This window comes from Streptomyces sp. NPDC088197 (genome assembly GCF_044741185.1).
GTDB lineage: Bacteria > Actinomycetota > Actinomycetes > Streptomycetales > Streptomycetaceae > Actinacidiphila.
On sequence record NZ_JBIUSD010000007.1, the window covers coordinates 56,055 to 112,788 of the forward strand.

Sequence of the window (56,734 nt, forward strand, 5' to 3'; positions counted from 1 at the left end):
TGCGCGCGCGGGCGCAGCACCAGGAGGTCGACGTTCACGTGCGCGGGCCGGGTCACCGCCCAGGAGACGGTGTCGGCCACGTCGTCGGCGGTCAGCGGCTCGGCGACGCCCGCGTAGACGGCGGCGGCGCGGTCGGCGTCACCGCGGAAGCGGGTCAGGGCGAACTCGTCGGTACGCACCATGCCGGGCGCGATCTCGATGACGCGCACCGGCTTGCCGTTCAGTTCCAGGCGCAGCGTCTCGGCGATCACGTGCGCGCCGTGCTTGGCGGCCACGTAACCGCCGCCGCCCTCGTACGTGGCCAGGCCCGCGGTCGAGGACAGCACGACGACGGTGCCGTCGCCGGAGGCGGTCAGCGCGGGCAGCAGCGCCTGCGTCACGTTGAGCACGCCCAGCACGTTGACCTCGAACATCGCCCGCCAGTCGGCCGGGTCCGCGGTGGCCACCGGCTCGGTGCCGACGGCGCCGCCCGCGTTGTTCACCAGGACGTGCACCGGCGGGTACTGGTCCAGACCCGCCGCGAACGCGTCCACGGCCGCCCGGTCGGTGACGTCCAGCCCGTACACGGACGCCGAACTCCCCTGCTCCGTCAGCTCCTTGGCCAGCGCTTCCAGCCGGTCCGCGCGGCGCGCGGTGAGCACGACATGGAAGCCCGCCTCGGCGAGCTTGCGCGCGGTGGCGGCTCCGATGCCGCTGCTCGCGCCGGTGACCACTGCGGTACGGGGGCTCATGTGGTGCTGCCTTCCACGGACGGTGCCTGCTCGGTTCTGCTCCGGGGCCCCGGGCTCTGCTGTGGCCAGAGCCCTGCTGGGTGTTTTCCCTGGGCAGCAGCAGCATAAGCGGCCGGTTGTCCGGTACCGGGCGGCGCGGGTCGGCGGCGGTACGCGCCGGGCAGAGTCGGATCGCGGCGGGTCGGATCGGATCGGGTCGGGTCGGATCGCGGCGGGTCGGATCGGGGTGGGGCGGGGCCGCCGGGGGGTGCGGGGCCCGGCGGGTGGCGCTGTGCGGTCGGGCGGGTACGTCACGTGTTTTCGGCCAGCGCCGCCGCGCTGTGGCTCATCTCACGTGGAGCGCCGCCAACTGCGGAATTCATGCTTCGCGGCAGTCGCGTCAGGCTGCTTTGAGCCATGTCGTCCTGGCCGCCTTGAATGCGCGGTGAGCGACCTCCTAAAGTTCAACCATCGACCTCACCCAGCGTTTCCGGAAATAATCCGCGCTGGCCGGTTCTCTCAATGTCGAGTGTTTCCGGCAGTTTGCCTGAGGTACCTCCTTCGTTACCCCTGTGCTACATCGGTACGGTGTCGGCGTCATGCCTTCGCCGGTCAACTGTGCTGCTCAGAGGCTTGCTTGCTGACACGGATTCCCTTGGTGAACCGGACAGTGCGACGAAAGGACCCGGCACAGTCATGTCCAATGCGCCGCGATTACGCGAGGCTTCGGAAAATCCCGCCGCCGACGAGAACGTCCGCAATATCGCGCACCTGCTGCTGCGCGCCGCGGAAAAGCACCAGGACTCGGGCATCCGCTACTGTCACGGAATGGCCGGTGAATCCACCCGGCTCCAGACCTACCCGCAATTAGTGGACGACGCGCGCCGGTCGCTCACCGGACTGCGCGCACACGGACTGCGCGCGGGCGACAAGGTCGCGCTGCTGGTGGAGCGCCCGCACGAATTCCTCACCGTCTTCTGGGCCTGCCTGCTGGGCGGCCTCGTGCCCTGCCCGCTGGTGCCGCTGCGCGGCGACCCGGAGCGCTGGGCGGCCCAACTGGCGCACGTCGACCAGTTGCTCGACAAGCCGCTGCTGATCGCCGACGAGGCGCTGGCCGCCGAACTCCCGCGCGTGCCGGGCCTGTCGGCCGTACCGCTGGAAGGGCTGCGCGGGCACGAGCCCGCCGCGGAGCTGTACGACGCGGAGCCCGGTGAGCTGGCGCTGCTGGTGCTGACCTCGGGCTCGACCGGCAACTCCAAGGCCGTGATGCTCACCCACGCCAATCTGCTGGCGTCGATGGCGGGCAAGAACGGCTTCCACCGCCTCACCCCCGCCGACACCTCGCTGAACTGGGTGTCCTTCGACCATGTCGCGGCGCTGCTGGAGTGCCACCTGCTGCCGCTGTACGCGGGGGCGCTCCAACTCCACGTCGAGCCGCAGGTGGTGCTCAAGGAGCCGCTGGACTTCCTGCGGCTGCTCTCCCGCCACCGGGTCACCATGACCTTCACGCCCAACTTCCTGCTGGGCCTGGTCAACGCGGCCGTGAGCGGGGCGTCCTCGGTCACCGAGGGCGCGAGCGGCGGCGAACCGCTCGACCTGTCCCGCCTGCGCCACATCATCAGCGGCGGCGAGGCCATCGTGTGCGCCACCGGCCGTACCTTCCTCGACGAACTGGCCCCGTACGGCCTGTCGTCCTTCGCGCTGTGGCCCGCCTTCGGGATGACCGAGACGTGCGCGGGCAGCGTCTACTCCACCGGCTTCCCCGAGCTGGACGCCGGGCAGGAGTTCGCCAACCTCGGGCTGCCCGTGGAGGGCCTGGCCATCCGGGTGGCGGACGAGGAGACCCACCGGCCGCTGGCGGAGGGGCAGGTCGGTGAACTCCAGCTCCGCGGGCCGATGATCACCGGCGGCTACTACAACAACGGCCAGGCCACCGCCGACGCGTTCACCGCCGACGGCTGGTTCCGCAGCGGCGACCTCGGCCGGATCGACGGCGGACGGCTCACGCTGGTGGGCCGCAGCAAGGACAGCGTCATCGTCAACGGCGTCAACTACTACAGCCACGACATCGAGACCGCCCTGGAGCAACTGGACGGCGTCGCCCGCTCGTTCGTCGCCGCCTTCCCCACCCGCGTGCCCGGCGCCGACACCGAACAGCTCGTCGTCGCCTTCCACCCCGAGATCCCCGCGGCCGACGAAGCCGGACTCTTCCGGCTGCTCACCGCCGTCCGCTCCACCGTCGTCATGCACTGGGGCTTCCGCCCCGCGCTGCTGCTGCCGCTGCCCGAGAGCGCCTTCCCCAAGACCAGCCTCGGCAAGATCCAGCGCTCCCTGCTGCGCAAGCGCCTGGAGAACGGCGACTTCGCCGCCGCCACCGCGGCCGTACAGGAACTGACCTCCCGTCAACTCGGCGGCTACACCGCACCCGAGGGCGAGACCGAGTGGCAACTGGCCGCGATCTACGCCGAGATGTTCGACACCACCGCCGACCGGATCAGCGCCACCGCCAGCTTCTTCGACCTCGGCGGCACCTCGCTCGACATCCTGCGGCTGCGGCTCAGTGTCGCCCGGCGCCTCGGCGTCGCCGACCTCCAGATCATCACCGTGCTGACCGCCCCCACCGTCCGCGACCTGGCCGCCAGGATCACCGCCGACCTCGCCGCCGGGGACACCACGACCGGCGAGCGGCCGTACGACCCGATCGTCCCCATGCAGCTCAGCGGCGGCAAGACCCCGCTGTTCTGCGTGCACCCCGGCGTCGGCGAAGTCCTCGTCTTCGTCAACCTCGCCAAGTACTTCGTGGCCGACCGGCCCTTCTACGCGCTGCGCGCCCGCGGCTTCAACCGCGGCGAGAAGCCCTTCGCCACCTTCGCGGAGATGGTCGCCGCCTACGTGGACGCGATCCGCGCCAAGCAGCCGCACGGGCCGTACGCGGTCGCGGGCTACTCCTACGGCGGCGCGGTCGCCTTCGAGATCGCCAAGGTCCTTGAGGCGCAGGGCGAACGCGTCGACTTCGTCGGCAGCTTCAACCTCCCGCCGCACATCAAGTACCGCATGGAGGAACTGGACTTCGTCGAGACCGCCGCCAACCTCGCCTTCTTCCTGGCCCTGATCAACAAGAAGCAGTCGCTGGAGATCCCCGGCACCCTGCGCGGGCTGCCCCGCGAACGGCAGCTCCAGCACTTCATCGACATCGCCCCCGCCGACCGGCTCGCCGAACTCGACCTGACGGCCGAGAAGTTCGCCGCCTGGGCCGAACTCGCCGACGGCCTCACGGACCTGGGCCGCGGTTACCAGCCGAGCGGCACCGTCCGCTCGATGAAGGTCTTCTACGCCGTCCCGCTGCGCGGCACCAAGCAGGACTGGCTGGAGAACGAACTGCGCCGCTGGGACGACTACACCACCGGGCCCAACGACTACATCGACGTACCGGGCGAGCACTACACGCTGATGGGCCCGCAGCACGTCGCCGCCTTCCAGGCCATCCTGCGCAGGGAGTTGGACCGCGCCATGGGTGACGCAGACGCGTACGCGGACGCGGAAACCGACACCGACACCGACACCGACACCGGGGACGTGACAGCGTGAAGGGCAAGAAGATCCTGGTCACCGGCGGCACGGGGCAGGTCGCCAGGCCCGTCGCCGAAGCGCTCGCCGCCGACAACGACGTCTGGTGTCTCGGCCGCTTCGGGACCCCCGGCGTCGCCGCCGAACTCACCGCGAGCGGCATCACCACCTTCCGCTGGGACATGGACGACCTCGGCCCCGACACCCTCAAGGGCCTCCCCGACGACTTCACCCACGTCGTCCACTCGGCCGTCCGGCGCGGCGAGGACGGCGACTTCAACGCGGCCGTCGCCGTCAACTCCATCGCCGCCGGGCGGCTGATGACCCACTGCCGCAGCGCCGACGCCTTCCTGTACGTGTCCACCGGCGCGCTCTACGCCCGCCAGACCCTCGACCACCGCTACACCGAGACCGACCCCGTGGACGGCAAGGCCGACTGGCTGCCCGCGTACCCGGTGGGGAAGATCGCCGCCGAGGGCACCGTCCGCGCCTTCGGCCAGGTGCTCGGCCTGCCGACCACCATCGCGCGGCTCAACATCGCCTACGGGCCCGGCGGTTACGGCGGCGTCCCGATGCTCTACTTCAAGCGGATGCTGGCGGGCGAGCCGATCCCCGTCCCCGTCGAGGGCCAGAACTGGTGCTCGCTCCTCTACACCGACGACCTCGTACGCCAGGTCCCGCGCCTGTGGGAGGCCGCCGCCGTCCCCACCACGCTCGTCAACTGGGGCGGCGACGAAGCGGTCGGCATCACCGACTGCGTGCGGTACCTGGAGGAGCTGACCGGGGTCACCGCCACGCTCGTACCGTCCGAAGTCACCCGCGAGACCTACCAGTTCGACCCGGCGCTGCGCCGCGAGCTGACCGGCCCCTGCGAGGTCGGCTGGCGCGACGGCATCCGCCGCACCCTGGCCGCGATGTACCCCGGGCACCTGCGCGAGCACAGCGCCGGGGAGGTGGGCGCCGGTGTCCGGGCGTAGCAACTCCGAGGCGGTCCGGGCCGCTTACCGCGCCTTCGCGGAGCGCGACGTCGAAGGGCTGCTCGCGATCCTGCACCCGGACGTCGACTGGGTGCACCCGGACGGGATGGACACCTACGGGCTCGGCGGTACGAAGAAGGGGCACGCGGGCGTGAAGGAGTTCCTCGCCCACGTCCCCACCGTGCTGGGCGGAATGCGCCTGGAGCCGCTGGAGTTCATCGAGTCCGGCGACCGGATCGTGGTCTTCGGCATCCGGCAGGTCACCTCGCTGACCGGGCACACCGAGACCCTTCAGTTCGTCCACTCCTGGACGATGCGCGACGGCCGGGCCACCGCCATGGAGGACATCTTCGACACCGTCCTCTTCCACCGCCTCATCGAGAGCTGAGGGAGCGGCCCTCATGAGGTACGCCTATCTGGGGCCCGAGGGCACCTTCACGGAGGCGGCGCTGCGCTCCGCGCTCGGCACGCGGGTGCCGGGACCGGTGCCGGTGCCGGTGCCGGTGTGCGAGCCGTATCCGACCGTCGCCGACGCCCTGGAGGCCGTACGGCGCGGCCACTGCGCCGCCGCGATGGTGCCGGTGGAGAACTCCCTGAAGGGCGTGGTGCCCGCCACCCTCGACGGCTTCGCCGCCACCGACGACCTGCACATCGTCGGCGAGACCGAACTGCGCGTCAGCTTCGCGCTGTTGGGCCTGCCCGGCGCCACTCTCGACGGCGTCGAGCGGGTCCGCAGCCACCCGCACGCGCTCGCCCAGTGCGGGCGCTGGCTCGGCCTGAGGCTCCCGAACGCCGTGACGGAGGCGGCCGGTTCGACGGCGGGCGCCGCCCGCGACCTGGCCGGGTCCGGCGACCCGCGCGACGCGGCCGTCGCGGCGCCCGCCGTCGCCGAGCGGTACGGGCTGCGCGTGCTCGCCACCGACATCGGCGAGCGCGAGAACGCCGTGACCCGCTTCGTCATGGTCCGCCGCGCCGGGGTGCCGCCCGCCCGCACCGGCCGGGACCGTACGTCCCTGCTGGTGTCGGCAGGCGACGGCACACCGGCCGCGCTGCCCGGAATCCTGTCCGTCTTCACGGCGGGACGCGTCAGCCTCGCGTGGGTCCAGGCGTGGCCGACCGGGCTGCGCCTGGGTGACTACCGCTTCTTCGTGGACGTCGAGGGCCACATCGACGACCAGCGGGTCCGCCACGCCGTCGCCTCGCTCTCCGACGTCGGGGCGCGGGCCAGCTTCCTCGGGAGCTATCCGCGCGCGGGGGCTCGCGCCACCGCCGTTACGGCTGCCACGGCCTTCAGGCGCCGGGTGCCGCTGCCGTCACCGCCCTTCCCCGCCGTCGTGCTGTGACCCCTGTGACCCACCCGCCTGCGCCCGTACCCCACCCCAGGAAGGACACGCCGTGAGCACTGCGTCCCGCCCGCCCGTCGGCAACCCCCAGGACCGGCTGGTCCAACTCGGCCTCGGATTCTGGCAGTCCAAGGTGCTGCTGACCGCCGTGGAGCTGGGGGTGTACTCGGACCTCGCCGCCCACGGCCCGGCCGACGCGTCCGCGCTCGCCGCCCGCCTCGGTCTGCACCCGCGCGGCGCCCGCGACTTCTTCGACAGCCAGGTCGCGCTCGGCCTGCTGGAGCGGACGGACGGGGTGTACGCGAACACGCCCGACACGGCGGCCTTCCTCGACCGCGCCCAGGACACGTACATCGGGGGCCTGTTGGAGATGGCGCAGGAGCAGTGGTACCAGTCCTGGGGGCACTTGACCGAGGCGCTGCGGACCGGTGAGCCGCAGAACAACGTCGGGGGAGCGGACGGCAATCCCTTCGATGTCCTGTACGCCGACCCGGAGTTGACCAGCCGCTTCCAGAAGGCGATGACCGGCGGTTCGCTCGCCGCCTCGCAGGCGCTGGCCGCCGCCTTCGCCTGGGCGGACGTCACGAGCGTCGTCGACATCGGCTGCTCCGAGGGCATCCTGCTCAACACCGTACTGACCGCGCACCCGCACCTGCGCGGCACCGGTTTCGACCTCCCGGCCGTCGCGCCCACCTTCCACGAGACGGTACGGCGCGCCGGGCTCGGCGACCGGCTCCGGTTCGAGCCCGGCAGCTTCCTCACCGACGCCCTGCCCACCGCCGACGTCGTCGTCTTCGGCCGCGTCCTGCACGACTGGGACCTCGACACCAAGCGGATGCTCCTGAAGAAGGCGTACGAGGCCCTGCCGGACGGCGGCTCCGTCGTCGTCTACGAGTCGATGATCGACGACGACCGCCGCGTCAACGCCTTCGGCCTCCTCACCAGCCTCCACATGCTCCTCGAAAGCCCCGGCGGCTTCGACTACACCGGCGCCGACTGCGTCCGCTGGCTGGAGGAAACCGGCTTCACCTCCTGCTCCGCCCAACCCCTCGACGGCCCGGTCGCCCTGGTGACCGGCCGCAAATAGCCCTCCGGGCGGTCGTGCGCCGTCCGACCCGCAGCCCAATCGGCCCCCGCGCCGCGCGCGCCCCGCGACCGGCCTCAGCGGGCCCCTGCGGGCCGCGCCGCCCGCGCGGGTGCGCTGAGGCGCCGGCCTCGATGCCTGCCCTGGCCTGTCCGGACTCGGGGCGGACGGCTGACCGGGCCGGGCACGTGCGGCCTGCGGGGGGCGTCGAGGTGCCGGGCTCGGTCTCGCAGGGCGGGGCGGCGGTCAGTGGGGGGTGGGGGCTGCGGGGGTCGGGGGGCGGGTGTTGACCAGGGACCTCACGGCAGTGAGCACGGCGGAGATCGAGGGACAGGCGATCGTGCCGGTGCGGGCCACGAGGGTGACGTGGCGGGTGAGGGTGAGGGCGGCGGGGGTGACGCGGACGACGGGGAAGCCGGGGCGGTCGGGGACCAGGTCGGGGACGAGGGCGACGCCCCAGCCGTGGGAGACCAGGCCGAGGACGGCCTGCATGTCGTCGGTCTCGGCCACGGCGTCCGGGGCGAACCCGGCGCCGTGGCAGGCGTGCAGGGTCAGCCGGCCGAGCGCCGAGCCCTCGTCGTAGATCCAGGGGTCACGGGCGAAGTCGGCCAGCGGCAGAGCCTTCCCGGCCCCGCCCTGTTCCGCGAGCGGGTGGCCCGGCGGCACCGCGAGCCGGATGCGGTCGCCCGCGACCGGCTCCTCGGTCAGCCCCGGCACATCCGGCTCGGGGATCTGGTCGTAGCGGGAGGCGACGACCAGGTCGAGCTGATTGAGCCGCACGGCCTGCCGGGCCTCGCTCCTGCGGACGTCGTGCAGGGTGATCCGGAGGTTGGGATGGTCGCGCCGCAGCCCGGCCAGCACCGGCACGAGCAGCGCCGGGCCCTCGTGGAAGGGCATCCCGACCCGCAGGTCGCCGTAGACCTGTCCGCTGAATTCCAGCAACTCCGATTCAGCGGTCTCCAGTTGGGACAGGATGTCCTCGCCGTGCCTGACCAGCAACCGGCCGACGGCGGTCAGCGTCGCCTTGCCGTTCGTCCGGTCGAGCAGCGGCACCCCGGTCTCCGCTTCGAGCGCCGACAGGTGCTGGGAGACCGCCGACCGCGTGTAGTTGAGCGCCTGCGCGGCCCCGGCGATCGAGCCCCGGGCCTCCACCTCGCGCAGCAGCAGCAGTTTCCGTACGTCCAGCACGCCGCAGTCCCCCCGCCCCGTGGCACCGTCAGTTTTCCTGACGCCCAGCGTCAATTACCGTCACGCCAACGGTACAGCGGGGGGCTACGGCCGACGGCTTTAATGACAACGACTTCACGCCGAACCCCCGGAGAGACCACTCATGTCCGAGCCCGTGACCGCACCCGCCCCGACGACCGCCGAGCGCGTCCACCCGCTGGAATTCGGCATCGCGCTGAACCCGGAGGCCGCCCGGATCGATGAGCTGATCCGGCTCGCCGAACTCGCCGACCGCCGCGGCTTCGAATTACTCGGCCTCATGGACCACCCCTACATGGGCGCCGCCCTGGAGGCGTGGACGCTGCTGTCCGTGCTCGCCGCCCGCACCGAGCGCATCCGGCTCTTCCCCGACGTGGCGAATCTCCCGCTGCGCCCGCCGGCCATGCTCGCCAAGGCCGCCGCCTCGCTCGACCTGATCAGCGGCGGCCGGGTGGAACTCGGCCTCGGCGCCGGAGCCGCGGCCGACCACGGCGGAGGCGGCATGGGCGGCCCGCGCCGCTCGCCCAAGGTCGCCATCGACGCCCTGGAGGAGGCCGTCGCGGTCATCCGCCGGGTGTGGGCGGCCGGGGACGCCCCCGCCGCGTACGAGGGCGAGCACTACCGGCTGGAGGGCGTCGTCCCCGGACCCGCGCCCGCGCACCCGATCGGCATCTGGCTCGGCGCGTACCGGCCCCGCATGCTGGAGGTCACCGCGCGCCTCGGCGACGGCTGGCTGCCGAGCTTCCCCTACCTCGACCCGGCCGCGGTCATCGCGCTCAACCACCGCATGGACGAGGCCGCTTCGGCCGCGGGCCGCGCCCCGTCCGACGTCCGGCGGCTCTACAACATCATCGGCCGGATCGACGGAAACGGCGGCGCGCCCTTCAACGAGGGCAGCGCCGCGTGGACGGAACGGCTCACCGAACTGGTCCTCGACGGCGGCGTCAGCGCCTTCGTCCTGACCCCGATGGCCGACCACGCCCGGCAGATCGAGACCTTCCACGCCGAGGTCGTCCCGGCGGTCCGCGAAGCGGTGAGCAAGGAAGGCGCGAACCGATGAGCACGCCCCAGACCCCGGGTTCGGGCGGCGGCGGTACGGCCACCACGCCCGCGGGCCGCGCCATGGTCAGTACGCTCCTCGGCGCGCACGCCGCCCTGCGCCGCGACCTGGACTCGCTCGGCCAGGCCCTGCGGCTGCTCGCCGCGAAGGACCCGGCCGCGCTCGGCGAAGTCCACGCCCGCATGGACGACTTGACGCTGCGTCAGGCCGCCTGGCAGCTCAAGTCGTTCTGCGACATGTACTGCCAGACGGTGCACGCGCACCACTCCATCGAGGACTTCCGGATCTTCCCCGCCGTGCTGCGCATCGCCCCCGAGCTGCGTCCGGTGGTCGACAGGCTCACCGCGGACCACCTGGCGCTCGGCTCGCTGCTCGACGCGATGATCACGTCGGTCGGCGCGCTGCCCGACGCCGACTGGGCCACGGCGCAGGACGCCGTGCAGGCGCTCGCCGACCACCTCGCGGCCCACCTGGACCTCGAGGAAGCGCACATCATCCCCCAGCTCGGCCGGCTGTCGAGCTGGATCTGACGGCCGTACGCGTCCCCGTAAGCCTTCCCCTCACCCCGGAGCCCCGATGTTCGCCGTCACCGTCGTGCTGTCCCTCGTCCTGGCGCTGGTCTTCGCCGCGCTCGGCACCTTCAAGGTGATCAACCACCCGAAGGCCGCCGAGACCGCGGAGCACCTGGGCCTGTCCCTGTCCCTCTCCCGCGCCATCGGCCTGCTCGAAATCGCCGCCTGCGGTGGCCTGTTGATCGGTCTGGCCTGGGCCCCCCTCGGCGTCGCCGCCGCGGCCGGCGCCGTCCTGCTGCTGATCGGCGCCACCGGCACCCACCTCAAGGTCCACGACCCGGCACAGGTCGCCGCCTTCCCCGCCTTCCTCGCGGTGCTGTCGGTGATCACCCTGATCCTCCGCCTCAAGACGGCGTGACCGAACACGGCGTGACCCGAGACAGCGTGACCGAACACGGCGTGATCAAGACGCTGAAGACGGCCTGATTACGGTGCCGCCGCCCCCGCGGGGTACGGTCGCCGCGACGGTACGGCGTCCGCCTCCGCGGGCGCAGCCGTAGTGGCGCAGGAGGTGTCATATGGGTCTACGTCCGCGTACCGCGCATGAACTGAGCCTTGAGCCCCATCCCGGAGGCGGCTGGTACGGCCGGGTCTACACCTCACCGGTCGAGGTGCCCGTGCCGGGTCTCGACGGTGTCCGGCCGACCGCCGTACTGATCCACTACCTGCTCAGCCCGGGGGAGCGGTCGTCCTGGCACCGGGTGAGCTCGGACGAGCTGTGGCTGTGGCGGCGCGGCGGCCAGCTCCGGCTGCGCCAGGGCGGCACCGGCGGGGCCCCGGTGGAGAACGGCTCGGCGGAGGCTTCAACGACCCTGCTGGGACCGGGACATGACTATCCCGTCACCCATCTCCAGATGCTCGTCCCCGCGGGCACCTGGCAGTGCGCCGAGCCCGCGCAGAAGCACGAGGTTCTCGTGAGCTGTCTGGTGACGCCCGGCTCGGGCCTGGCCGACATCGAGCTGTACGAGGAGTCGGCGGCGCGCGCGGGAAATTGAGCGCTTGAGGGTGCGATATCCCGTATTGCGGGGGGTATTTGGCGCATGCAAGCCGTTGCGGTGATCCGCCAGTCACCAGTTGGCCGGAAACGCGCAATCCGGGCGGCCCGGAGAAGGCGCGCGGTGGCGCGGAGTCGGGCGCGAGTGTGCGGCGTAGGTCCGCGAAGGCGGGGAAGAACGAGGAAGACGCGAGAGGAAGGGGCGGCCGGTCAGGGCCAGACGAGACAGTAGAGCTGGTGACCGGACTCCTCGCAGCGGCGGGCGAAATCCTGCCATTCATGGAGCATCTGGTAGATCACGAACGCGTCTCTCGGACCGCGTCGGTCCGGCACGGTGGACCATATGAAGGCGGCGGCGCCCAGCGATTCCTCGTTGGCGGTGCGCAGCGGCTCGACGACCGAGTGCGGCAGCCGTACCACCGCGTAGTCCGGGTGCAGCACCACCAGTTCGAGCGGCGGGACCTTGGCGGGGGGTATGCCCTCGATGCCGGTGAGGACCATCGCGGCCATCGTCTCCGGCTTGACCTTGGTGTACATGCCGTGGCCGAGTTCGTCGCCGCCGAGTTCCTCGGGGCGCATGGAGATCGGGACGCGTGCGGCGGTGGCGCCGTCGGGCGCACCGAAATACTTGTAGGTCACCCCCACTCGGCCACCCCTGCTCCTGCCCTCGCTCGCGGTTGAACGGTTTTCCGGTACACGGTCGGCGGGGTTCGCGGGACGGCGTCGCCTGCCGGTGGGACGGGCGCGTTCGGGCTCGTGCTCGCCCGGTCCTTCACCCGGTCCGCCACCGCGCTGCTGCATTCCACTACCCGACCATCCGCAGACCCAACCACGCAACCCGATCATCGTCTCAGATGCAGGGTTGAGACGTTGCCGCGCAACGCCAGGCATTTGAGAGCATGTGCGTGTGAGCTATCCGTACGAAGCACCAGTGTCCCAGGAACTCTTCGACCGCGCGGCGGCCGTGACACCAGGCGGTGTGAACTCCCCGGTGCGGGCCTTCCGCGCCGTGGGCGGCACGCCCCGGTTCATGGTGTCCGGCACGGGCCCCTATCTCACCGACGCCGACGGCCGCGAGTACGTCGACCTCGTCTGCTCGTGGGGACCGATGATTCTCGGCCACGCGCACCCCGAGGTGATCGCCGCCGTCCAGGCAGCGGTCACGCGCGGTACGTCCTTCGGCACACCCGGTGAGGGCGAGGTCGCGCTCGGCGAGGAGATGGTCGCGCGGGTCGAACCGCTGGAGCAGGTACGGCTGGTGTCGTCCGGCACCGAGGCCACGATGTCGGCGATCCGGCTCGCGCGCGGCTTCACCGGCCGGGCGAAGATCGTCAAATTCGCGGGCTGCTACCACGGCCATGTGGACGCGCTGCTGGCCGCCGCGGGATCGGGCGTGGCCACCTTCGGCCTGCCCGACACCCCCGGCGTGACCGGCGCGCAGGCCGGGGACACCATCGTGCTGCCGTACAACGACCTGGACGCCGTACGCGCCGCCTTCGCCGCGCACCCCGGCGAGATCGCCTGCGTGATCACCGAGGCGTCGCCCGGCAACATGGGCGTCGTCCCGCCGCTGCCCGGCTTCAACGCCGGACTCAAGCAGCTCTGCGCCGACGACGGCGCGCTCTACATCTCCGACGAGGTGATGACCGGCTTCCGCGTCAGCCGCTCCGGCTGGTACGGGCTCGACGGGGTGCGCCCCGACCTGATGACCTTCGGCAAGGTCATGGGCGGCGGTTTCCCCGCCGCGGCCTTCGGCGGCCGGGCCGACGTGATGAGCCGCCTCGCGCCCGCGGGCCCCGTCTACCAGGCGGGCACGCTCTCCGGGAACCCGGTCGCGACCGCCGCGGGCCTCGCGCAGCTCAGGCTGCTCGACGAGGCCGCGTACGCGCGCGTCGACGCGGTGTCGGTCGAGATCCGGGAGCTGGTCAGTGCCGCGCTGAGCAAGGAGGGGGTCGCGCACCGCGTGCAGACCGCGGGCAGCATGTTCTCCGTCTTCTTCACGGACGACGAGGTCCGTGACTTCGAGGACGCGAAGAAGCAGGAGGCATTCCGCTTCACCGGCTTCTTCCACTCGATGCTGGCGCAGGGCGTCTATCTGCCGCCCTCCGCCTTCGAGTCCTGGTTCGTGTCGACCACCCACGACGAGCGGGCCGTGGAGCGGATCGCCGCCGCGCTGCCCGCCGCCGCACGCGCCGCCGCGGAGGCCCACGCATGAGCGAGATGACCGTTGTCCACGTGATGCGGCACGGCGAGGTGCACAACCCCGACGGCATCCTGTACGGGCGCGCCCCCGGCTTCCACCTGTCCGAGCTGGGCCGCAAGATGGCCGACCGGGTCGCCGAGCACCTGGCCTCGCGCGACATCACCTACGTCGTGGCCTCCCCGCTGGAGCGCGCCCAGGAGACCGCCGCGCCCATCGCCGCCGCCCACGAGCTGGAGGTCGGCACCGACGAGCGGCTGATCGAGGCGGCGAACGTCTTCGCGGGGAAGACCTTCGGCGTCGGCGACGGGGCGCTGCGCAAGCCCGCGAACTGGAAGTACCTCACCAATCCCTTCCGGCCGAGCTGGGGCGAGCCGTACGTCGACCAGGTCGTCCGGATGACGGCCGCGCTGGCCGCCGCCCGCGACGCCGCCCGTGGGCACGAGGCCGTCTGCGTCTCCCACCAGCTCCCCATCTGGATCGCCCGCAGCTACGCTGAGCGCCGCCGCCTGTGGCACGACCCGCGCCGCCGTCAGTGCACGCTGGCGTCCCTGACCTCCTTCACCTACGACGGCGACCGCATCGTCTCCGTCGGCTACAGCGAGCCCGCGCGGGACCTGGTCCCCGCCCGGCTCCTCTAGTGCGTGTCCGCCCCGCGCCCCGGCCGGGGCGTACCCGTCCACTGGGCGAGTGAAGAACCGGAGCCACCCGAGGGAACCTCGGCAAGTTTTGCCGCATGCCGCGTAACCGCGAGGAACTTGTGAACGTCATGGTGGGTGACCACTTTTCTGCCCACTCGGCCGTCAGGCCGGAGAAGCCGAGAGACGGGACCGTTCCACGATGTGCGCCATGAGCCGCAGGACCCTGTTGACCACTAGCGCTGGGGCGGCGGCGGCCGGGCTCGGCGTCGCCGGCTGCGGCACGGGGAAGGGGGTGAGCGGCGGCGGAGCGACGCCGGTGGCGAGCAAGACCGGCGAGAAGTCGGGGGCGAGCGGCCGCCAGGCCCCGAAGAAGACCGTGACCCTCATCGGCGACGGATCGACGGCGTACACCGGGACGCAGCCCAACCAGCCCAGGCCCGAGCGGCTGGAGCCCGGCCAGGCGCCGCCGCAGTTCGTGATCTTCTCCTGGGACGGCGCGGGCGAGGTCGGCAACGGCCTCTTCCCCCGCTTCCGCAAGCTCGCCGAGAACCACGGCGCGTCCATGACCTTCTTCCTGTCCGGGCTCTACCTGCTGCCGGAGGGCAAGAAGCTCCAGTACGCGCCGCCGAACAACCGGCAGGGCGCCTCGGACATCGGCTACCTCACCGACCAGCACGTCCGGATGACGCTGGACAACATCCGGCAGGCGTGGCTGGACGGCCACGAGATCGGCACGCACTTCAACGGTCACTTCTGCGGCGGCAGCGGCACCGTCGGCCGCTGGACGTCGACCGACTGGAAGAGCGAGATCGACCAGGCCAAGTCGTTCGTGAAGAGCTGGAAGACCAGCACGGGCTGGCACGACCAGGACCCGCTGCCCTTCGACTACGAGAAGGAGCTGGTCGGCGGCCGGACCCCGTGCCTGCTCGGCCAGGACAATCTGCTGCCGACCGCGAAGGCGCTCGGCTGGCGGTACGACGCCAGCTCGCCGGGCGGCAACCAGGTGTGGCCCTCCAAGCGCGGCGGCCTGTGGGACCTGCCGCTCCAGCTCATCCCCTTCCCCGGACACTCCTTCGAGGTGCTGTCCATGGACTACAACATGCTCGCCAACCAGTCGCACGCGGCCACCAAGTCCGACCCGGCCAACTACCCGGGCTGGCGCCGGCAGGCCACCGCCTCGTACATCGCGGGCTTCGAGCGGGCGTACTCGACCAACCGCGCGCCGTTCTACATCGGCAACCACTTCGAGCAGTGGAACGGCGGGATCTACATGGACGCCGTTGAAGAAGCGTTCAAGCACGTCGCCGCGGCCCGCGACAAGGCGAACAACGGCGACATCCGCATGGTGTCCTTCCGGCAGTACGTGGACTGGCTGGACGCGCAGGACCCGGCCGTCCTGGACAAGCTCAGGACGCTGGAGGTCGGGCAGTCGCCCGCCGGCGGCTGGCGGGAATTCCTCGCCGCCCCCGCCGTGAGCAGCGGCGGGACCAGCAGCTCGGGCAAGGCGCCGGTCGGCGCCGGAACCGCGACTACCTGATCCTTACTTGGGGCAATTGCCGTTTTTGGGGTTGGCGTCGGGGGCGTGGAAGATCGCGCGAAGGCCCATGCGAAACTTTTCACATGAGTCCTACGCGCGCCCTCCGACGCCGCTTTCCCCGCAGTGCCGCGGCACTCGTCGGGGCCGCCGCGCTCGCGATGACGACGGCCGCCTGCTCGTCGACCTCGACCTCGGGGACCGACAACACCAACTTCATGGGCGGCACCGGCGAGATCAACGTCCTCAAGGCCGCCGACCGCAAACCCGCCCCCGACATCTCGGGCAAGACGGTCACCGGCGGCACGGACAGCCTGGCCGCGTACAAGGGCAAGGTCGTCGTCGTCAACATCTGGGGCTCGTGGTGCGCGCCCTGCCGCGCGGAGGCGCCGAACCTCGCCGAGGTCGCCAACGCCGACAAGGACAAGGGCGTGCAGTTCCTCGGCATCAACACCCGGGACCTGGACGTCTCCAACGCCGAACGCTTCGACAAGCGCTTCGAGATCCCGTACCCCAGCCTGTACGACCCCTACGGCTCGCTGATCCTGCGCTTCCCCAAGGGCAGCCTCAACCCGCAGAGCCTGCCCGCCACCCTCGTCATCGACCGGCAGGGCAAGCTCGCCGTCCGCGCGCTGAAGCCGCTCAGCGTCGAGGACCTGCACCAGATCATCGACCCGCTCATCGCGGAGAAGTGACGTGCAGGCAAGCGCCGCCGCCGCGGTCGTCACCCTGAGCGCCGCGACCGACCCCAACCAGACGGTGCTCACCGGGGCGCTGCTGGCCGCCATCCCGATCGCCATGTTCGCCGGGCTGATCTCCTTCTTCTCGCCCTGCGTCCTGCCGCTGGTCCCCGGCTATCTGTCGTACGTGACCGGCGTCACCGGCACCGACCTCGCCGAGGCCAAGCGGGGCCGGATGCTGCTGGGCTCGTCGCTGTTCGTGCTCGGCTTCAGCGCCCTGTTCGTCTCCGGCGGCGCCCTGTTCGGCAACTTCGGCGCGCAACTGCTCGTGCACCGGCAGATCCTCTCCAAGATCTTCGGCGGCCTCACCATCGTCCTCGGCCTGGCCTTCATGGGCATCGTCGGCGGCCTGACCCAGCGCGAATTCCGCTTCCACTACCGGCCCGCGCTGGGCCTGGCCGGGGCGCCGGTGCTCGGTCTGCTCTTCGGCCTCGGCTGGGCGCCCTGCGTCGGCCCCACTCTCGGCGCCGTCAACGCGCTGGCCTTCAACGACGCCAGCGCGGGCCGCGGGGCGCTGCTGATGGCGTTCTACTGCGCGGGCCTCGGTGTGCCGTTCATCGTGGCCGCCATAGCTTTCCGTCGTACGCTCGGCGCGTTCGCGTGGGTCAAACGCCACTACGTGTGGGTGATGCGCGCCGGCGGCGCGATGCTCGTCGCGGTCGGCGTCCTCCTCGTCACCGGCGTCTGGGACCACATCACCTACCAGATGCAGATCTGGTCGAGCAGCTTCACCCCAGGGGTCTGACCCATGAGCGTCACGGAGAAAACCGAGCGCGAGCCGCGCGAGGGCAACGACAAGGGCACGGGCGGCGAAGCGCCTCAGGAGCGCGACGGGCTGGGCGCCGCGGGCGCGCAGCTCAGCACCCAGCCCGTCGACACCCTGCGCAGCGCGCCCGCGATCGGCACCCTCGCCCTGCTGCGCTGGATGTGGCGGCAGCTCACCTCGATGCGGATCGCCCTGGTCCTGCTCTTCCTGCTGTCGCTGGCCGCCATCCCCGGCTCGCTGATCCCGCAGCACTCCGACGCGCTCAAGGTCGAGGCGTTCAAGAAGACCCACCCCGGCATCAGCCCGCTGTACGACCGGCTCGGGATGTTCCACGTCTACAGCTCGCCGTGGTTCGCGGCGATCTACATCCTGCTGTTCGTCTCCCTCGCGGGCTGCATCGTCCCGCGCACCTGGCAGTTCGTCGGCCAGCTCCGGGCCAGGCCGCCGGCCGCGCCGCGCCACCTCACGCGGCTGCCCGCGTACTCGACCTGGCGCACCGACGCCGAGCCCGAGCAGGTGCTGCACGCCGCGCACAAGGCGCTGCGCGGACGCCGGTTCCGTACCGCGCTGAGCGACGGCAGCGGCAAGGACGGCAAGGGCGGCGGCGGTTCGGTCGCCGCGGAGAAGGGCTACCTGCGCGAGACCGGCAATCTGCTCTTCCACATCGCGCTCTTCGGCCTGCTGATCTCCTTCGCCGTCACCTCGCTGAACAAGGCCGAGGGCGGCAAGCTGATCGTCGAGGGCGACGGCTTCACCAACAACCTCACGCAGTACGACGACTTCTCGCCGTCCACCCTCTACACCGCGGACGACCTCAAGCCGTTCGGCTTCAAGCTCGACAGCTTCGACTCCGCGTACGAGACCAGCGGGCCCGACATCGGCAGCCCGCGGGTGTTCAAGGCCAACATCCACTACTGGGACGGCGCCGACGGCAAGCCCGTCAAGGGCACGATCGACACCAACCACCCGCTGAGCATCGGCGGCGAGAAGGTCTATCTGATCGGCCACGGCTACGCGCCGATCGTCACCGTCAAGGACGCCAAGGGCAATGTGGCCTTCCGGGGCCCGGTGCCGTTCCTGCCGCAGGACAGCAACATCACGTCCACCGGCACGATCAAGGTGCCCGACGCGGTCGGCAAGGACGGCAAGCCGCAGCAGCTCGCCTTCACCGGCTACTTCACGCCGACCGGTGACGCGGGCCAGGGCCCGCGCTCGTTCTTCCCCGGCCTGGAGAGCCCGCTGCTGTTCCTCAACGCCTACCACGGCGACCTCGGCATCGACGGGGGCGTCTCCAAGAACGTCTACCAGCTCGACACGACGAAGATGAAGCAGTTCAAGCTGGAGACCTCGACGCCCGGCATCAACGCCGTCGCGCTCAAGCCCGGCGAGGCCATCACCCTGCCGGACGGCGCGGGCAGCCTCACCTTCACCGGGGTCAAGACCTGGGCCAGTTTCCAGGTCTCCCACCAGTCGGGCAACGAGACCGCGCTGATCAGCGGTGTCGCCGCGATCCTCGGCCTGATGGGCTCGCTCTTCATCCAGCGCCGCAGGATCTGGGTGCGCGCCGTGCCCGGCCCCGACGGCACCACCGTGGTCGAGATGGGCGGCCTCGGCCGCAGCGAGTCGGTGCGGATCGCCGAGGAGATCGGCGACATCGCGCTCCAGCTCCAGCCGGAGGCCCCGGCCCTCCCGGACGAGGACGAGGACCCGGTCGGGAGTTCCGCCGGGAACGCCGAGACGGCCAGGAAGGCCGATAACGCCGATAACGCAGCGAACGCTGAGAACACGGTCGAGAGCCCCGGCGAGGGCACCGGCCAACCGGACAATCCGGTCCCCGTAGAGTCAACCCCCCGGACAGACGACGAAGGAGCCCGCGCGTGAATATCGCGTCCGCGGTCAACGAGAACTTCGCGAACTACAGCAACTACCTGATCCGCTCGGCGATGTTCGTGTACGCGCTGGCCTTCCTCGCGCACCTCGCGGAGTGGGTCTTCGGCAGCCGCAGCAAGGTCGCCGTGCAGTCCGCGGCCCTCGCCGCGGAGACGCGCGAGGCCGAGGCGGCCAAGGCGGCGGCCCCCGCGGTCACCGTCAAGGTCGCCCAGCGCGGCGGCGCCACCACCACCCTGGAGCGCCCGCGCCCGAGCATCGTCCCCAAGGTCATCACCCGCGCCTCCGCCAGCGACCGCGGCATCGCCGACGGCCCCGGCGCCGCGGGCGAGGACGAGAAGGGCGACCTCTACGGGCGGATCGCGGTGGCCTTCACCGCCCTCGCCTGGCTGCTGCACTTCGGCGGCGTCCTCTTCCGCGCCATCTCCGTACAGCGCCCCCCGTGGGGCAACATGTACGAGTTCTCCACCACCTTCGGCATGGTCGCCGTCGGCGCGTACCTGCTGCTGCTCGTGCTGAAGAAGAACGTCCGCTGGATCGGTCTGTTCCTCACCACGACGGTCCTGCTCGACCTGGGCCTGGCCCTGTCGGTGCTCTACACCTCCAGCGACCAGCTCGTGCCCGCGCTGCACTCGTACTGGCTGTGGATCCACGTGTCGTGCGCGATCATCTCCGGCGCGATCTTCTACCTCGCCGCGGTCGGCACGCTGCTCTACCTGTTCCGCGACCGCTACGAGACGGCGCTGGCCGCCAACCGCACGCAGAACAGCCGCTGGGCCGACGTCATGTCCCGGCTGCCCGCGGCGGCGAGCCTCGACAAGTTCGCGTACCGCATGAACGCGCTGGTCTTCCCGCTGTGGACGTTCACCATCATCGCGGGCGCGATCTGGGCGCAGGCCGCCTGGGGCCGCTACTGGGGCTGGGACCCGAAGGAGACCTGGGCGTTCATCACCTGGGTCGCGTACGCCTGCTACCTGCACGCCCGCGCCACCGCCGGGTGGAAGGGCCGCAAGGCCGCGTATCTGGCGCTGATCGCCTTCGCGTGCTTCCTGTTCAACTACTACGGCGTGAACATCTTCGTCACCGGCAAGCACTCGTACGCCGGGGTCTGATCCCCCGGGGCCGGATTCCTCACCGGTCGCCCGCGGGGTCCTCCTGGTCGCCCTCGGACGGGGCCGCGCCGCCGTCCTTGCCTTCCCTGTTCTGCTTGTTCAGTTCGCTGAGCGAGCGCAGGAACTCCGGATTGTCGTCCGGGGCGACCCACACCTGGCGGGTACGCGGCCGCGGCTCGTCGACCTCGCGCGGGTCCTCGTGCCGCCCGCGGGTCCCTTCGTGGTCCCGGTGCCACTCCGAGGGTGTCGCGCCCTCGGAGGTGCGCACCCGGACCGGGCCGCGCCGCCGGCCGATCAGCAGCCAGGCCACCGGTCCGATCAGCACCTCGCCGAAGAACAGGATGATCAGCACCCACACCAGCTTCGGCAGCCCGCGCACCTCCCGCTCGGGAGTGCCGAGGCAGTCCACGAAGGCGTAGATCCACAGCGCGATCACCATCAGGTACGGCAGGTACTTCAGCACAGAGGCCCCCCACGGAACATTGCTCAGGACGCCCAGCCTAACGAGGCGGCGCGTCCGACGCCGGAGCGGGATGGAAGACTGGGGCCCATGGCTTACGACGATCTCCGCTCGTTCCTGCGGGCCCTGGAGAAGGACGGCGACCTCCGGCGGATCAAGGCCGAGGTCGACCCGTATCTGGAGGTCGGCGAGATCACCGACCGGGTCAACAAGGCGGGCGGCCCCGCGCTGCTCTTCGAGAACGTCCGCGGCTCGGTCGCCCCGCTGGCGATGAACGTGTACGGCACCGACCGGCGGCTGCTGAAGGCGCTCGGCCTGAGCGCGTACTCCGACATCAGCGACAAGATCGCCGGGCTGCTCAAGCCGGAACTGCCGCAGGGCTTCGTCGGGATGCGGGAGGCGTTCGGCAAGCTCGCCGGGATGACGCACGTGCCGCCGAAGAAGATCAAGGACGGGCCCGTACAGGAAGTCGTCCTCACCGGCGACGACGTCGACCTCGACGCGCTGCCCGCCCTGTTCACCTGGCCGCAGGACGGCGGCTCCTTCTTCAACCTCGGCCTGACGCACACCAAGGACCCCGAGTCCGGCGTCCGCAACCTCGGCCTCTACCGGCTCCAGCGGCACGACCGGCGCACCATCGGCATGCACTGGCAGATCCACAAGGACAGCCGCAACCACTACCAGGTCGCCCAGCGCCGCGGCGAACGCCTCCCGGTCGCCATCGCCTTCGGCTGCCCGCCCGCCGTCACGTACGCCTCCACCGCGCCGCTCCCCGGCGACATCGACGAGTACCTGTTCGCGGGCTTCGTGCAGAACAAGCGGGTGGAGATGGTCGACTGCAAGACGGTGCCGCTCCAGGTGCCCGCGCACGCCGAGGTCGTGCTGGAGGGCTGGCTGGAGCCGGGGAAGACGCTGCCGGAGGGGCCGTTCGGCGACCACACCGGCTTCTACACCCCGCAGGAACCGTTCCCCGCGCTGACCGTCGACTGCGTCACGATGCGCAAGCGCCCGCTGTTCCAGTCCATCGTCGTCGGCCGCCCGCCGACCGAGGACGGACCGCTGGGCCGCGCCACCGAGCGGTTCTTCCTGCCGCTGCTGAAGGTCATCATTCCGGACATCGTGGACTACCACCTGCCGGAGGCGGGCGGCTTCCACAACTGCGCGATCGTCTCGATCGACAAGAAGTACCCGAAGCACGCGCAGAAGACGATGCACGCCGTGTGGGGCGCGCACATGATGTCCCTCACCAAGCTCGTGATCGTCGTGGACGCCGACTGTGACGTCCACGACCTGCACGAAGTCGCCTGGCGGGCGCTCGGCAACACCGACTACGCCCGTGACCTCACCGTCGTCGAGGGCCCGGTCGACCACCTCGACCACTCCTCGTACCAGCAGTTCTGGGGCGGCAAGGCGGGCATCGACGCGACCCGTAAGCTGCCGGAGGAGGGCTACACCCGCGACGGCGGCTGGCCGGAAATGGTGCTCTCCGACCCGGAGACCGCGGAACGGGTGACCAAGCGTTGGAAGGAGTACGGGCTGTGAGCGGCGAGGCGATCCTGGACGGAGGCAGCGCGAAGGCCGGGCCTCCCCGCGCGAGCGGCGGCGAACCGGTGCGGGCGTTCCTGCGGCTGGTGATGATCGAGCACTCGGTCTTCGCGCTGCCCTTCGCCTACACCGCGGCGCTGACCGCGATGTTCCTCGACGACGGCTCGGTGCACTGGCTGGAGCTGCTGCTGGTCACCGTCGCGATGGTGGGCCTGCGGACCTTCGCCATGGCGTGCAACCGGATCATCGACCGCGAGATCGACGCGCGCAATCCGCGGACCGCCGGGCGCGAACTGGTCACCGGCGCGGTCTCCGTACGGTCCGCGTGGACCGGCGCGCTGATCGCCGTCGCGGTCTTCCTCGGCGCCGCCGCGCTGCTCAACCCGCTGTGCCTGGCGCTCGCGCCGATCGCGGTGGTGCCGATGGTGGTCTACCCGTACGGGAAACGGTTCACCAACTTCCCGCACGCCATCCTGGGCGTCGCGCAGGCGATGGGCCCGATCGGCGCCTGGCTCGCGGTGACCGGCGCATGGTCGTGGGACGCGGTGATCCTGGGGCTCGCGGTGGGCGTCTGGATCGGCGGCTTCGACCTGATCTTCGGCTGCCAGGACGTGGCGGCCGACCGCGCCGAGGGCGTGAAGTCCGTCCCCGCCCGCTTCGGCATCCCGGCCGCGCTGTACGGCGCGCGCGTCTGCCACGCCGTGACCACGGGCCTGCTGGTCTGGTACGGACTCGCCACCCACGCGGGCGTCTTCTGGTGGATCGGCCTGGCGGTCGTCGGCGCGGCGTTCCTCTACGAGCACTCGATCGTCCGGCCGCACGACCTGAGCCGCCTCAACCGGGCGTTCTTCCAGGTGAACGGTTTCATCGGAATCGCGCTCTTCGTGTGCGCGCTGCTCGACCTGAGCGTGCGCGGCCTCGGTCTGTAGAACCGCCGTCCTGGTGACCGGGCCGCGCACGCGAGGCGATGCGCGGGGCCGTAGGTCGTACGGCCCCGCGCGGGTGCTTACGACTCCAGGCCGGAGTCGTCCGCCGAGCTGTCGTCGTCGTGGCCGAAGGCGAACATGAACAGGCCCATCAGGTCCTGCGGGTTGAGGACCTTGGCGCCGGAGGGGGCGCCGACCGGGTCGGCGCCGCCGTTGACGTCGACCACCAGGGGCAGCTTGCCCTTGGCCTTGGTGTCGAACTGGGCGACGTCCAGGCTGATCCCGGCGAGCTTGCCGCCCTTGACGGCGACGTCCACGGCCACCGTCTTGTTCGGCACCTTCTCCAGGTCCGACGGCTTGAAGTCGGGGATCTGCTTGGTCAGCGAACCGAGGCTGCCTTCCAGCTCCTTGGCGACCTGCCGCGCGGGCACGGTGACCTCGACGTGGTCGGCGCCGTCGTGGTTGCCCAGCTCCTTGAACTTGGCATTGTTCACCAGCGCCTTGCGCAGCGCGTCCACGACCTGCTGCTGCGTCTTGGCGTCCAGGCCCTTGCTGGTGTCGGGGAGCGCGCCGAGCGGCGAGTCGCCGTCCTTGGACATGGACTTGGCGAAGGACTCGAAGGACTTCAGGTCCAGGCTGATCCAGTCGCCCTTGAGGGCGGACTTCACCGAGGCGAGCGAGGCGGGCAGTTCGTCGGCCATGCCGAGGAATTCGTTGAGCTGCGCCGCGTCCTTGCTGGAGGAGCCGATCAGCGTCTCGAAGCCCTTGAGGTCCAGGCGCAGGTACACCTTGTCGTTCACGGCCCGGACGTCGACCAGGCTCTTCTTGCCGGAGCCGTCGGCGCCGAGCTGGAAGGCGAAGGAGCTCTTGTCGCCGTCCTTGAGGTCCTTGAACGCCTTGTCGGCGCTGAGGGCGACCGCGACCCGCAGGTCGGCCAGCGTCTTGGCCGTCTCCTTGGTGAAGTCCTCCTCACCCTGGAGCGCGGTGTAGATCTGGTCCGCCGAGGCGTCGAAGCGCACCCCGAGGGTCAGCGACTTCTCGCCGTTGAGCTTCTCGAAAGCGTTCTTGACCTTCGTGTCCGGGCTGGAGGCCGCGGCCGTCCCGCAGGCTGCGGAACCGGCGGCGATCATGGCCACGACTCCGGCGGCGGCAAGGCCCTTGCGCATGGTGATGATGACGGACTCCTTGGACGTGACGGAAGAAAGTATGACTAGAAGGATAACTGTGCGGGGGCTGTGACTCGCGGGAGTTTCCGCCCGGCACAGGGCTGTTGGCGGGGGATCGGCGCACTTCAGCGCGTGATCACGGTCACGGGGTCGCGGGTGTCGCGGTGACCCGGTGTAGCGGTGACCCGGTGTAGCGGTGACCCGGTGACGCGGACTGACGGCGTGACACCGTCCCGTCCCGACGCGGCCGTCGTGCCGTGGCCGTCACGCCGTGACGGCCACCGTCCGTTCGCGGAACAGGAACGCGGCCACCACGCCGCCGATCAGCCCGAACAGGTGCCCCTGCCAGGAGACTCCGCTCGCGGTCGGCAGCACCCCCCACAGGATCGAGCCGTAGACCGCGCCGACGACGACGCCGACCACGATGTCCAGCGCCCTGCGGTCCACGAAGCCGCGCACCAGCAGATAGCTGAACAGCCCGAAGACCAGCCCGGAGGCGCCCGCGGTGTTGGTGTGTGCCGGGGCTATCAGCCACACGCCGAGGCCGCCGATCACGATGACGGTGAAGGCGACGGCCAGATAGCGGCCGATGCCGCGCAGCGCGGCGATGAAGCCCAGGACGAGCAGCGGCAGGCTGTTGGAGGCCACGTGCCCGAAGCCGAAGTGGATGAAGGCGGACGGGACGACGTCGATCAGCTCGGCGGGCTTGCGGGGCACGATGCCGAGCGAGTCGAGACGGTGCCCGGCGATCACGTCGACCGCCTCGATCACCCACAGCAGCCCGACCCAGCCCAGCATGAGGACGCCGGCGGCCGTCACCCGGCCGCCCGCGCGCAGCGGTGCGAGCAGCGAGTCGGCGCGCCCTCCCGTACCGGCTGATCGTCCCGCGGTCTGTCCGTACGTCACCGAAGCCCCCCTCAGGTCCAGTGCTCTCCCGTGTGCACAACGTCCGCGCACGCCTCCCGGGTTCCCGCTCGCGCGGGTCGATCGCGGGGTCGTTAGGGTCGACCGTATGGACGACACCGAGCGCAGGCCGTGGGTGGTGGGCGTGTCCGGGGCCTCCGGGACGCCGTACGCCGCGGCCGTGCTGCGCGCGCTGCTGTCGGCGGGCGAGGCGGTGGACCTGGTGGTCAGCCGGGCCGCCCGGCTGACGCTGCTGGACGAGACCGGCGAGCCGTTCAGGGACGCGCACTGGCGCGAGGACCTGGCCCGCTGGCTGGCCCGCGGCGCCGACGGCACCACCGACATCACCCGCGACACCGGCCTCGCGGACCTGTCGGCCGTACGGTACTGGCCCGCGGGCGACCTGGCGGCCGGTCCCTCCTCCGGCTCGTACCCGGCCAAGGGGATGCTGATCGTGCCCGCGAGCACCGCGTGCGTGGCCGGGGTGGCGCTCGGCCTGTCCAAGGACCTGCTCCAGCGCGCGGCGAGCGTCACGCTCAAGGAGCGCCGCCCGCTGGTGGTCGCCGTCCGCGAGACGCCGCTCGGCGGCCAGACGCTCCGTCACCTGGTGGCGCTGGACGACGCGGGCGCCGTGGTGCTCCCGGCCTCGCCCGCCTTCTACGCGGGCGCCACGCACATCCAGGACCTGGTGGACTTCGTGGCGGGGCGGGCGCTGGACGTGGCGGGGGTGCCGCACAAGCTGTACCGCCGCTGGCGCGGCGAGCTGGGCGGGGGCCTGAGCGAGGGATCGGGCGGCTGAGCCGCGCGGCGCGCGATTCCTGCGGGCCGGATGGTCCGGACCTGGGTGATTCGGGCATCGGAAGAGCAGATGCGCAGGGCGCACACCCGTTGATGCCTTAGATTCTTGTCCGGACAGCGCAGTCGCGGCACGAACGGGAGGGTCCATTCTGATGGACGCGGTGGACAGGCAGCTCATCCAGGCGTTGCGCGAGAACGGCCGGGCGTCGTACGCGGAGCTGGGCCGACTCGTGGGTCTCTCCGGTCCGAGCGTCACCGACCGCATCAACCGCCTCGAACAGGCCGGGGTGATCACCGGCTACCGCGCCACCGTCGCGCCCACCGCGCTCGGCCTCGGCGTGACCGCGCTCGTCGGCCTCCAGTTGAGTGACGCCGCCGACCACGAAGAGGTCGCCACCCGGCTGCGCGACCTGGACGAGATCGAGGACTGCTGGTTCATCGCGGGCGACGACTCGTACATGCTCAAGGTCAGGGTCGGCGACGTCGACGGCCTGGAGCGCACCATCCGGCGGCTGTCCGGCACCAAGGGCGTGGCCAGGACGCGTACCACGATCGTGCTGTCCACCAAGTGGGAGAACCGCGTCGGGGCGCTTCCCGAAGAGGCGTGAACGGGGGTGCCTCCCGGCCGATGGCCGGGGGAGTAGCCTCGGTGAGGTCGACTTGGTAGGAGGAGCAGATGGACGCTGGGCTCAAGCGCGAGCTGGAGGAGAAGGTCTACGCCGGTGAGCGGCTGACCCGCGAGGACGGCATCGCGCTCTACGCGTCCGACGACCTCGCGTGGCTGGGCGGCCTCGCCCACCACGTGCGCACGCGGAAGAACGGTGACGTCGTCCACTTCAACGTCAACCGGCACCTCAACATGACGAACGTGTGCACCGCGTCGTGCGCGTACTGCTCCTTCCAGCGCAAGCCGGGGGAGAAGGACGCGTACACGATGCGGATCGAGGAGGCGGTCAAGCTCGCCAAGGCGATGGAGGGCGACAACCTCACCGAGCTGCACATCGTCAACGGCCTGCACCCGTCGCTGCCGTGGCGCTACTACCCGCGCTCGCTGAAGGCGCTCAAGGAAGCGCTGCCGCAGGTGTCGCTCAAGGCGTTCACCGCCACGGAGATCCACCACTTCGAGACGATCTCCGGCATGTCGGCCTCCGACATCCTGGACGAGCTCATCGACGCGGGCCTGGAGTCGCTGACCGGCGGCGGCGCCGAGATCTTCGACTGGGAGATCAGGCAGCACATCGTGGACCACCGCACCCACTGGGAGGACTGGTCCCGGATCCACCGCCTGGCGCACTCCAAGGGCCTCAAGACCCCCTCGACCATGCTCTACGGCCACATCGAGGAGCCGAAGCACCGCGTCGACCACGTCCTGCGGCTGCGTGAACTCCAGGACGAGACCGGCGGCTTCCAGGTCTTCATCCCGCTGCGCTACCAGCACGACTTCGTGGACATGAAGGACGGCAAGGTCCGCAACACCCTCCAGGCCCGTACGACGATGGCCTCCGGCGCGGAAGCGCTCAAGACCTTCGCGGTCTCCCGGCTGCTCTTCGACAACGTGCCGCACGTCAAGGTCTTCTGGGTCATGCACGGCCTGTCCACCGCGCAGCTCGCCCTCAACCACGGCGCGGACGACATGGACGGCTCGGTCGTCGAGTACAAGATCACGCACGACGCCGACGACTACGGCACGCCCAACAAGCTCACGCGGGACGACATCCTGGACCTCATCCGCGACGCGGGGTTCCGGCCGGTCGAGCGGAACACCCGCTACGAGATCATCCGGGAGTACCCGGGCCCCGACGAGTCGCGCCGGGAGTCGCCGCAGCCGATGCGGGTGTGACGCCGGTGACAGCGTTCCGTGTGGGTAATGGGTAAGCTGCCCTTATGGGTCTTACCTGCGAGCTTGATCCGCTCATTGACGACGAACTGACCGACGGCATCCTCGCCCTGTGGACCGATGTGTCCAACGCGGGGGGTGCCGTCGGTTTCGTGCCTCCCGTCACCCCGGACGACGTCCGTCCCGACATGGACCGGTCGCTGGCCGCCGTCCGCTCCGGCGAACGCCGCCTGCTCGTCGGCCGCGACGAGGACGGGCGCGTCGCCGCCACCGCCTTCCTCGCGTACAACAGCCACCGGCTCATGACGCACTGGATCTGGCTCTACACGCTCATGGTCCACCCCTCCCACCAGGGCCGCGGCCACGGCCGTACGCTCATGGCCGCCGTCGAGGAAGCGGCCCGCGGCTTCCACGGCATCGAGGCCGTCCGCCTCACCTGCCGCGGCGGCACCGGCGTCGACCTCTTCTACGCCGCCTGCGGCTACAAGGAGGTCGGCCGCATTCCGGCCGCCATCCGGGTCGCCCCCGGTGACGACCGCGACGACATCGTGATGCTCCTGACGCTGTGACGTCGGCGCGACGCTCCGAGGGGCGGCCGGTGCTCCGGGTCGCACACCCTCTTCCTCCGGCGCGGAGGCGGCGTGCTTCACTGAAGGCATGTTCCGTTACACCGCACTGCGCTTCGGCCTCATCGTCGCCTCCTTCGGCGTCATCTGGGGGCTGGTCCGGCTGCATGTCCTGCCAGCGGGGCTGGGGGACTCGAACTACCTGTGGGTGGTCCTGCTCGCGCTGATCGTGTCGGCGCCCCTGAGCTGGGTGCTCCTGCGCGGAGCCCGCGAGCAGGCGGCCCGTCAGGTGTCCGACCGGGTGGAGCGCACGCGGCTGAACCTCGCCGCGAACATCACCATGGAGGACGAGGCGGACGACGCCGCGCGTGACTCCGCCCGCGAGACCGCGCGCGACGCCGAGCCGCACACCGCCTGACGCCTGCCCCTTAGGCTTGCCCCGGGGTGGCCCTCGGGGTGTCCCCCCGGGGGGAGTCGCAAGGGGAGAGGTGGGGCCGGTGGCTGTGCGGGGCAAGAGGGTGCCGCGAGCCGTACGCGAGCAGCAGATGCTGGACGCGGCGGTGGCGACCTTCGCGCGGCGCGGGTACCGCGCCGCGTCCATGGACGAGATCGCCGAGGCGGCCGGGGTCAGCAAGCCGCTCGTGTACCTCTACCTCAACTCCAAGGACGACCTCTTCACGGCCTGCATCCGCCGCGAGGCCGAGGCGCTGAAGGCGGCCGTGCGCGCCGCCGTGGAGCCCGGCGCCGCGGCCGACCGGCAGCTCTGGAGCGGGCTGCTCGGCTTCTTCGAGCACACCGAGGCCCATCCGGACGGCTGGACCGTGCTCTACAGCCAGGCCCGTACGGTCGGGGAGCCCTTCGCGGCCGAAGTGGCCGTGATGCGGGCGGAGATCGTCGCCTTCGTCACCGAGCTGATCGCTGCCGCGGCGCGGGACGGTGGGGCGTCCTGTGACGAGGCTCTTGCCGACCGGGAGGTCGCGGGTCTGGCGCACGCGCTGGTCGGCGCGGCCGAGTCGTTGGCGGGGTGGGGGGCGGCGCACCGGGGGGGCGCCTCGGGCAAGGAGTCCGCTGCCACGCTGATGAATTTCGCGTGGGCCGGGCTGTCCAACCTCATGGCTGGGCGGCGTTGGGTTCCCGGCCCGTAGGGCTTTGTCTTGTCTTGGCCGCCCCGCACGGGCGGGCAAGGCAAGACAACGAACCTACGGGCCGGAGACGACCCCCGTGAGATGGAGACGCCCGGGCGAGCGGACCTCGAAGGCCCCGCCGGCAGCCCCGTACGTGACAGTCCCAGGCAAGAGCACCGGCGCGTGAAAGACGGCCTCAAGCCCCTCCGCCTCCGGAACCTCGGCAGCACACCGCGCAACCGTCCACATGCCATGCGCGATAGCCCGCGGAAACCCCAGCATCCGCGCCGTCACCGGATAAAGGTGAATCGGGTTGTAGTCCCGCGACACCCTGGCATGCCGCCGCCCGAGATCGGCGGCCAACCGCCACTCGCCCACCACGGGCAACGGCGCCCGGTCGCCGCCCCCGCCCCCGCCGACACCCCCAGAAGCCGAACCGCCCCCCGCCCCGCCCCCATGCCGGGCCAGATACGTGCTGCGGTCCTCCCACACCACCTCCCCGTCCACCCGCGCCTCCGTCACCAGCTCCACCTCCGTACCCCGCCGGTGCCCGCGCAGCCCGGTCGCGTAGGCCGTGATGTCGGGCCGGTCGGCGGCGGTCAGCGGCGCGCGGGAGACCAGCGAGATCGAGGTGTGGACGAGGCCCAGCATCGGCAGCGGAAAGGCGCGGGAGGCCATGATCCGCGCGGCCAGCGGAAAGCCGAGGACGTGCGGGTACGTGAGCGGGAGCGGGCCCGCGCCGGAGGCGGGGAAGCCGCAGACCGAGGCGTAGGCGGCGAGCCGCGCCGGGTCGATGCGTACGGCAGGCGCGGTGAGCCGTACCGGCGGCACGGGGGCGGTCGCGGAGGGCCGTTTGCCGATGCCGGTCACCACGCCCCGGCCGAGAGTCAGCATGAGGGCCATGGTCAGGCCCCCAGCAGGGACTGTCCGCAGACGCGGACGACCTGCCCGGTGATCCCCCCGGAGGCCGCGGCCGAGAGCCAGGCGACGGTCTCGGCGACGTCCACGGGGAGGCCGCCCTGGCCGAGGGAGTTCATCCGGCGGCCCGCCTCGCGGATGACGAGGGGAACGGCGGCGGTCATCCGCGTCTCGATGAAGCCGGGGGCGACGGCGTTGACGGTGATGCCGCGCTCGCGCACCTCGGGGACGGCGGCCAGGGCGCGGACGAAGCCGATGACGCCCGCCTTGGACGCGGCGTAGTTGGTCTGGCCCGCGTTGCCCGCGATGCCGCTGATGGAGGCGGTGGCCACGATCCGGCCGTGGGCGTTGAGGGCGCCGGACTTCAGCAGGTGGTCGGTGGTGCGCAGCACGCTGCCGAGGTTGACGTCCAGGACCGGGTCCCAGCGGTCGGCGGCCATGTTGGCGAGCTTGCGGTCACGGGTGATGCCCGCGTTGTGGACGAGTAGGTCGAGGCCGTCGGGGGCCGCGGCGGCGATCCGTTCGCCCGCGTCCGGCGCCGTGATGTCCAGCGGCAGCGCGCTGCCGCCGAGCCGGGCGGCGACGGCGGCCAGCGCGTCCGCGGCCTGCGGCACGTCGAGGCAGACGACGTGCGCGCCGTCCCTGGCCAGCGTCGCGGCGACCTGTTCCCCGATGCCGCGGGCCGCGCCGGTGACGAGCGCGACGCGGGCGCCCTCGCGCGCGGCGGCCTGCGTCCCGGACAGCGCCGGGCCGACCTCGATGACCTGCCCGCTGACGTACGCCGACTTCGGCGACAGCAGGAACCCCAGCGCGGCCTCGGCGTCGGCACCGGGCGCCAGTCGTACGAGCTGTACGGTCCTGCCCCGGCCGACCTCCTTGCCGAGGGAGCGGGTGAAGCCTTCGAGTGCCTGCTGGGCGGCGGCCTGGTGCGGGTCGGCGGGGTCGATACGCGCGCCGAGTACGACGATCCGACCGCAGGCGGCGAGCGACCGTACGAGCGGGTGCAGGGCGGCGTGCACGGCGCCGAGCCCGGCCGGTTCGGCGATCCCGGTGGCGTCGAGGACGACGGCGGCGTACGGAGCGGCGGACGCGGGAGCCGGAGCGGGTACGGCCTCGCCCGCCGTCAACCGCAGCACGGGACCGTCGAGTCGGGGGTGCTCGGCGGACCAGCGCAGCAGCGGGGTCGGCTGGGGCAGGCCGAGGCGGCGGGTGAGGAAGCGGCCGGGGGCCGTGCCGGTCAGACGAAGGTAGCGATCGGCCATTGGCCTTCTCCTTACTCTGGAGTAAGTTTACCGGCGGTAAGGCTACTGGTGAGTCACCGTTCCAGCAAAGAGTTCTGAGGTCCAGCACAGAGTTCTGAGGTCCAGCACAGAGTTCTGAGGTCCAGCACAGAGCCCTGGGTTCCGGCAAGGAGCCCGGGGCTTCGGCAAAGAGCCCCGAGCCGCCCTCGGGGAGCCCTGGGAGATCGCATGCAGACCCTCCGCCGTGTCGCCGTCGTCGCGGGCAACCGCGTCCCCTTCGCGCGCTCAGACGGCCCGTACGCCACCGCCTCCAACCAGGACATGCTCACGGCCGCCCTCGACGGCCTCGCCGACCGCACCGGCCTGCGCGGCGAACGCGTCGGCGAGTTCGCCGCGGGCGCCGTCCTCAAGCACAGCCGCGACTTCAACCTCGCGCGCGAGACCGTGCTCGGCAGCGTCCTCGACCCGACGACCCCCGCGTACGACATCCAGCAGGCGTGCGGCACCGGCCTCCAGGCCGTCTTCGCGGTCGCGGCCAAGATCGCCCTCGGCGTCGTCGACTCCGGCATCGCGGGCGGCGCCGACACCACCAGCGACGCGCCGCTCGGCGTCAACGACGACCTGCGCCGCATCCTGCTCGCCGCCCGCCGCGCCAAGTCCGCCGGCGCCAGGGCCCGCGCGCTGACCGCCGTACGGCCCCGGCACCTCGCGCCCGACGTCCCGCGCAACGCCGAACCCCGCACCGGCCTGTCCATGGGCGAGCACGCCGCGCTCACCGCCGAGCGCTGGGGCATCACCCGCCAGGCGCAGGACGAACTGGCCGCCGCCAGCCACCGCAACCTCGCCGCCGCGTACGACCGCGGCTTCCTCGACCCGTACGTCACCCCGTACCGCGGCCTGGACCGCGACCAGAACCTCAGGCCCGACTCCACCGTCGAGAAACTGGCCGGGCTCCGCCCGGTGTACGGCGGCCCGGACGGCACCATGACCGCGGGCAACTCCACGCCCCTCACCGACGGCGCGGCCGTCGTCCTGCTCGCCTCCGAGGAGTGGGCGCGCGAGCGCGGGTTCGAACCGCTCGCCTACCTCACCGCGTACGAGACCGCGGCCGTCGATTACGTGGGCGGCGAGGAGGGGCTGCTGATGGCCCCCGCCTACGCCGTGCCCCGCATGCTCGCCCGCGCCGGGCTCGGCCTCGCCGACTTCGACTTCTACGAGATCCACGAGGCGTTCGCCTCCCAGGTCCTCGCCACGCTCGCCGCATGGGAGGACAAGGACTACTGCGCGGAGCGGCTCGGACTCGACGGCCCCCTCGGCGCGGTCGACCGCGCCCGCCTCAACGTCGCCGGGTCCTCCCTCGCCACCGGGCACCCCTTCGCCGCCACCGGCACCCGGATCGTCGCCACCCTCGCCGGGCTCCTCGCGGAGCGCGGGGGGACGGGCCGCGGCCTCATCTCCGTCTGCGCCGCCGGCGGCCAGGGCGTGACGGCCGTCCTGGAGCGCCCCTGACCCGCGGTCCGCTGACGAAAGACGGTTCCGCCGGCACAGCGCCTTGCTCACCCCCCCGGCAGGGGGAAACCCTCACCACGTCTGGAGCCGCAGCATGCCGACACGTACCAGCGGGGAACCCGAAACCCTCAAGGACGGCGACCGAGTCGTCCAGGCCGGGGTCCCGCCCCTCGTACCGCCGCCGCAGAAGGGAAGCCTGGCCGACATCCCGTTCACGAACGCGGCGGAGGCCCCGAACGACCCCGTGCTGAGCAGGAAGGACGTCCGGGCCCAGTGGCACGACGTCACGGCACGGGAGTTCAGGGACCAGGTGGTGTCCGTCGCGAAGGGCCTGATCGCGGCGGGGCTGAAGCCGGGCGACCGGCTGGCGATCATGGCGCGGACGACGTACGAGTGGACGCTGACGGACTTCGCGGCCTGGGCGGCGGGCCTGATCACGGTGCCGATCTACCCGACGTCGTCCGCGTCCCAGACGGCGTGGATCCTGGCGGACTCGGGCGCGGCGGCGTGCGTCGTGGAGAACGTGGAGCAGAGCCGCCTGGTGAGCGGGGAGCGGCGCGGGCTGCCGGACCTGCTGCATCTGTGGCAGCTCGACGCGGGCGGCCTGGCGCAGCTCACGGCGGAGGGCCGGACGCTGCCGGACGCGCTGGTGGAAGGGCGGCGGGCGACCCTGACGCCCGGGTCGGTGGCGACGCTGATCTACACCTCGGGCACCACCGGCCGCCCGAAGGGCTGCGTCCTGACGCACGGCAACTTCTTCGCCGAGGTCGACAACGCGATCGAGCTGCTGCACCCGGTGTTCACCTCGGTGAGCGAGGAGCCCGCCTCGACGCTGCTGTTCCTGCCGCTCTCGCACGTCTTCGGGCGGATGGTCGCGATCGGCTGCCTGCGCGCCCGGGTACGCCTCGGGCACGCGCCGAGCATCGCGACCGAGGACCTGCTCGCCGACCTGGCCGGGTTCCGTCCGACGTTCCTGCTGGCGATCCCGTACGTCCTGGAGAAGGTCTACAACACCGGCCGCGCCACCGCGGAGAAGATCGGCCGGGCGGCGTCCTTCGACCGGGCCGCCGGGATCGCGCAGCGGTACGGGGAGGCCGTCGTCGCCCGGCAGGCCGGTGCGGGCGGCGGCCCCTCGCTCGGACTGCGGCTGGCGCACGCGCTGTACGACCCGCTGGTCTACCGGCGGATACGCGCCGCGCTCGGCGGCAAGGTGCGGTACGCGATCTGCGGCGGATCACCGCTGGGCAAGCGGCTCGCCGCCTTCTACGCGGGCGCGGGCGTGATGGTCTTCGAGGGGTACGGCCTGACGGAGACGACCGCGGCGGCCACCGTGACCCCGCCGTTGCGCCCCCGGCTCGGCACGGTCGGCTGGCCGCTGCCCGGCACGGCGGTACGGATCGCGCCGGACGGCGAGGTGCTGCTGCGCGGCGGCCAGATCTTCGCCGGGTACTGGAACGCGCCCGGCGGCGTACCGGGGGCGGCCGTGGCACCTCCCGGACAGGATTCCGGGGGCGGCTGGTTCCCGACCGGGGACATCGGGGCGCTGGACGAGGCCGGTTATCTGACGATCACCGGCCGGAAGAAGGAGATCCTCATCACGGCGGGCGGCAAGAACGTCGCCCCGGCGCCGCTGGAGGACCGGCTGCGGGCGCATCCGCTGGTCGGCCAGTGCATGGTCGTCGGCGACAACCGGTCCTTCGTGGCGGCGCTGCTGACCCTGGAGGCGGACGGCCTCGGGCACTGGCAGCGGATGCACCACAAGGAGGGGCTGCGGCCCGCCCAGCTCGTCGACGATCCGGAGCTGCTGGCGGAACTCCAGAAGGCGGTGGACGACGCGAACTCCTCGGTGTCACAAGCCGAGTCGATCCGGAAATTCCGGGTGCTTCCGGTGGAATTCACCGAAGAGGGCGGACATCTCACGCCGTCGATGAAGTTGAGGCGTTCAAAGGTGGCGCGGGACTTCGCGGAGGAGATCGAGGAGCTGTACCGGAAGCGGCCTCGCTGACCCGTAAAAGGCAGGGGCCCCGCACGGAAGTGCGGGGCCCCTTGGTACTGCAGGTTCGGGCGATGTGATCTCTACCCTTGAGCTAGTCCAAGGACTAGCTGGGGGTGACGTTCTCCGCCTGAGGACCCTTCGGGCCCTGCGTGACGTCGAAAGTCACCGGCTGGTTCTCCTCGAGGGAGCGGAAGCCGGAGGCGTTGATCGCGGAGTAGTGAACGAAGACATCCGGGCCGCCGCCGTCCTGGGCGATGAAGCCGAAGCCCTTTTCAGCGTTGAACCACTTCACGGTTCCGGTAGCCATAAAGCCCTCCTTGGGCCCAAAGGGTTGCCCTGCTCCAGAACCTGCAACTGCGAAGTCTGAAAACTACAAAAGCCTGCGGGTTACATGCTCCGCAGGCTCTGTACTGCAAGGGAAACCAAACTGCAACTTGCGATGAGCGTAGCACGCAGGGTCGAGGCCGGGGAAGGGTCTCAAGATCGGTCTTTTCGAGCCCGTGGAAGGGGTCGCGGAGGGGGTGCCGGGGGAGGGCCGAGGGCGGGCCGTACGGCGGTCCCACGGCGGTTCGTCGACCGTCTCGGGGCGGTCGGCGCGGGACGGTTCGTCGACCGTCTCACGGCGGTCGGCGCGGGCGTCCCGCGACCGTCACCGCGAGGACACCCCGAAGCCCCCCGGCGCGGTACGGCCCCGACCCAGGAGTAGCGTCCGACAGGTGGACACTTCTGAGCGTGACGCCGAAAGCGGCCGGACCCGCCCCCGGGTCGGCCACATCCAGTTCCTCAACTGCGTCCCCCTCTACTGGGGCCTGGCCAGAACGGGCGCGCTGCTCGACCTGGAGCTGACCAAGGACACCCCGGAGAAGCTGAGCGCCCAGCTCGTCGAGGGCGACCTCGACATCGGCCCGGTCACCCTCATGGAGTACCTGAAGCACGCCGACCAGCTCGTCGCCCTCCCGGACATCGCGGTCGGCTGCGACGGCCCCGTCATGTCCTGCGTGATCGTCAGCCAGCTCCCGCTCGACCGCCTCGACGGCCAGCGCGTCGCCCTCGGCTCCACCAGCCGCACCTCGGTCCGCCTCGCCGAACTCCTGCTCACCGAGCGGTACGGCGTCACGCCCGACTACTACCGCTGCCCGCCCGACCTCTCGCTGATGATGCAGGAGGCCCAGGCCGCCGTCCTCATCGGCGACGCCGCCCTGCGCGCCTCCCTCCACGACGCGCCCCGCCTCGGCCTTGAGGTCCACGACCTCGGCCAGATGTGGAAGGACTGGACGGGACTGCCCTTCGTCTTCGCCATCTGGGCCGCCCGCCGCGACTACTTCACCGCGCGCCCCGACACCGTCCGCGACGTCCACCGCGCCTTCCTCGCCTCCCGCGACCTCTCCCTCGAAGAGGTCGAGAAGGTCGCGGAACAGGCCGCCCGCTGGGAGTCCTTCGACCAGGACCTGCTCCGCCGCTACTTCACCACCCTCGACTTCTCCCTCGGCCGCGACCAGCTCACCGGCATCGCCGAATTCGCCCGCCGCGTCGGCTTCCCGCCCAGCGCCAAGGTCGACCTCATCTGACCCCGCTCCCCGGGCCCCCGGGAACCGGCCCCCTTGCGCGCACCGTCCCAGTGGGCATGATGCGTTGAGTCGAGGTTGTCGTACGGGGGCGGGGGTGTCTGGCGATGGCTCGTCCGACGGATTGGGATGTGCTGGATCTGGACCGGGATCCGGTGCCGGGTGATCCGTTCGAGGTGAAGGAACTCGCGCGGAAGCTGGGGGATTTCGCTGATGATGTCGCCTCGGCGCTGCGGTCGGTGCGGGGTCTGAGCGGTGACACCGTCGTCCAGGAGTGGGCGGGGCTGTCGGGGGACGCGTACCGGCGGCAGTTCGGGGATCTGCCGGGTGAGCTGGACAAGCTGGAGCGGTCCTACCGTCTGGCGTCGGGTGCTCTGGATGATTACTGGCCGAAGCTGGAGACCGCGCAGGGGGACGCGGACCGGGCGCTGGCGCAGGGGCGCACCGCCCGCCAGGAACTGGACACCGCCAAGTCGCAGCTCACGAACGCCGATGCGTGGGTGAAGCGGGCGCAGGACAAGTCGAAGTCCTACCAGGAGGACCCGAAGCCGGACGTGCCGCCGCCGTCGGCGGATGAGGTCCGGGCTGCGGCCCGTAATGCCACGGACGCTCAGAGCGCCCACACCACCGCCTCGACGGCTGTCCACAGCGCGCAGGCGAAGCTGGACGCGGCCAAGCAGCTGGCCGCCGACGCGGCCCAGTTGCGGGACGATGCCGCCTCGACGGCGCAGCACGCGCTGCATGAGGCGTCGGACGCGGGGATCAGGAACAAGCACTGGTGGGAGAAGGCGGTCGACTGGGTCGCGGACCACTGGGACGACATCATCGCGGTCTGCAAGGTCATCGTCGCGGTCCTGGGCATCGTCGTGCTGATCATCGGCGGCCCCCTGGCCTGGCTGGTCCTGGCCGCCGCCGTCCTGGTCCTGGCCGACACCGTCATGAAATACCTCAAAGGCCAGGCCAGCCTCTGGGACGTCCTGTTCGCGGCCCTGGACTGCATCCCGATGTTCAAGGGCCTCACCACCGCCGGCGGCCTGTTGAAGATGGCCCGTGAACTCCCGGCGCTGCTGAAGTCGGGTCGGGCGCTGGAGAACATCGCGAACAGCGTCCGCAAGGGCGTGACCGGTCTGCGGGAGATGGGCCGCGAGTTCCAGAAGCTCATCACGTGCGGCGACCCCGTGGACGTGGCCACCGGTCAAGTGGTCATGTCGGCAACGGACTTCAGGCTGCCGGGGATTCTGCCGGTCGTGGTGGAACGGCACCACCGGTCGACCTTCCGGGGCGGTCGCTGGCTCGGCCCGTCCTGGTCGTCGGTGCTCGACATGCGGCTGATCCTCGACGACGAGGGGGTGCGGTTCATCAAGGAGGACGGGACCGTCACCCATTACCCGGTCCCGCAGCCCGACACCGACGTTCTTCCGGTGGTGGGGCCGCTCTGGCCGCTGCGGTGGAACGGGGACCCGGCCGACGGGATGACCGTCCACCTGCCGGAGTCGGGGACCACGCACCACTTCTTCCCGCGCAAGGGAGCCGCGGAACTGCTGCTGCGCCGCACGGTGGACCGCAACGGGAACACCGTCGACGTCACCTACACACCGGGCGGTGTCCCGCTCACCGTGGAAAGCTCCGGCGGCTACCGGGTCGGCGTGGAGACACGGGACGGCCGGATCACGGCGATGCGGCTGCTGAGCGACACGCGCGAGCCGAGCCTGGTCACGTACGGGTACGACGACCGCGGCAATCTGAACCGGACGGTGGACGCCAACGGCGGCGCGTTCTCGCTGTATTACGACGACCAGCGCCGTGTCACCGGCTGGCGGGACGGCCGGGAGACCACGTACACCTACGAGTACGACGCCGGCGGGCGCTGCGTCCGCGCCCACGGCTCGGAGGGGATCCTCGACTACTCCTACGCGTACGCGCCGCAGGAGGGCCGGACGGTCGCCACCAACTCGCTGGGCGAGGCGACGGAATACCGTTTCAACGAGGCGTTCCAGCTGACCGGCATCACCGATCCGCTCGGCCACACCTCCTCCTTCGACTGGGACCCGGCGCCGGGTGCCGGGGAACGCCTGCTGAGCCGCACCGACGAACTCGGCCGGACCACCCGGTTCCGCTACGACGAGGCCGGGAACGTCACCCTCACCGCACGCCCCGACGGGGCCACCACGCAGGTCGAATACGGCGCGTTCGGACGGCCGGTCCTGGTCACCCACGCCGACGGGTCGACGGCGCGCTTCACGTACGACGAGTTCGGGAACCAGGTGTCCGCCACCGACCCGCTGGGTGTGACGACGCGGTTCCGCTACGACGCGCGCGGGGCGCTCGAAGCCGTGATCGACGGGCTGGGCACGGTGCAGCAGACCGTCGTCAACGACGCGGCGGGACTTCCGCTGACCGTGACGGACGGGACCGGCGCGGTGACCGAGGTCGAACGGGACGCGTTCGGGCGGGTGACCCTCAGCCGCGACGCGACGGGCGCGGTCACGCGGTTGGCGTGGACGCCGGAGGGAGGGCTGGCCCGGCGGGTGACACCGGACGGCGCCGTGGACGAGTGGACGTACGACGTCGAGGGCAGCCTGGCGGAGCACCGGTCGGCGACCGGTGGCGTCACCCGGTACGAGAACACGCACTTCGACCTGTGCACGGCACGTACCGAACCCGACGGCTCCCGCTACGAGTTCACGTACGACTCCGAACTGCGGCTCACCTCCGTCGTCGATCCGGGTGGCGACCGGTGGAGTTACACCTACGACGCGGCCGGACGGTTGACGGCCGAGACGGACTTCGCCGGGCGGTCACTCACCTACCGCTACGACGAAGCTGGGCAGTTGACGGAGCGGGTCAACGGGGCGGGACAGTCCATCGCCTTCCGGCGCGATGTCCTGGGCAATGTCGTGGAGCAGACGGCGGACGCCGAACGTACCGAGTTCCAGTACGACGTGCTCGGCCGCATGACCCGGGCCGTCGGGCCCGCCGCGGACGTGTCCTTCGAACTCGACCCGGCTGGACGGGTCCTGGCCGAACGGGTCAACGGGCGCGAGCTCAGGTCGTGGTTCGACGCACTGGGCCGACGCACGCGGCGCCGTACGCCCGCGGGGGCGGTCAGCACTTGGACCTACGGCGCGGGGAACCGGCCGACGCGCCGGGAGGTCGGCGGTCAGGCCGTGGACATTGGCTATGACACCGCCGGTCGCGAGTCGGTCCGCCGGATCGGCGCGGACCTGACCCTGACCTGGGACTGGCGGGACGAGGCGCGGGCCACCGCGCTGAGCGTCACCCGCGGCGCCGACGGCCGGCCGACGACCCGGACGTACGAGCACACGATCGACGGTTATCTGGAAGGCGTGACGGACTTCGACGGCGCCGCGGTGCGGTTCGGGCTCGACAGCCGTCGACGGGTGACCGCCGTGACGGGGGCCGACTGGAGCGAGTCGTACGCGTACGACGCCCGCGGCGCTCTCGGCTCGTCCAGGGTCGGCGCGAGCCGGGACGACGAGGCGGCGCACACGTACGACGCCGGGCCCCGGGTCCGGTCGGTGGGGCGGAGCACCTTCGTCCACGACGCGCAGGGCCGGATCGTCCAGCGTGTGCGCAGGCTGCTGTCCGGCGGCCGGCGGACCTGGCACTACTCATGGGACGCGGCGGACCGGCTCACGGAACTGCGGACGCCGGACGGCGAGACCTGGCGGTACCGCTACGACCCGCTCGGCCGCCGGATCGCGAAGACGCGCGTGTCGGACGCCGGGGACGCCGACCGGCACACCGACTTCACCTGGGACGGCACCCGTCTGGCGGAGCGGACTTCCGGCGGGACCACCGTGACCTGGGACTACGGTGACGACGACGTCCCGATCGCCCAGACGGTCCGGACGACGGACTCCGAGCGGCCGGCCGGGAGCGCGGAGCTGTCGCCGGGGGAGGTCGACGAGCGCTTCCACGCCATCGTCACCGACCTCATCGGCACGCCGACCGAGATGGTCGATCTCTACGGTGTCGTGGTGTGGCGGCGGCCGGGTCCGGCCCTGTGGGGCGGCGGGGACGGCGGCCGTGACGACGCCGCGGACTGCCCGCTGCGCTTCCCCGGGCAGTACTACGACGCGGAGAGCGGGCTCCACTACAACTACGAGCGCTACTACGACCCCGAGACGGCCCGCTATCTCAGCCCGGACCCGCTGGGCCTGGACGCGGGCACCGACCCCTACGCCTACGTCCTCAATCCGCTGAACTGGTCCGACCCCCGCGGCCTCAAGGGCAAGTGCCTGGTCGACCTCTACCACGGCACCACGGGCGGCGGTCTGCGAGGCATCCTCGCCAACGGCGTGGACACCACGTTCAGCACCCGTGCGATGGACTTCGGCAAGGGCGGCTTCTATGTCACCAACGACCTCGAACAGGCGCAGAAGTGGTCGCGCATCCTGGCCGGACGCTCCGGCGACGTCCCCGAAGTGGTGCACTTCAAGGTGCCCAAGAGTGAGCTGGAGGCCCTGAGAAGTAAGGTCTTCAACGGTACGAGCGACGAGCTGGCCAACTTCATCCGGCACAACCGTATGGGCGGGGCCATGCACAATTACGAACTGGTCGAAGGGCCCATGCTGTTGAACCTCAAGGCGTTCCGGAAGGGCGCGGCGGGGGTCTTCGACGGGCATCAGATCGCCGTCTTCGGCTCGAAGGCGGCCGACCTGTTCACCCGTTCACTGGTGCGCTGAGGGAGGCGCTGTGTCCGAGGACGAGTTCATCATGCCGACGTCTCCCGAGGCGCTGGAGTCCCTGCGGGACATCACCGACGAGCTGGTCGACCTGTTCGGCCTGTCGCGCGCCGAGGCGGTGGCCCGCGTCAACCAGGCGTGGGGCGGCCAGGACCTGGCGACAGGCCCCGACCTCCTCGGCCACGAGGACCCCGAGCACTGGGCCTACGGCCTGTACTACGAGGGCGATGTGCCGTACTGGGAACCGGAAGCGGACCGCACCCACTGGCACGTCCGCCCCGCCCCGCCCCGCGACTCCCCGGCCTGGCCCCGCGATGCCGACTGACTCGCGGGTGGGCGTGCGGGGTCCCAGTGACCAGACGATGGCGGCCATGCGGCGGCTCGCCGCGCAGGTGCGGGACGAGTTGGAGCTGGCCGGGCTGCCGGTCGCGGCCGGGGGGCACCGGCTGGTGGCGCGGGGGGCGCAGGTGGAGATCGACGCGCTGGACGACGACGACCCCGGCGTCGTCGTGTCCTGGCGCCCGCACCCCAGCCTCGCCGTGGCCGCGGACCGGGCGGTCGCGGCGCGGGACGAGGCGGCGGGCACGATGCAGCGCTTCGGAGAGATCGAGCAGGCCATGAGCCCGGCGCTCGCGGCCGTGCTGACGTCGGCGGGCTTCGTCCTCGACCCCGAGGACGACCTGCTGCGGGTCACGGCCGCGCCGCCCGGCGGCGGAACAGTGGGATTGTTGGAGCGGACGACCTGACGTGGGGAGGGGGATCGGATGGGTGGGGCTCCGGATCGGCTCGCGGTCGATCTGACCGGACTTGAGGACTTCGCGCGGACGTTGGACTCCGTGCGGACGACCATGAACGGGACGCGGAAACTCTTCAACTCGTACGAGGCCAAGCTGGGCTCGGACAAGGTGTCGGGGGCGCTCGACAGCTTCGAGCACAATTGGAAGGACGGCCGCAAGGAGATCGACAGCCAGTTGGAGGGGCTGTCGAAGATGGCCGACACCGCGGTGCGCGAGATCAAGAAGGCGGACAAGGACCTCGCGGACCAACTCGCCAAGTCCGCCAAGGGAGACGGCAAGTGACGACCCCCGGCGCGGACGCCGACGACAGCGAACAGCCGCGGCCCGTACGGGTGATGCCCGTCGAGCGGGAGGGCTTCTCCCTCACGGTGCCCATGACGTGGTGGGAGTTCGACCTGCACCCGGCGACCCGCGACGAGAGCGTGCGCCGCACCATCGCGCAGCGCGTCAAGGAGAATCCGGCGCTGGCCGAACACCGCGACGTGCTGGCGCGGTTCCTGCGCAAGGCGGCGCGGGACGCGTACGAGAGCGGCGCGGTGTACGTCGGCTGCATGGCGCAGAACTTCGGCGCGCTGCCGCTCACCGCGTCGGTGACGGTCTCGCTGATCGGCGCGCGGACGCCGGAGGGTCAACTGCTGGCGGCGGACCCGGCGTCGATCGTGGCGGGGCTGCGCGCGCGGGAGGCGGCCAAGGACGGCGACCCGTGGCGCAAGGTGACCACCGTCGACATCCCGGAGACGGGCCTGGCGGCGCGGACGTACGGCATCGAGGACGTCACCGTGCCGGGCGACTCGCGGACGGTGCGGACCGTGCTGATGCAGACGTTCATCCCGCTGCCGGGGCACTCCGACAAGGTCGCGCTCGTGGCGGGCAGCAGTGCCGTACTCGACCTGGCGGACTCGTTCTTCGACATCTTCGACGCCGTCACGTCGACGTTTCGGTACCGGGAACCAGGGGCTGCACCCCTCACGTCCTCCCCTGTAAGTTGAGGCATCAGCAGACCATCAGACAAATCTGCGATCAGGAGCCACGGGGGTCGGCCCTGCGGCACGTTCGACGAGAGGTAAGCCGCTATGGCTAATGTCAACGTTACGTACCAGGACATGCGGGATGCGGCCACCAAGCTGCGCACCGGTCAGCACGAGATCACCGAGAAGCTGAACACGCTGCACAAGTTCGTTCAGGATCTCGTCAACGGCGGCTACGTCACGGACCGTTCCTCGAAGCAGTTCGACCAGTCCTACAGCGAGTTCAACACCGGTGCCACCAAGACCATCGAGGGTCTGGACGGCATGGGCAAGTTCCTGGAGAGCGCGGCCGACGCGTTCCAGCAGGCGGACGAGCAGCTCGCCAAGGGTCTGAACGGCTGACGGTCCCCCCGACCGTCCGGCACGACCCGCGAGACCCGGCGTGTGCGCCGCGGCGACATGATCCGCCGCGGCGCACACGCGCGTCCGGCCCACCCGCGTGTCCGGCGCACCCGTACGTTCGGAAGCCCCGCGTGTCCGGCACCCCCGTACGTCCGGCACACCCGTCCGTGGGGGCCGTGGGTCGTCCGGGACGCTGGCGTACGCTGGGCTGGTCCGTCCGCACTCCACGTCCGCACTCCTCCGAAAGGACCTCCCGGTGAGCGATACCGCAGCCGTCCTCGACCGTGCCGCCGCCGGTGGCCGGATCACGCCGGAGGAGGCGCTGGACCTCTACCGCTCGGCGCCCCTGCACGCGCTGGGCTCGGCCGCCGACGCCGTACGCCGCCGCCGGTACGCGGGCACCGAGCACATCGCGACGTACATCATCGAGCGGAACATCAACTACACGAACGTCTGCGTGACGGCGTGCAAGTTCTGCGCCTTCTACGCGGCCCCCAAGGACACCGACAAGGGCTGGTCGCGCGGGCTCGACGACATCCTGCGGCGCTGCGCGGAGACCGTGGAGCTGGGCGGCACCCAGATCATGTTCCAGGGCGGCCACCACCCGGACTACGGGGTCGAGTACTACGAGGAGCACTTCTCCGCGATCAAGGCCGCGTACCCGCAGCTCGTCATCCACTCCCTCGGCGCGTCCGAGGTCGAGCACATGGCGAGGATCTCCGGGGTCAGCGCCGAGGAGGCGATCCGCCGGATCCACGCGGCGGGCCTGGACTCCTTCGCGGGCGCCGGGGCCGAGCTGCTGCCCGCCCGGCCGCGCAAGGCCATCGCGCCGCTGAAGGAGTCCGGCGAGCGCTGGCTGGAGATCATGGAGACCGCCCACAACCTGGGCGTCGAGTCCACCTCCACCATGCTGATGGGCACCGGTGAGACCAACGCCGAGCGGATCGAGCACCTGCGGATGATCCGCGACGTGCAGGACCGTACCGGCGGCTTCCGGGCCTTCATCCCGTACACCTACCAGCCGGAGAACAACCACCTGAAGGGGCAGACGCAGGCGACCCTCTTCGAGTACCTGCGGATGATCGCCATCGCGCGGCTCTTCCTCGACAACGTGGCGCACATCCAGGGGTCCTGGCTCACCACCGGCAAGGAGGTCGGCCAGCTCTCGCTGCACTACGGCGCCGACGACCTCGGCTCGGTGATGCTGGAGGAGAACGTGGTGTCGTCGGCCGGCGCCAAGCACCGCTCCAACCGGATGGAGCTGATCCACCTCATCCGGTCCGCGGGCCGCGTCCCGGCGCAGCGCGCCACCACGTACGAGCACCTGGTCATCCACGACGACCCGGCGAACGACCCGGTCAACGACCACGTCGTCTCGCACCTGTCGTCCACGGCGATCGAGGGCGGTACGGCGCACCCGGAGCTGAAGCTGCTGGACGCCTCGCGCTGAGGCGACCGGGGGCGGCCTGCCCCCGGAGGCCCGGCGTGCTGGATCATGGACCCATGCTGACCCTTCACGTCGCCCCGCTGCTCCGGCTCACCGCGGGCGGCGAGGCCGTCCCGGACGGCGCCGTCCTCGTCGACGGCGGCCGGGTCGTCGCCGTCGGGCCGATGGACGAGGTCGCCGCCGCGCACCCGGACGCCCGGGTACGGCGCTGGCGCGGCACCATCGGCCCCGGACTCGTCGCCGACGGCGTGCGCGTCTTCCTCGAAGAGACCTACCACGAGGACCCGCAGGACCCCGACCGGCCGCACGACCGTGCCGAGTCGGTGCGGCGCGGCATCCACGAGCTCCTCTCCCGGGGGGTGACCGGGGTGGTGGACGACCTCACCGACGCCGCCGTCCGCTCCGCCGTCGACCGCACCGGCCTGCTCCGGCTCTGGCCCGGCACCACCTCGCCCGGCCTCGCCCCCGGCGGCCGGGCCGACCTCGCCGTCCTCGCCACCGACGGCTCCTGCGTCGCCACCGTCCTGGCCGGCCGCCTCGTCCACCGCCGCGCGTAGGTCCCCCGACGGGGCAGCGGCCTTGGCGGCGCGCGATGCGAATAGGGTGGGGGCGTGACGCGAGCATCGCTGGACAAGCAACCGCACGAAGTCGCCGCCATGTTCGATGACGTGGCGGCCAAGTACGACGTGACGAACGACGTGCTGTCGCTCGGCCAGACGCGGCTGTGGCGGAAGGCCGTCGCGCAGGCCCTGGAGGTGGGGCCGGGCGAGCGGGTGCTGGACCTGGGGGCGGGGACGGGCACGTCCTCGCTGCGCTTCGCCGCCGCGGGGGCCGACGTCGTGCCGTGCGACTTCTCGATCGGGATGCTGCGCGAGGGCAAGAAGCGGCACCCGGAGCTGGCGCTGACGGCGGGGGACGCGACCCGGCTGCCGTTCGCGGACGGCGTCTTCGACGCGGTCACCATCTCCTTCGCGCTGCGCAACGTCCACGACACCGCCGCCGCGCTGCGCGAGATGCGGCGGGTGGCCAAGCCCGGGGGACGGCTGGTCATCTGTGAGTTCAGCCACCCCACGTACCGGCCGTTCAGGACCGTCTACACCGAGTACCTGATGCGGGCGCTGCCGCCGGTCGCGACGGCCGTCAGCAGCAATCCCGACGCGTACGTCTACCTCGCCGAGTCCATCCGCGCCTGGCCCGATCAGAAGGGGCTCGCCACCCGGCTCCAGGAGGCCGGTTGGAACGCGGTGGCCTGGCGCAATCTCACCGGGGGCATCGTCGCCCTGCACCGGGCGACGGCTCCGTCCACGGCTCCCTCCGCGTAGGACCGCGCGCTCGCGTCAACGCGCCGCGCTGCCGCGAACCGCGGTTCAGGCGGGCCCCGCTGTGTCCCGTCGCCGGGCCTCATAGACTCGGTACCGGCCGGGCAGCTCTCGGCCGAGCAGCGCCCGGCCGATAACGACCGTCGCCGACACCGACACTCGCCGAAACGGGAGAGCCCACCGTGACCGACACCGCCCTGTCCGAGCGCAGCGCCGATGTGATCGTCGTCGGCGCCGGGCCCGCCGGTTCGACGACCGCGTACTACCTGGCCAAGTCGGGACTGAACGTCCTGCTGCTGGAGAAGACCGCGTTCCCGCGCGAGAAGGTGTGCGGCGACGGCCTGACACCGCGCGCCACCAAGCAGCTCGTGTCGATGGGAATCGACATCTCGCAGGAGGCGGGCTGGCTGCGCAACAAGGGCCTGCGCATCATCAGCGGCGGCGTGCGTCTCCAGATGGACTGGCCCGAGCTGGCCGCGTACCCGAACTACGGACTGGTCCGCAAGCGCGACGACTTCGACGACATCCTCGCCCAGCAGGCGGTGAAGGCGGGCGCGACGCTGTACGAGCGGTGCAACGTCGGCGCCCCGATCACCGACGCGCGCACCGGGCGGATCACCGGCGTCGAGGCCAAACTCGGCGAGGAGAAGCGGCCGGTGACCTTCCACGCGCCGCTGGTGGTCGCCGCCGACGGCAACTCCACCCGGCTGTCCCTGGCGATGGGCCTGCACCGCCGCGAGGACCGGCCGATGGGCGTCGCGGTCCGCACGTACTTCACCTCGCCGCGGCACGAGGACGACTACCTGGAGTCGTGGCTCGAACTGTGGGACCGGCGCGGGCCGCAGGACCGGCAACTGCCCGGTTACGGCTGGGTGTTCGGCCTCGGTGACGGCACGTCGAACGTCGGTCTCGGCATCCTCAACTCCTCCTCCGCGTACCGCGAGCTGGACTGGCGCGAGGTGCTCAAGGCGTGGTGCGCCTCGATGCCGGAGGAGTGGGGCTACACCCCGGACAACATGACGCAGCCGATCCGCGGCGCCGCGCTCCCGATGGCCTTCAACCGCAAGCCGCACTACACCAAGGGCCTGGTCCTGGTGGGCGACGCGGGCGGCCTGGTCAACCCGTTCAACGGCGAGGGCATCGCCTACGCGATGGAGTCCGGCCAGATCGCCGCCGACGTCATCACCCAGGCGCACGCCCGTGCCACCTCCGCCCAGCGCGAGCTGGCCCTTCAGAACTACCCGCGCATCCTCCAGGACACCTACGGCGGTTACTACACGCTGGGCCGCGCCTTCGTGAAGCTCATCGGCAACCCGAAGGTGCTCCAGATCGCCACGCAGCGCGGTCTCACCCACCCGATGCTGATGCGCTTCTGCCTCAAGCTGCTCGCCAACCTCACCGACCCGACCGGCGGTGACGCGATGGACCGCGTGATCAACGGCCTGACCAAGATCACGCCGAGCGCGTGACGCTCTCCGCGTCCTGACCCGCCCGCCGGTACGTCCGACCGTCCGGCGTGCGGGTGTCTGCGTCGGTCATACCCCCGACCCTTCCCCGCCCGCGCATCGGCGCACAACGGGCAGCAGACCGCCGTGACGTCCCGGTGAGGGGGTCACGGCGGTCTTATGGTGCCAAGCGTACGAAAAGGGGGAAACGGGTCAGAGGACCCGAACCGCCCAGTCCGGCATGTAGTCGGCCATCTGGTGAATGGCCACGGGGGTCGAGGGGTTGGCCGCGTCCAGGTACTGGCCGTCGCCGATGTAGACGCCGACGTGGTAGGCGCTGCCCTGGCCGCCCCAGAAGATGATGTCGCCGGCCTGCACATTGCTGACCGAGACGGGGGTGCCGACGTTGGACTGCTCCTGGGAGGTGCGCGGCAGGTCGACGCCGACGGTGGCGTAGGCGACCTGGGTGAGGCCGGAGCAGTCGTACGAGTCGGGACCGGCGGCGCCGTACACGTACGGCTTGCCGATCTGCGACTTCAGGAAGCTGATCAGCTTCGCGACGCTGCCGGTCGCCGTGGTGGCGGACGGGCTGGCCGTCGAGGTGGTCGTACCGGAGTCGGATGAACCGGACGAACCAGAAGAATCAGAAGAACCGGACGAGTTGGCCGACGCGGTCGGTGTGGCCAGTGCGGTGCGCTCGGCCGAGCGGGAGGCGGCCTGGGTGGCGGCGCGCTCCTTGGTGGCCTCGGCGGCCTTCGCCTCGGCCTCGGCCTTCGCCTTCGCGGCGGCCTTGGCGTCGGCGCTCTTCTTCGTGGCGGCGGCCTCCTTGGCGGCCTCGGCCACGGAGGCGTCCTTGGCGGCCTGGAGCTGCATCGCGATGGCGGCCTGGTCGATCGCCTGCGCGGCCTGCGCCGCGGTCACCTCGGTGGTCAGCGTGGACGCCTGGGCGGCCGCCTCGGCGGCGTTCGCGAGATCGGACGGCGTGAGGGCCGGAGTGCCGTGCGCGGGGGTGGAGTCGGTGTTGTCGGCCAGGGCCGGGGCGGCGGAGCCGCCGAGAGCGATCGCGCTGACGACGCCGCCGACGAGTCCTGCCCTGCGTACCCAGTTGGGACGGCCGGGGGCGGCGTGCCGTCGGCGGCCGGTATGCGATTCGGTCGGATGCGAGCCGGACGCGGAGGTCCGGTCGGACGCGGAGGTCCGTATCTGGTTCGGGGACATGCGGTCCTGGCTATCAGGAATGCTTGGTTCCGTTCAACAAAGGTGGGATGCGACACAGTTGACGTGCTCACGGCTCAAATGCCCCGTTTGTGATCTTGGCGCGCGAGCACTTTCGCCCGGTTTCGGATAAGCGGTCACCTATGCGCTCGTGCGCGCTTTCACGCGGGTGAATCACGTGTGAATGCCGGGCTCCGGGGCCGTCGCCGCTCGACCGCCGCGCGCTATCACGTGGAGTCGTCCAGCGCCAATTTGCCTCTGCCGAGCGCGCCTTGATAATGCGCGCACCGCTCTGACCAGCGACAACGCTTCCGCTTGTGACGTGAAGTGATCCTTTGCGGCCGTTCCGCACCATGATCACCGCTCATCCGACTTCATGATCGTTCGTCAGGTGGTGGAGATCACAAAGGTCTTGGCGTACCCCGTGTCGCAGATCACAGACCGGCAGGCATAGGATGCAGGCGGCTCAGGCTTGTGAACTGCCTCACATAGAAGCGATCTTCGTCGTTTCGGTGACGCGGACCATGGGCAAGGGCCGGCTCCTCCGCCCACCTCGGCGGGGGGACACCCACGCAGTCACTGGCGACTGAAAAGGAAGGAGCGGGGGACGGTGAATGCCTACGCGCCCATCCTCGTGCTGGGAGGCCTTGCGGCCGGCTTCGCGATCTTCTCCGTTTTCATGGCCTCGATCATCGGGCCAAAACGGTACAACAGGGCCAAACTGGAAGCGTATGAGTGCGGCATCGAGCCCACCCCGCAGCCGGTCGGCGGGGGACGCTTCCCGATCAAGTACTACCTGACGGCGATGCTCTTCATCGTCTTCGACATCGAGATCGTCTTCCTCTATCCCTGGGCCGTCACCTTCGACCGGCTGGGGATGTTCGGCCTGGTGGAGATGCTCCTCTTCGTGCTCACCGTCTTCGTCGCCTACGCGTACGTGTGGCGGCGCGGCGGCCTGGAGTGGGACTAGGGAACGCCGAGGGGACCAGGGGACCAGGGGACAGAAGGGGACCAGGAGCCAACGCATGGGTATCGAAGAGAAACTGCCGAGCGGATTCCTGCTCACGACCGTGGAGACCGCCGCGGGCTGGGTACGTAAGGCGTCGGTCTTCCCGGCCACCTTCGGCCTGGCCTGCTGCGCCATCGAGATGATGACCGCGGGCGCCGGGCGCTACGACATGGCCAGGTTCGGCATGGAGGTCTTCCGCGGCTCGCCGCGCCAGGCCGACCTGATGATCGTGGCCGGCCGGGTGAGCCAGAAGATGGCCCCGGTGCTGCGCCAGGTCTACGACCAGATGCCGAACCCCAAGTGGGTCATCTCGATGGGTGTCTGCGCCTCCAGCGGCGGGATGTTCAACAACTACGCGATCGTGCAGGGCGTCGACCACGTCGTGCCGGTCGACATCTACCTGCCCGGCTGCCCGCCGCGCCCCGAGATGCTGCTGGACGCGATCCTCAAGCTGCACGAGAAGATCCAGCACTCCAAGCTCGGCGTGAACCGCGAAGAGGCGGCCCGCGAGGCGGAGGAAGCGGCCCGCAAGGCGCTCCCGACGATCGAGATGAAGGGCCTGCTGCGGTGACCAGCAACACTCCCGAGACCCCGGAGAACCTGCCGGGACAGCGCGCCGACGCCGGTGAGGTCATCGGCGTCCGCAAGGGCATGTTCGGTGCCAACAACGGCGGCGACACCAGCGGTTACGGCGGCCTGGTCCGTACCGTCCGGCTGCCCGGCGCGAGCAACAGGCCCTACGGCGGAGCCGACGGCGTCTTCGACGAGATCGCCGACGAGCTGGAAGGCGCGTTGGAGGAGCAGGGCCTGCCCCCGGCCGAGGCGATCGAGAAGACCGTCGTGGACCGCGGCGAGCTGACCTTCCACATCGCCCGCGAACACCTGGTCACCGTCGCCAGGACGCTCCGCGACGACCCGGCGCTCCGCTTCGAGCTGTGCCTCGGCGTCAGCGGCGTGCACTACCTCGGCGACGAGGGCCGCGAGCTGCACGCCGTCTACCACCTGCGCTCGATCACCCACGCGCGGCTGATCCGCCTGGAGGTCAGCGCCCCCGACGCCGACCCGCACATCCCGTCGCTGGTCTCGGTCTACCCGACCAACGACTGGCACGAGCGCGAGACGTGGGACTTCTTCGGCATCGTCTTCGACGGCCACCCGGCGCTCACCCGGATCATGATGCCGGACGACTGGCCCGGTCACCCGCAGCGCAAGGACTACCCGCTCGGCGGCATCCCCGTCGAGTACAAGGGTGCCCAGATCCCGGCTCCCGACCAGCGGAGGTCGTACAGCTAATGAGTACTCACCACGCCCCGCAGCAGGCCGACGAGCGGGAGACCACCGAAGGCCGGGTCTTCACCGTCACCGGCGGTGACTGGGACGAGCTGGCCGAGACCGTCAGCAAGGCCGACGACGAGCGCATCATCGTCAACATGGGCCCGCAGCACCCGTCCACCCACGGTGTGCTCCGGCTGATGCTGGAGATCGACGGCGAGACGGTCACCGAGGCCAGGTCGGGCATCGGCTACCTGCACACCGGCATCGAGAAGAACATGGAGTTCCGGACGTGGACCCAGGGGTCCACCTTCGTGACGCGCATGGACTACCTGACGCCGCTGTTCAACGAGACGGCGTACTGCCTCGCCGTCGAGAAGCTGCTCGGCATCACCGAGCAGGTGCCGCAGCGCGCCACCGACATCCGCGTGCTCATGATGGAGCTCAACCGGATCGCGTCCCACCTGGTCTGCATCGCCACCGGCGGCATGGAGCTGGGCGCGACCACGATCATGATCTACGGGTTCCGCGACCGCGAGTACATCCTCGACATCTTCGAGCTGATCACCGGCCTGCGGATGAACCACGCGTACGTCCGCGTCGGCGGCCTCGCGCAGGACCTGCCGCCCGGCGCGATCGACCTCGTCCGCGAGTTCGTGAAGACGTTCCGCAAGAATCTGCCCGAGTACGACAAGCTCGCCACCGGCAACCCGATCTTCAAGGGCCGCATGGTGGACGTCGGTTACCTGGACCTCGCCGGGTGCATGGCGCTCGGCGCCACAGGACCGATCCTGCGCGCCGCCGGACTCCCGCACGACCTGCGCAAGTCCGACCCGTACTGCGGTTACGAGAACTACGACTTCGAGGTGCCGACCGCCGACACCTGCGACTCCTACGGCCGCTTCCGGGTCCGCCTGGAGGAGATGCACCAGAGCCTGCGGATCGTCGAGCAGGTGCTCGACCGGCTCGCGCCGGGCCCGGTGATGGTCGAGGACAAGAAGATCGCCTGGCCCGCGCAGCTCGCGCTCGGCCCCGACGGCCTCGGCAACTCGCTCGACCACATCAAGAAGATCATGGGCACCTCGATGGAGGCCCTGATCCACCACTTCAAGCTGGTGACCGAGGGCTTCCGGGTCCCGGCAGGACAGTCCTACGCGGCGATCGAGTCGGCCAAGGGCGAGCTGGGGGTGCACGCGGTCAGCGACGGCGGCACCCGCCCGTTCCGGGTGCACTTCCGCGACCCGTCCTTCACCAATCTCCAGTCCATGGCGGCGATGTGCGAGGGCGGCCAGGTCGCCGACGTCATCGTCGCGGTGGCGTCCATCGACCCCGTGATGGGAGGCGTCGACCGATGACAGACGTGGCCATGGGTGCCACCGGGGGAGTGTCCCTGGGCATCCCGCAGATGCCCGCCCCGGACTTCCCGGCCGATGTGCGCGCCCGGCTGGAGGCCGACGCCAAGGAAGTGATCGCCCGCTACCCCGGATCGCGCAGCGCCCTGCTGCCGCTGCTGCACCTCGTGCAGTCCGAGGAGGGGTACGTCACCAGGACCGGCATCCGGTTCTGCGCCGAGGTGCTCGACCTGACCACCGCCGAGGTCACCGCGGTGGCGACCTTCTACACGATGTACCGGCGCAAGCCGTCCGGCGACTACCAGGTCGGCGTGTGCACCAACACGCTGTGCGCGGTCATGGGCGGCGACGCGATCTTCGACGAGCTGAAGCAGCACCTCGGCGTCGGCAACGATGAGACGACCGAGGACGGCAAGGTCACGCTGGAGCACATCGAGTGCAACGCGGCCTGCGACTTCGCGCCCGTCGTGATGATCAACTGGGAGTTCTTCGACAACCAGACGCCGGAGTCGGCCAAGCAGCTCGTGGACGACCTGATCGCCGGACGCGAGGTCCGGCCGACCCGCGGCGCGCCCCTGTGCACGTACAAGGAGACCGCCCGCATCCTGGCCGGTTTCCCCGACGAGCGCCCCGGCGCGGTCGAGGCCAGCGGCGGCGCGGGCCCCGCGTCCCTCACCGGTCTGCGGCTGCACAAGGGCGAGACCCCCTCGCGGGTCGTCACCCAGCGCGCCGACTCGCCGCGTGACACACCGGCCGGGCCGCGGGACACCCCGTCGCCCGCCCAGCACGCCAGCTCGCACGACGCGCCCAACAAGACCGCCGAGTCCGACCCGGCCAACGCCGCGGACCCGGTGGCCGACAACGCCAGGCAGGAGGAGGGCGAGTGATGACCGTGGACTCGGCGGAGAAGCTGCTCGCCCCCGTGCTGTCGGCCTTCTGGGACGAGCCGGAGTCCTGGACCCTGGCCACCTACCGCAGGCACGACGGCTACCAGGGCCTGGACAAGGCGCTCGCCATGGCGCCGGACGACGTGATCGCGTACGTGAAGGACTCGGGACTGCGCGGCCGTGGCGGCGCGGGCTTCCCGACCGGCATGAAGTGGCAGTTCATCCCGCAGGGCGACGGCAAGCCGCACTACCTCGTGGTCAACGCGGACGAGTCGGAGCCGGGCACCTGCAAGGACATCCCGCTGCTCTTCGCGAACCCGCACTCCCTCATCGAGGGCATGATCATCGCGTGTTACGCGATCCGCTCCAGCCACGCCTTCATCTACCTGCGCGGCGAGACGGTCCCCGTCCTGCGCAGGCTGCACGAGGCGGTGCGCGAGGCGTACGCGGCCGGTTACCTCGGCCGTGACATCCAAGGCAGCGGATTCGACCTGGAGTTGACCGTCCACGCCGGCGCGGGCGCGTACATCTGCGGTGAGGAGACGGCGCTGCTGGACTCCCTGGAGGGCCGTCGCGGCCAGCCCAGGCTCCGCCCGCCCTTCCCCGCCGTGGAGGGCCTGTACGCCTGTCCCACCGTGGTGAACAACGTGGAGTCGATCGCCTCGGTTCCCGCGATCATGCAGCGCGGCAAGGACTGGTTCAAGGCGATGGGCAGCGAGAAGTCCCCCGGCTTCACGCTGTACTCGCTCTCCGGGCACGTCGCCAAACCCGGGCAGTACGAGGCGCCGCTCGGCATCACGCTGCGGCAGCTCCTCGACCTCGGCGGCGGCATGCGGCCGGGACACCGGCTCAAGTTCTGGACGCCCGGCGGCTCCTCGACCCCGATGTTCACCGACGAGCACCTGGACGTCGCGCTGGACTACGAGGGCGTCGGCGCCGCCGGATCGATGCTCGGCACCAAGGCGCTCCAGTGCTTCGACGAGACGACCTGCGTGGTGCGGGCCGTCACCCGCTGGACCGAGTTCTACGCCCACGAGTCCTGCGGAAAGTGCACGCCGTGCCGCGAAGGCACGTACTGGCTCGTCCAGTTGCTGCGTGACATCGAGGCGGGCAAGGGCCGGCCCGAGGACCTGGACAAGCTCAACGACATCGCCGACAACATCAACGGCAAGTCCTTCTGCGCGCTCGGCGACGGCGCCGCCGCCCCGATCTTCTCCTCTCTGAAGCGCTTCCGCGCGGAGTACGAGGAGCACATCGAGCGCAAGGGCTGCCCCTTCGACCCGGCCCGCTCCACCGCCTGGGCCGACAAGTCCCGTACGGAGGCCCACGCGTGACCGTCACTACCAACGCACCCTCCGGAGGGGGTCAGGCGGCGGTGCCGCCGGAAGATCTCATCTCCGTGCAGATCGACGGCATCGCGGTGTCCGTCCCCAAGGGGACGCTGGTCATCCGGGCCGCGGAACTGCTCGGCATCGAGATCCCCCGGTTCTGCGACCACCCGCTGCTCGACCCGGCCGGGGCCTGCCGCCAGTGCATCGTCGAGGTCGAGGGCCAGCGCAAGCCGGTCGCGTCCTGCACGATCACCTGTACCGACGGGATGGTCGTCAAGACGCAGCTCTCGTCGCCGGTCGCCGAGAAGGCGCAGCGCGGCGTGATGGAGCTGCTGCTGATCAACCACCCGCTGGACTGCCCGGTCTGCGACAAGGGCGGCGAATGCCCCTTGCAGAACCAGGCGATGCAGGTCGGCGACACCGACTCGCGCTTCGAGGGCAAGAAGCGGACGTACGAGAAGCCGGTGCCGATCTCCACCCAGGTGCTGCTGGACCGCGAGCGGTGCGTGCTGTGCGCGCGCTGCACCCGGTTCAGCAACCAGGTGGCGGGCGACCCGATGATCGAGATGCTGGAACGCGGCGCGCTCCAGCAGATCGGCACCGGGGTCGGCGACCCCTTCGAGTCGTACTTCTCCGGCAACACCATCCAGATCTGCCCGGTCGGCGCGCTCACCTCGGCCGCGTACCGCTTCCGCTCCCGGCCGTTCGACCTCGTGTCGTCGCCGTCGGTGTGCGAGCACTGCGCGGGCGGCTGCGCGACCCGTACCGACCACCGCCGCGGCAAGGTCATGCGGCGGCTGGCGGCCGACGACCCGCAGGTCAACGAGGAGTGGATCTGCGACAAGGGCCGCTTCGGCTTCCGCTACGCGCAGCGCCCCGACCGGCTGAGCCACCCCCTGGTCCGCAACGCCGAGGGCGAACTCGTCCCCGCGTCCTGGCCCGAGGCGCTGGCCGCCGCCGCGGCGGGGCTCAGCGCGGCGCACGGCCGCGCCGCGGTGCTGCCCGGCGGACGCGTCACCGTCGAGGACGCGTACGCGTACGCCAAGTTCGCCCGCGTCGTGCTCGGCACCAACGACGTGGACTTCAGGGCCCGCGCGCACTCCGCCGAGGAGGCCGACTTCCTGGCCGCCACGGTCGCCGGGCGCGGCCTCGACCTGTCGGGCACCGGCATCACGTACACGGCGCTGGAGAAGGCACCGGCCGTACTGCTGGCGGGACTCGAGGCGGAGGAGGAGGCCCCCGGGGTCTTCCTGCGGCTCCGCAAGGCGCACCGCAAGCGCAAGCAGCAGACGTACGCCCTGGCCACGCACGCCACCCGCGGCCTGGAGAAGGCGGGCGGCGTCCTGCTGCCCGCCGCCCCCGGCACGGAACCCGAGTGGCTGGACGCGCTCGCGGGCGGTGTCGGCCTGGACGAGACCGGGCAGGCCGCGGCCGAGGCGCTGCGCGCCGCGGGCGCCGTCATCCTGGTCGGCGAGCGGCTGGCCGCCGTGCCCGGCGGGCTGACCGCCGTGGTCCGGCTGGCCACGGCCACCGGCGCCGCGCTGGCGTGGATTCCGCGCAGGGCCGGTGAGCGCGGCGCCGTCGAGGCGGGCGCGCTGCCCGGACTGCTGCCCGGCGGCCGTCCGGTCACCGAC

Annotated in this window: 54 protein-coding genes (2 of these 54 only partly in view); 44 read left to right on the forward strand and 10 right to left on the reverse strand. The window is 71.1% G+C overall.

The genetic code is table 11. From position 1 onward, the window contains the following. Positions 1–731 carry the 5' portion of an SDR family oxidoreductase gene (locus ACIOC1_RS18480; protein WP_355340578.1) on the reverse strand. The gene continues 40 nt to the left of window position 1, outside the view, so only the first 731 of its 771 coding nucleotides appear in the window; it begins with the start codon at positions 729–731; its stop codon lies off the left edge, out of view. Between the two features lie 675 nt (positions 732–1,406). Here ACIOC1_RS18480 and ACIOC1_RS18485 point away from each other — a divergent pair. Genes ACIOC1_RS18485 through ACIOC1_RS18505 form a run of 5 tightly spaced genes read left to right on the forward strand, consistent with a single transcriptional unit; the run spans position 1,407 to position 7,684 of the window. Continuing rightward, positions 1,407–4,298 carry an alpha/beta fold hydrolase gene (locus ACIOC1_RS18485; protein ID WP_401855405.1) on the forward strand — a complete coding sequence of 964 codons (2,892 nt, stop codon included), beginning with the start codon at positions 1,407–1,409 and terminating at the stop codon, positions 4,296–4,298. Continuing rightward, on the forward strand, positions 4,295–5,254 hold the full coding sequence (locus tag ACIOC1_RS18490; RefSeq protein ID WP_355340572.1) for an NAD(P)-dependent oxidoreductase: 960 nt from the start codon (positions 4,295–4,297) through the stop codon (positions 5,252–5,254). Before ACIOC1_RS18485 ends, ACIOC1_RS18490 begins: the two co-directional genes overlap by 4 nt. After that, positions 5,241–5,642: a nuclear transport factor 2 family protein gene (locus ACIOC1_RS18495; RefSeq protein WP_355340569.1), complete on the forward strand. Its 402-nt coding sequence runs from the start codon at positions 5,241–5,243 to the stop codon at positions 5,640–5,642. Before ACIOC1_RS18490 ends, ACIOC1_RS18495 begins: the two co-directional genes overlap by 14 nt. A gap of 13 nt (positions 5,643–5,655) precedes the next feature. Further along, positions 5,656–6,597, forward strand: a complete 942-nt coding sequence (pheA, locus tag ACIOC1_RS18500) for a prephenate dehydratase (RefSeq protein ID WP_401855408.1) — start codon at positions 5,656–5,658, stop codon at positions 6,595–6,597. Between the two features lie 52 nt (positions 6,598–6,649). After that, complete coding sequence (locus tag ACIOC1_RS18505; RefSeq protein ID WP_401723219.1) at positions 6,650–7,684, forward strand: methyltransferase; 1,035 nt, start codon at positions 6,650–6,652, stop codon at positions 7,682–7,684. A 243-nt stretch (positions 7,685–7,927) separates the two neighbouring features. On the opposite strand, the gene ACIOC1_RS18510 is transcribed toward ACIOC1_RS18505, so the two are convergent. Next, a complete protein-coding gene (locus ACIOC1_RS18510; protein WP_401855411.1) occupies positions 7,928–8,869 on the reverse strand; it encodes a LysR family transcriptional regulator in 942 nt (313 codons plus the stop codon). Positions 8,870–9,011: 142 nt separating this feature from the next. On the opposite strand from ACIOC1_RS18510, the gene ACIOC1_RS18515 reads away from it, so the two are divergent. The 4 genes from ACIOC1_RS18515 to ACIOC1_RS18530 all read left to right on the forward strand — a co-directional run bounded on the left by ACIOC1_RS18515 (position 9,012) and on the right by ACIOC1_RS18530 (position 11,514). Next, entirely contained in the window at positions 9,012–9,947 is a 936-nt protein-coding gene (locus ACIOC1_RS18515; RefSeq protein WP_355340558.1) for an LLM class flavin-dependent oxidoreductase, read from the forward strand. After that, a complete protein-coding gene (locus ACIOC1_RS18520) occupies positions 9,944–10,477 on the forward strand; it encodes a hemerythrin domain-containing protein (RefSeq protein WP_401855414.1) in 534 nt (177 codons plus the stop codon). Before ACIOC1_RS18515 ends, ACIOC1_RS18520 begins: the two co-directional genes overlap by 4 nt. A 46-nt stretch (positions 10,478–10,523) precedes the next feature. Beyond that, positions 10,524–10,877 (forward strand): DoxX family protein, encoded by a 354-nt coding sequence (locus ACIOC1_RS18525; protein WP_355340552.1) that lies wholly within the window; start codon positions 10,524–10,526, stop codon positions 10,875–10,877. 160 nt (positions 10,878–11,037) lie between these two features. Beyond that, the gene (locus ACIOC1_RS18530) at positions 11,038–11,514 is read left to right on the forward strand and encodes a cupin domain-containing protein (protein WP_355340549.1); all 477 of its coding nucleotides are present in this window, start codon (positions 11,038–11,040) and stop codon (positions 11,512–11,514) included. A gap of 209 nt (positions 11,515–11,723) precedes the next feature. Here ACIOC1_RS18530 and ACIOC1_RS18535 read toward each other — a convergent pair whose 3' ends face one another. Next, entirely contained in the window at positions 11,724–12,314 is a 591-nt protein-coding gene (locus ACIOC1_RS18535) for a hypothetical protein (RefSeq protein WP_223186742.1), read from the reverse strand. Positions 12,315–12,420: 106 nt separating this feature from the next. Here ACIOC1_RS18535 and hemL point away from each other — a divergent pair, with 106 nt between their 5' ends. From hemL to ccsB, 7 genes are all read left to right on the forward strand, one after another. Continuing rightward, complete coding sequence (gene hemL, locus ACIOC1_RS18540; RefSeq protein ID WP_355340546.1) at positions 12,421–13,728, forward strand: glutamate-1-semialdehyde 2,1-aminomutase; 1,308 nt, start codon at positions 12,421–12,423, stop codon at positions 13,726–13,728. After that, positions 13,725–14,354, forward strand: a complete 630-nt coding sequence (locus ACIOC1_RS18545) for a histidine phosphatase family protein (protein ID WP_355340543.1) — start codon at positions 13,725–13,727, stop codon at positions 14,352–14,354. Before hemL ends, ACIOC1_RS18545 begins: the two co-directional genes overlap by 4 nt. Positions 14,355–14,553: 199 nt before the next feature. Beyond that, entirely contained in the window at positions 14,554–15,891 is a 1,338-nt protein-coding gene (locus ACIOC1_RS18550; protein WP_355340540.1) for a hypothetical protein, read from the forward strand. Between the two features lie 83 nt (positions 15,892–15,974). After that, positions 15,975–16,583, forward strand: coding sequence for a TlpA disulfide reductase family protein (locus tag ACIOC1_RS18555; protein ID WP_355340537.1), 609 nt, complete (start codon positions 15,975–15,977; stop codon positions 16,581–16,583). A 1-nt stretch (position 16,584) separates the two neighbouring features. Continuing rightward, positions 16,585–17,373: a cytochrome c biogenesis protein CcdA gene (locus ACIOC1_RS18560; RefSeq protein WP_355340534.1), complete on the forward strand. Its 789-nt coding sequence runs from the start codon at positions 16,585–16,587 to the stop codon at positions 17,371–17,373. A gap of 3 nt (positions 17,374–17,376) precedes the next feature. Beyond that, the gene (locus ACIOC1_RS18565; protein ID WP_401855419.1) at positions 17,377–19,275 is read left to right on the forward strand and encodes a cytochrome c biogenesis protein ResB; all 1,899 of its coding nucleotides are present in this window, start codon (positions 17,377–17,379) and stop codon (positions 19,273–19,275) included. Beyond that, positions 19,272–20,393: a c-type cytochrome biogenesis protein CcsB gene (ccsB, locus tag ACIOC1_RS18570; protein ID WP_401855421.1), complete on the forward strand. Its 1,122-nt coding sequence runs from the start codon at positions 19,272–19,274 to the stop codon at positions 20,391–20,393. The genes ACIOC1_RS18565 and ccsB overlap by 4 nt, the downstream gene beginning before the upstream one ends. A 19-nt stretch (positions 20,394–20,412) precedes the next feature. Here the strand turns inward: ccsB and ACIOC1_RS18575 are convergent, their stop codons facing one another. Beyond that, the gene (locus tag ACIOC1_RS18575) at positions 20,413–20,856 is read right to left on the reverse strand and encodes a PLD nuclease N-terminal domain-containing protein (protein WP_355340526.1); all 444 of its coding nucleotides are present in this window, start codon (positions 20,854–20,856) and stop codon (positions 20,413–20,415) included. Positions 20,857–20,943: 87 nt separating this feature from the next. Between ACIOC1_RS18575 and ACIOC1_RS18580 the strand changes: the two genes are divergently transcribed. Both ACIOC1_RS18580 and mqnP read left to right on the forward strand, forming a co-directional pair. Then, positions 20,944–22,395: a menaquinone biosynthesis decarboxylase gene (locus ACIOC1_RS18580; RefSeq protein ID WP_355340524.1), complete on the forward strand. Its 1,452-nt coding sequence runs from the start codon at positions 20,944–20,946 to the stop codon at positions 22,393–22,395. A 14-nt stretch (positions 22,396–22,409) separates the two neighbouring features. Then, complete coding sequence (gene mqnP, locus ACIOC1_RS18585; RefSeq protein WP_355340734.1) at positions 22,410–23,327, forward strand: menaquinone biosynthesis prenyltransferase MqnP; 918 nt, start codon at positions 22,410–22,412, stop codon at positions 23,325–23,327. A 77-nt stretch (positions 23,328–23,404) separates the two neighbouring features. Here mqnP and ACIOC1_RS18590 read toward each other — a convergent pair whose 3' ends face one another. Together ACIOC1_RS18590 and ACIOC1_RS18595 are read right to left on the reverse strand one after the other, a co-directional pair. Then, positions 23,405–24,490 (reverse strand): hypothetical protein, encoded by a 1,086-nt coding sequence (locus ACIOC1_RS18590; RefSeq protein WP_355340521.1) that lies wholly within the window; start codon positions 24,488–24,490, stop codon positions 23,405–23,407. A 264-nt stretch (positions 24,491–24,754) separates the two neighbouring features. Beyond that, positions 24,755–25,288, reverse strand: coding sequence for a rhomboid family intramembrane serine protease (locus tag ACIOC1_RS18595; RefSeq protein ID WP_355340731.1), 534 nt, complete (start codon positions 25,286–25,288; stop codon positions 24,755–24,757). Between the two features lie 214 nt (positions 25,289–25,502). On the opposite strand from ACIOC1_RS18595, the gene ACIOC1_RS18600 reads away from it, so the two are divergent. The 6 genes from ACIOC1_RS18600 (at position 25,503) to ACIOC1_RS18625 (ending at position 29,739) form a co-directional block, all read left to right on the forward strand. Then, the gene (locus tag ACIOC1_RS18600; RefSeq protein WP_401855423.1) at positions 25,503–26,192 is read left to right on the forward strand and encodes a UbiX family flavin prenyltransferase; all 690 of its coding nucleotides are present in this window, start codon (positions 25,503–25,505) and stop codon (positions 26,190–26,192) included. Between the two features lie 151 nt (positions 26,193–26,343). Continuing rightward, positions 26,344–26,799 (forward strand): Lrp/AsnC family transcriptional regulator, encoded by a 456-nt coding sequence (locus ACIOC1_RS18605; protein WP_188281655.1) that lies wholly within the window; start codon positions 26,344–26,346, stop codon positions 26,797–26,799. 68 nt (positions 26,800–26,867) lie between these two features. Continuing rightward, on the forward strand, positions 26,868–28,031 hold the full coding sequence (gene mqnE, locus ACIOC1_RS18610; RefSeq protein WP_391123817.1) for an aminofutalosine synthase MqnE: 1,164 nt from the start codon (positions 26,868–26,870) through the stop codon (positions 28,029–28,031). Between the two features lie 44 nt (positions 28,032–28,075). Continuing rightward, complete coding sequence (locus tag ACIOC1_RS18615; protein ID WP_355340512.1) at positions 28,076–28,597, forward strand: GNAT family N-acetyltransferase; 522 nt, start codon at positions 28,076–28,078, stop codon at positions 28,595–28,597. An 88-nt stretch (positions 28,598–28,685) separates the two neighbouring features. After that, complete coding sequence (locus ACIOC1_RS18620) at positions 28,686–29,012, forward strand: DUF4229 domain-containing protein (RefSeq protein WP_391051930.1); 327 nt, start codon at positions 28,686–28,688, stop codon at positions 29,010–29,012. A 127-nt stretch (positions 29,013–29,139) separates the two neighbouring features. Next, positions 29,140–29,739 (forward strand): TetR/AcrR family transcriptional regulator, encoded by a 600-nt coding sequence (locus ACIOC1_RS18625; RefSeq protein ID WP_355340728.1) that lies wholly within the window; start codon positions 29,140–29,142, stop codon positions 29,737–29,739. Positions 29,740–29,793: 54 nt separating this feature from the next. Here ACIOC1_RS18625 and ACIOC1_RS18630 read toward each other — a convergent pair whose 3' ends face one another. Next, on the reverse strand, positions 29,794–30,612 hold the full coding sequence (locus tag ACIOC1_RS18630) for a MaoC/PaaZ C-terminal domain-containing protein (RefSeq protein WP_401855426.1): 819 nt from the start codon (positions 30,610–30,612) through the stop codon (positions 29,794–29,796). A gap of 11 nt (positions 30,613–30,623) precedes the next feature. After that, on the reverse strand, positions 30,624–31,898 hold the full coding sequence (locus ACIOC1_RS18635) for a 3-oxoacyl-ACP reductase (protein WP_401855429.1): 1,275 nt from the start codon (positions 31,896–31,898) through the stop codon (positions 30,624–30,626). A 207-nt stretch (positions 31,899–32,105) separates the two neighbouring features. Between ACIOC1_RS18635 and ACIOC1_RS18640 the strand changes: the two genes are divergently transcribed. Both ACIOC1_RS18640 and ACIOC1_RS18645 read left to right on the forward strand, forming a co-directional pair. Continuing rightward, positions 32,106–33,386, forward strand: a complete 1,281-nt coding sequence (locus ACIOC1_RS18640) for an acetyl-CoA C-acetyltransferase (protein ID WP_401855430.1) — start codon at positions 32,106–32,108, stop codon at positions 33,384–33,386. Between the two features lie 94 nt (positions 33,387–33,480). Further along, positions 33,481–35,391: an AMP-dependent synthetase/ligase gene (locus ACIOC1_RS18645; RefSeq protein ID WP_401855433.1), complete on the forward strand. Its 1,911-nt coding sequence runs from the start codon at positions 33,481–33,483 to the stop codon at positions 35,389–35,391. A gap of 94 nt (positions 35,392–35,485) precedes the next feature. On the opposite strand, the gene ACIOC1_RS18650 is transcribed toward ACIOC1_RS18645, so the two are convergent. Continuing rightward, positions 35,486–35,689, reverse strand: coding sequence for a cold-shock protein (locus ACIOC1_RS18650; RefSeq protein WP_330793863.1), 204 nt, complete (start codon positions 35,687–35,689; stop codon positions 35,486–35,488). Between the two features lie 409 nt (positions 35,690–36,098). Here ACIOC1_RS18650 and ACIOC1_RS18655 point away from each other — a divergent pair, with 409 nt between their 5' ends. The 11 genes from ACIOC1_RS18655 (at position 36,099) to ACIOC1_RS18705 (ending at position 48,058) form a co-directional block, all read left to right on the forward strand. Beyond that, the gene (locus tag ACIOC1_RS18655; protein WP_355340492.1) at positions 36,099–36,950 is read left to right on the forward strand and encodes a menaquinone biosynthesis protein; all 852 of its coding nucleotides are present in this window, start codon (positions 36,099–36,101) and stop codon (positions 36,948–36,950) included. 104 nt (positions 36,951–37,054) lie between these two features. Next, the gene (locus tag ACIOC1_RS18660) at positions 37,055–41,656 is read left to right on the forward strand and encodes an RHS repeat-associated core domain-containing protein (RefSeq protein WP_401855436.1); all 4,602 of its coding nucleotides are present in this window, start codon (positions 37,055–37,057) and stop codon (positions 41,654–41,656) included. A 10-nt stretch (positions 41,657–41,666) separates the two neighbouring features. Continuing rightward, entirely contained in the window at positions 41,667–41,981 is a 315-nt protein-coding gene (locus tag ACIOC1_RS18665; RefSeq protein ID WP_401855438.1) for a hypothetical protein, read from the forward strand. Positions 41,982–41,994: 13 nt separating this feature from the next. Next, positions 41,995–42,402, forward strand: coding sequence for a hypothetical protein (locus ACIOC1_RS18670; protein WP_355340483.1), 408 nt, complete (start codon positions 41,995–41,997; stop codon positions 42,400–42,402). Positions 42,403–42,420: 18 nt separating this feature from the next. Next, positions 42,421–42,735 (forward strand): hypothetical protein, encoded by a 315-nt coding sequence (locus ACIOC1_RS18675; protein WP_355340480.1) that lies wholly within the window; start codon positions 42,421–42,423, stop codon positions 42,733–42,735. Positions 42,736–42,788: 53 nt separating this feature from the next. Further along, positions 42,789–43,442 (forward strand): hypothetical protein, encoded by a 654-nt coding sequence (locus ACIOC1_RS18680; protein ID WP_401855784.1) that lies wholly within the window; start codon positions 42,789–42,791, stop codon positions 43,440–43,442. Positions 43,443–43,526: 84 nt separating this feature from the next. After that, the gene (locus ACIOC1_RS18685; RefSeq protein WP_188281644.1) at positions 43,527–43,823 is read left to right on the forward strand and encodes a WXG100 family type VII secretion target; all 297 of its coding nucleotides are present in this window, start codon (positions 43,527–43,529) and stop codon (positions 43,821–43,823) included. Between the two features lie 256 nt (positions 43,824–44,079). Beyond that, on the forward strand, positions 44,080–45,273 hold the full coding sequence (mqnC, locus tag ACIOC1_RS18690) for a cyclic dehypoxanthinyl futalosine synthase (RefSeq protein WP_355340477.1): 1,194 nt from the start codon (positions 44,080–44,082) through the stop codon (positions 45,271–45,273). Between the two features lie 53 nt (positions 45,274–45,326). Continuing rightward, a complete protein-coding gene (locus ACIOC1_RS18695; protein WP_355340474.1) occupies positions 45,327–45,827 on the forward strand; it encodes an imidazolonepropionase-like domain-containing protein in 501 nt (166 codons plus the stop codon). A gap of 54 nt (positions 45,828–45,881) precedes the next feature. After that, complete coding sequence (locus ACIOC1_RS18700) at positions 45,882–46,592, forward strand: demethylmenaquinone methyltransferase (protein WP_355340471.1); 711 nt, start codon at positions 45,882–45,884, stop codon at positions 46,590–46,592. A gap of 179 nt (positions 46,593–46,771) precedes the next feature. Then, positions 46,772–48,058 carry a geranylgeranyl reductase family protein gene (locus ACIOC1_RS18705; protein ID WP_355340468.1) on the forward strand — a complete coding sequence of 429 codons (1,287 nt, stop codon included), beginning with the start codon at positions 46,772–46,774 and terminating at the stop codon, positions 48,056–48,058. Positions 48,059–48,247: 189 nt separating this feature from the next. Here ACIOC1_RS18705 and ACIOC1_RS18710 read toward each other — a convergent pair whose 3' ends face one another. Beyond that, positions 48,248–49,252 (reverse strand): C40 family peptidase, encoded by a 1,005-nt coding sequence (locus tag ACIOC1_RS18710; RefSeq protein ID WP_401855441.1) that lies wholly within the window; start codon positions 49,250–49,252, stop codon positions 48,248–48,250. A 607-nt stretch (positions 49,253–49,859) separates the two neighbouring features. On the opposite strand from ACIOC1_RS18710, the gene ACIOC1_RS18715 reads away from it, so the two are divergent. The 7 genes in view from ACIOC1_RS18715 to ACIOC1_RS18745 are tightly spaced (at most 55 nt apart) and all read left to right on the forward strand, a layout consistent with a single transcriptional unit that may run on beyond the window. Continuing rightward, on the forward strand, positions 49,860–50,219 hold the full coding sequence (locus ACIOC1_RS18715; protein ID WP_355340462.1) for an NADH-quinone oxidoreductase subunit A: 360 nt from the start codon (positions 49,860–49,862) through the stop codon (positions 50,217–50,219). Between the two features lie 55 nt (positions 50,220–50,274). After that, positions 50,275–50,829: an NADH-quinone oxidoreductase subunit B family protein gene (locus tag ACIOC1_RS18720; RefSeq protein ID WP_355340459.1), complete on the forward strand. Its 555-nt coding sequence runs from the start codon at positions 50,275–50,277 to the stop codon at positions 50,827–50,829. Further along, positions 50,826–51,551, forward strand: a complete 726-nt coding sequence (locus ACIOC1_RS18725) for an NADH-quinone oxidoreductase subunit C (protein ID WP_401309063.1) — start codon at positions 50,826–50,828, stop codon at positions 51,549–51,551. The genes ACIOC1_RS18720 and ACIOC1_RS18725 overlap by 4 nt, the downstream gene beginning before the upstream one ends. Continuing rightward, positions 51,551–52,885: an NADH-quinone oxidoreductase subunit D gene (locus tag ACIOC1_RS18730; protein WP_355340453.1), complete on the forward strand. Its 1,335-nt coding sequence runs from the start codon at positions 51,551–51,553 to the stop codon at positions 52,883–52,885. Before ACIOC1_RS18725 ends, ACIOC1_RS18730 begins: the two co-directional genes overlap by 1 nt. Continuing rightward, complete coding sequence (gene nuoE / locus ACIOC1_RS18735) at positions 52,882–53,769, forward strand: NADH-quinone oxidoreductase subunit NuoE (RefSeq protein ID WP_355340450.1); 888 nt, start codon at positions 52,882–52,884, stop codon at positions 53,767–53,769. Before ACIOC1_RS18730 ends, nuoE begins: the two co-directional genes overlap by 4 nt. Then, entirely contained in the window at positions 53,769–55,103 is a 1,335-nt protein-coding gene (nuoF, locus tag ACIOC1_RS18740) for an NADH-quinone oxidoreductase subunit NuoF (RefSeq protein ID WP_401855444.1), read from the forward strand. Before nuoE ends, nuoF begins: the two co-directional genes overlap by 1 nt. Further along, positions 55,100–56,734 carry the 5' portion of an NADH-quinone oxidoreductase subunit G gene (locus ACIOC1_RS18745; RefSeq protein WP_355340444.1) on the forward strand. 864 nt of this gene lie beyond the right edge of the window, so 1,635 of the gene's 2,499 nt are visible here — the first part of the coding sequence; it begins with the start codon at positions 55,100–55,102; its stop codon lies beyond the right edge, outside the window. Before nuoF ends, ACIOC1_RS18745 begins: the two co-directional genes overlap by 4 nt.

Excerpts from the sequence above, each read along its gene's own strand:
- ACIOC1_RS18485 (WP_401855405.1), top strand. The coding sequence starts at position 1,407 with ATGTCCAATGCGCCGCGATTACGCGAGGCTTCGGAAAATCCCGCCGCC.
- pheA (WP_401855408.1), top strand. The coding sequence starts at position 5,656 with ATGAGGTACGCCTATCTGGGGCCCGAGGGCACCTTCACGGAGGCGGCG.
- ACIOC1_RS18515 (WP_355340558.1), top strand. The coding sequence starts at position 9,012 with ATGTCCGAGCCCGTGACCGCACCCGCCCCGACGACCGCCGAGCGCGTC.
- ACIOC1_RS18520 (WP_401855414.1), top strand. The coding sequence starts at position 9,944 with ATGAGCACGCCCCAGACCCCGGGTTCGGGCGGCGGCGGTACGGCCACC.
- ACIOC1_RS18525 (WP_355340552.1), top strand. The coding sequence starts at position 10,524 with ATGTTCGCCGTCACCGTCGTGCTGTCCCTCGTCCTGGCGCTGGTCTTC.
- ACIOC1_RS18530 (WP_355340549.1), top strand. The coding sequence starts at position 11,038 with ATGGGTCTACGTCCGCGTACCGCGCATGAACTGAGCCTTGAGCCCCAT.
- ACIOC1_RS18535 (WP_223186742.1), bottom strand. The coding sequence starts at position 12,314 with ATGCAGCAGCGCGGTGGCGGACCGGGTGAAGGACCGGGCGAGCACGAG.
- ACIOC1_RS18545 (WP_355340543.1), top strand. The coding sequence starts at position 13,725 with ATGAGCGAGATGACCGTTGTCCACGTGATGCGGCACGGCGAGGTGCAC.
- ACIOC1_RS18550 (WP_355340540.1), top strand. The coding sequence starts at position 14,554 with ATGTGCGCCATGAGCCGCAGGACCCTGTTGACCACTAGCGCTGGGGCG.
- ACIOC1_RS18555 (WP_355340537.1), top strand. The coding sequence starts at position 15,975 with ATGAGTCCTACGCGCGCCCTCCGACGCCGCTTTCCCCGCAGTGCCGCG.
- ACIOC1_RS18565 (WP_401855419.1), top strand. The coding sequence starts at position 17,377 with ATGAGCGTCACGGAGAAAACCGAGCGCGAGCCGCGCGAGGGCAACGAC.
- ACIOC1_RS18580 (WP_355340524.1), top strand. The coding sequence starts at position 20,944 with ATGGCTTACGACGATCTCCGCTCGTTCCTGCGGGCCCTGGAGAAGGAC.
- ACIOC1_RS18590 (WP_355340521.1), bottom strand. The coding sequence starts at position 24,490 with ATGCGCAAGGGCCTTGCCGCCGCCGGAGTCGTGGCCATGATCGCCGCC.
- ACIOC1_RS18595 (WP_355340731.1), bottom strand. The coding sequence starts at position 25,288 with ATGCTGGGCTGGGTCGGGCTGCTGTGGGTGATCGAGGCGGTCGACGTG.
- ACIOC1_RS18600 (WP_401855423.1), top strand. The coding sequence starts at position 25,503 with ATGGACGACACCGAGCGCAGGCCGTGGGTGGTGGGCGTGTCCGGGGCC.
- ACIOC1_RS18605 (WP_188281655.1), top strand. The coding sequence starts at position 26,344 with ATGGACGCGGTGGACAGGCAGCTCATCCAGGCGTTGCGCGAGAACGGC.
- mqnE (WP_391123817.1), top strand. The coding sequence starts at position 26,868 with ATGGACGCTGGGCTCAAGCGCGAGCTGGAGGAGAAGGTCTACGCCGGT.
- ACIOC1_RS18615 (WP_355340512.1), top strand. The coding sequence starts at position 28,076 with ATGGGTCTTACCTGCGAGCTTGATCCGCTCATTGACGACGAACTGACC.
- ACIOC1_RS18620 (WP_391051930.1), top strand. The coding sequence starts at position 28,686 with ATGTTCCGTTACACCGCACTGCGCTTCGGCCTCATCGTCGCCTCCTTC.
- ACIOC1_RS18625 (WP_355340728.1), top strand. The coding sequence starts at position 29,140 with ATGCTGGACGCGGCGGTGGCGACCTTCGCGCGGCGCGGGTACCGCGCC.
- ACIOC1_RS18630 (WP_401855426.1), bottom strand. The coding sequence starts at position 30,612 with ATGCTGACTCTCGGCCGGGGCGTGGTGACCGGCATCGGCAAACGGCCC.
- ACIOC1_RS18635 (WP_401855429.1), bottom strand. The coding sequence starts at position 31,898 with ATGGCCGATCGCTACCTTCGTCTGACCGGCACGGCCCCCGGCCGCTTC.
- ACIOC1_RS18640 (WP_401855430.1), top strand. The coding sequence starts at position 32,106 with ATGCAGACCCTCCGCCGTGTCGCCGTCGTCGCGGGCAACCGCGTCCCC.
- ACIOC1_RS18645 (WP_401855433.1), top strand. The coding sequence starts at position 33,481 with ATGCCGACACGTACCAGCGGGGAACCCGAAACCCTCAAGGACGGCGAC.
- ACIOC1_RS18650 (WP_330793863.1), bottom strand. The coding sequence starts at position 35,689 with ATGGCTACCGGAACCGTGAAGTGGTTCAACGCTGAAAAGGGCTTCGGC.
- ACIOC1_RS18660 (WP_401855436.1), top strand. The coding sequence starts at position 37,055 with ATGGCTCGTCCGACGGATTGGGATGTGCTGGATCTGGACCGGGATCCG.
- ACIOC1_RS18675 (WP_355340480.1), top strand. The coding sequence starts at position 42,421 with ATGGGTGGGGCTCCGGATCGGCTCGCGGTCGATCTGACCGGACTTGAG.
- ACIOC1_RS18680 (WP_401855784.1), top strand. The coding sequence starts at position 42,789 with ATGCCCGTCGAGCGGGAGGGCTTCTCCCTCACGGTGCCCATGACGTGG.
- ACIOC1_RS18685 (WP_188281644.1), top strand. The coding sequence starts at position 43,527 with ATGGCTAATGTCAACGTTACGTACCAGGACATGCGGGATGCGGCCACC.
- ACIOC1_RS18695 (WP_355340474.1), top strand. The coding sequence starts at position 45,327 with ATGCTGACCCTTCACGTCGCCCCGCTGCTCCGGCTCACCGCGGGCGGC.
- ACIOC1_RS18710 (WP_401855441.1), bottom strand. The coding sequence starts at position 49,252 with ATGTCCCCGAACCAGATACGGACCTCCGCGTCCGACCGGACCTCCGCG.
- ACIOC1_RS18720 (WP_355340459.1), top strand. The coding sequence starts at position 50,275 with ATGGGTATCGAAGAGAAACTGCCGAGCGGATTCCTGCTCACGACCGTG.
- ACIOC1_RS18730 (WP_355340453.1), top strand. The coding sequence starts at position 51,551 with ATGAGTACTCACCACGCCCCGCAGCAGGCCGACGAGCGGGAGACCACC.
- nuoE (WP_355340450.1), top strand. The coding sequence starts at position 52,882 with ATGACAGACGTGGCCATGGGTGCCACCGGGGGAGTGTCCCTGGGCATC.
- nuoF (WP_401855444.1), top strand. The coding sequence starts at position 53,769 with ATGACCGTGGACTCGGCGGAGAAGCTGCTCGCCCCCGTGCTGTCGGCC.